Consider the following 56904-nt stretch of genomic DNA (forward strand, 5'->3'; position numbering starts at 1 on the left):
CCTCGACCTGGCGGATGAAGTTCTGCGCCTGGCGGCGCCCATCCTGACAGAGCAGATAAAAATGGTAGGCGCCCGTCTTCCAGTGGTGGCGCACGGCGCCCTGCCAGTTTTCCTGAAAGCGGGTGTCGACATGGCCTTCGCCCTCCGTCGCCTTCAGGTAAACAAATGCCCTCCCAGAAGTGGAAAGGCGCGGCCAGTCAACCGGACCATTATGATGCGAAAGGTCGATCCCTTCTGCGCCTGCGGGCAGAATAGCCGGCGGCGCGCTTGCAGGCGGTAAACTTGGCCCGCAGGATGCAAGGATCGCCAGTATTGCCAGAATGAGGCCGCAGAGAAGCAGCCGGATCATCCGTCTGCCTCATGCAAGGCTGTCTCATTTTGGATCACTTGACGCACATGGACCTCAAAGCTGGGTGGAAGAGGAAGAAACAGGATGGCAGCCGAAAAGCCAAGAGACATGGCCGCGACCGCACCGGCGCCAACCAGAGTTGCACCACCAAGCGGGCAGCTCAATGTCATTTCGGCTGGATGCCGCGTCGTCGGCAATCTGACATTTTCCGGTTCCCTGCGCCTTGGCGGCGAAGTTGAGGGCGACGTAATCTGTGACGGCCTGCTGACAGTCGATGCCGGCGCCCAGATAAATGGCCGGGTCCGCGCCGGAGAGATCACCGTGATGGGAAAGATCATTGGCGAGATCGTCGCGGTCCGCCGCATCGAGGTGGGCCGGGGCGCGCATGTCGAAGGGTCAGTCTTTTCCCCATCGATGCTGGTTGAAGGCAACGCCAGGGTCGATGGCGACCTGCTGATCGCGCCAGAACGGTCGCAGGCACATATAGACCGCGCGAAAACCCTTGTGCTGCTTAAACCTGCAGCCCCTTCGCCTGCCGAAACAGGCACCAGCCAGGCTGGCTAGTTGCTGCGCATGTCGCGCATACGCTCCATGGGGCGGTCCTCGGGATTGAAAGCGCCCAGCTCACGCACACGCGTGCAGGCCCACTCATATTCCTTTTCGCACGCCTCGTTCAGCGCGTTGGTACCCTTGTGCACGTCCTTTGCGCCGCCGATGCCAACATACGCCATGTTGCCCCAGGCAGCGCAGCCGCTGACTTCGCCATAATCACATGCCTGTTTATAGAGGCGGCGGCCTTCAGCAGCGTTGGCTGTGACGCCGCGCCCCTGGACCGTGAGATAAGCCAGACCCGCACAGCCGCGACCATCCCTGGCAGCGCAGACCTTCTTGTAATTAGTGGCGGCGCCGGAGAAATCCTGGCTTCCGCCAAGCCCCTTTCGCTGCGCCTCAGCCAGCTCGTAACACGCCTGGAACTCGTTAGACGCGCATTTTTGCTGAGCTTCGTCGCGCGCGGCTTTATGTTTCTGGAAGTCAGTCTCGGCCTGCTCGAAAGCAATTTCAGCCTGCGTCCTTTGTGTACGCTGGCCGAGCCCCTGCGCCGCCGCCGGAAGGGTCAACGCGGCGCTCATCAGAACTGCGCCCAGCAGCATGAGTCTGGTTTTCATGATCTGGTCTCCCTGAACTTCCAAGTCTTTCTAGAGGCAGATTTAGGCAAGGCTGGGGCACGGCGCCAGACAGATTGCAGTAGCCGCCCCCACTCATCGCAGTTAACCTTCGGAAAAACACGAAAGCACGCATACGGGGAGAAACAGACATGGCGGCAAAAGATCAGGTACCTCTCGGCTCCGGATTTCCGGCGAAGAGCACGGCGCAGGAAGTCGTGAAAGGCATCGACCTTTCGGGCAAACACGCGGTTGTGACCGGTGGGTATTCCGGTATCGGCCTGGAAACCGTGCGTGCGCTTGCCGGCGCTGGCGCCAAAGTGACTGTGCCAGCCCGGCGGCCCGACGCAGCCAAAGAGGCCCTTGCCGGCATTCCCGGCGTGACCGTTGCGAGCGCAGACCTCGCTGATGTCGCCAGCGTGCGCCGCTTTTCTGAAGACTATGCCAAGGCAAACCCGAAGCTCCATCTTCTCATAAACAATGCCGGCATCATGGCCTGCCCGCTGAACCGCATCGGCCCCGGCTGGGAAAGCCAGTTCGGAACCAACCATCTAGGCCATCTGGCGCTGTATCAGGGCGTGCTGCCTTCCCTGCGCGGCGCTGGCGGGGCGCGAGTGGTCGCCCTCTCCTCGACCGGGCATATCCTGTCGGATGTGATCTGGGACGATCCCAACTACCAGACCCGCAAATACGACAAGTGGGAAGCCTACGGACAATCCAAATCCTCCAACGCGCTTTTTGCCCTGGGCGTCGACATGCGCGAAAAAGGCAATGGCATCCGAGCCTTCTCCGTCCATCCGGGCGGCATCTTCACCAACCTTCAGCGCCACCTGCCTAACGAAGAGATGGTAGTGCTCGGCTGGAAGAACCCGGACGGCACACTGCCGGAACGCGTGAAAGCCTCCTTCAAATCCCCGGAGGAAGGCGCCTCGACAACCGTTTGGGCGGCGACATCGCCAAAGCTTGAAGGCCGTGGCGGCGTCTATTGCGAAGATTGCGATATCGCCCAAGCGGCCACGCCGGAGAGCCAGCGCTATCAGCATGCCCGCGAATGGATCACGGACGAGGCCCGCGCCGAGCGCCTGTGGGCCATGAGCGACACTTTCCTGGCGAATGCATAAACCCCTGCCGGGCTCTGATTGACGCTTTCCCGCTTTCAGCGCACGAGAGCCGCCATGAGCGAAACAGACGTTCCACAACAAGCCCGGCCGGGATCGCGCCGCGCCATCCTCCTGGGGCTGTTGCTCCTGGTGATTGTTGTGGGCGTGTTCCTGGCAGGCAAGGCCGGGTTGCTGCCGGATTCAGATACAGTCACCAACTGGATGCGGGAACTCAATCACGGGCCATGGGGGCTCGTGGCCGTGGTTGCCGTATTCTGTGTCGCGGCCTTCGTCGGCCTGCCACAGTTTGCGCTGATCGCGGCGGCGGTTGCCGTGTTCGGCCCGTGGCAGGGCGCCGCCTATTCCTGGATCGCCAACATGGTGTCGGGCGCAATCACCTTCTGGATCGGCCGGGCCGCCGGCGAGCAGGCCTTCCGGCGTTATGCCGGCAAGAGCGCGCAGCGCCTGTCCCGCTTCGTGGGCCGGAACGCGCTGATCGCCAGCGCGGTTGTCCGCAACGTACCAACCGGGCCGTTTCTGCTGGTGAACATGGCGTTTGGCGTCAGCAATGCGAAGTTCCGGGACTTCTGGATCGGCATGGGCATTGGCACCATTCCGAAGATCGCGCTGGTGGCCTTTGCGGGACGCAGCCTCATGGCCGCGCTGCAGGGGAATATCGGCATCGCCATTCTGGCCGCGATTGCCGCCGCCGCCGTCTATGCAGGCGGATATTTCTATTTTAGGCGCAAAGGCGCCCGCAGCAGGCAAATTCTACCGCCAGAGACGGCCACAAAGGTTGACAGCGCCGCCGAGGCTGGTGAATAGAATGCCCATGCGCAAAGTTCTGCCCCTTCTCCTGCTGCTTACCGGCCCCTGGCCGGGGACGGACGCCCAGGTCTGAGGGCAGCCGCGCGGCCAGGGGATTTGAGAAAAAGAACCGCTTTTCTTCCCTCTACGCTCCCGAGCCACGCGAAAAACCATGACCTCTCAAGACACTGCTGCGAAATCCGCAAAGAAACCCAAGGTATTCATTTTCGACACCACGATGCGCGACGGCGAACAATCGCCCGGCGCCTCGATGACCCATAATGAGAAGCTGGACCTCGCCAGCGTGCTCGAAGAAATGGGTGTCGACATCATCGAAGCAGGCTTCCCGGCTGCTTCCGATGGCGACTTTGCCGCCGTTGCTGCCGTTGCGGCCCAATCCAAAAGCTCCGTGATCTGCGGCCTCGCCCGCTCCACGCCGACCGACATCGACCGTTGCGGAGAAGCCGTCCGCAAGGCCGCGCGCCCGCGCATTCACACCTTCATTTCCACCAGCCCCGTGCACATGAAGCACAAGCTGAAGATGGGCCCGAACGCCGTTCTCGAAGCGGTCGGCCGCTCTGTGGCCCAAGCCCGTAACCTGGTGGACGATGTGGAGTGGAGCGCCGAAGACGCAACCCGCACCGAATTCGACTTCCTCTGCAAATGCATCGACGCAGCGATCGCGTCGGGCGCCACCACGATCAACGTGCCTGACACCGTGGGCTATTCCCACCCGGAAGAATATGGCGCACTGATCCGCCGCCTCATCGAAAACATTCCGAACTCGGACAAAGTGATCTGGTCGGCCCACTGCCATAACGATCTCGGCCTCGCTGTGGCCAACTCGCTGGCCGGCCTCTCGAACGGCGTGCGCCAGATCGAGTGCACCATCAACGGCCTCGGCGAGCGCGCCGGCAACGCCGCACTGGAAGAAGTCGTCATGGCGATGAAAGTTCGCGGCGACACCCTGCCCTATGAGTGCGGCATCGATACCAGCTATCTCGCCCGCGCCTCGGGCATGGTGAGCCGCATTACCGGCTTTCCGGTGCAGTATAACAAGGCCATCGTCGGCAAGAACGCGTTCGCTCATGAAAGCGGCATCCACCAGGATGGCATGCTGAAAAACTCCGAAACCTATGAGATCATGAAGCCGGAAGATGTCGGCGTCGCGAAATCCTCACTGGTGATGGGCAAGCTCTCTGGCCGCAACGCCTTCCGCGACAAGCTGGAATCGATGGGTTACTTCCTCGAAGGCGATGGCCTCAACGACGCCTTCAAACGCTTCAAGGATCTCGCCGACCGCAAGAAGCACGTCTTCGATGACGACATCATTGCTCTCGTCGACGAGCAGCTGGCCGCAGAGGGCGAGCGCATTGCGTTCAAACGCCTGCGCGTCGTTGCCGGCACAGATGGTCCGCAGACGGCAGAAATCGATCTCGTGATCGATGGCGAAGAAAAATACGCCATCGCGCGCGGCAATGGCCCGGTAGATGCTGTATTCAACGCGATCCGCCAGCTGGTGCCGCACACGGCCGTGCTGGAGCTTTACCAGGTGCACGCCGTCACCGGCGGCACGGACGCGCAGGCGACGGTCTCGGTTCGTCTCAGCGGTGATGACATCATGTCCACCGGCCGCTCATCTGACCCCGACACGCTGGTTGCCAGCGCCAAGGCTTACCTGCACGCGCTCAACAAGTTTGAAGTGCGCAAGTCGAAGCGGAAGGCGGCCTGATCAGCCGCCGTCGCGTTCCCCGAAGCCATCAGCGACCAGTGCGGTGATGGCTTCGACCGCTTCGTTTGCCTGAGGGCCTGAGCCCGTCAGCTCAATCTCGCAACCCATATGTGCGACCAGCATCAGCAGGTCCATGATTGAGCGCGCGTCTGCCATCTCGCCTTCATGGCGCACGATGACCTTGGCGTCATACTCGGCGGCGAGCTTTGCAACCTTTGCTGAGGCGCGGGCGTGCAGGCCCTTGCGGTTAACAATCGTTACGCGGGCGGAGGCATCGGGCGCTTCAGTCGTCATCAGGGAAGCCGGGCCAGAAGTTCAGACGCGATGGTCACATATTTCCGACCACCTTCAGCGGCGGCGTGAGCGGCCTCATCGAGGCTCAGCACTTCGCGTACTTCCGCCAGTTTAATCAGCATCGGCAGGTTGGCGCCCGAAACGATTTCCATCGGGACGCTGCCGCGAATGGAGAGAACGAGGTTTGACGGCGTGCCGCCAAACATATCAGTCAGCACCACAACGCCGCGCCCGGCATCGCAGGCTTTGACCGCAGCGAGGATCTGCTCGCGTTTCAGATCGAGATCGTCATCGGAATCGATAGAGACTGCGCGCGCACGCCAAAGGCGACCCACGACATGCTCCGCTGCCGCGACGAGCTCGTGGGCCAATCTACCATGGCTGACAACTACAATGCCGATCATACCGCTGCTGGGCTGTACCCTGAACGTTACACTGCGGTCACGTTGTCACGATGCTGCGCCGCGTCAAGGCGCATTCGGCTGGAAGCGGGATTGTTTCCTCAGCCGGTGTGGCCGAGACCCAACACATCATTCATGTTGTAGAGACCCGGCGCCTGCTTCACAGCCCAAGCCGCCGCATGCAGCGCGCCTTCGGCGAATACAGACCGATCAAGTGCCGTATGGGAAAGGCGGAGCAGCTCTTTCTCAGACCCGAACATGACCTCATGCTCGCCAATCACACCGCCCGAGCGACGCACGGAAAAGCCGATCTTACCTGTCTCGCGCCTTGCGTCCGCCCCGTCATAAGGTGCGGCGCGCAGCTCGCCCAGCGGCGCGCCCCTGCCCTCGGCAGCGGCTGCGCCAATCATCAGCGCAGTGCCCGAAGGGGCGTCGACCTTCATTCGGTGATGCGTTTCAAGGACTTCAATGTCCCAGTCAGTGCCGAGGCGGCTTGCGGCAAGGCGGGTCAATGCCTCAAGCAAATTCACGCCTATGGAAAAGTTTCCCGCCTTCACAATGGCAAACCTTCCGGCGGCGGCTGACAGCGCAGTTTCTTCCTGTTCGCTGAAACCAGTCGTGCCGATCACGACAGCGCGCACAGGCGTAGAGGCGAGCTTTTCCAGCGCAGCGAGCGTTGCTTCAGGGCGCGTGAAGTCGATCCAGACGGAGGCGTCTGCAGCCGCTTCAGAAACCTCGCCGACCGGCTTTAGCCCGATGGCACGGCGCCCGGCGAGCAGGCCGATATCTTCACCATACACCTTGGCCGCGGCGACTTCCGTGCCGCCGGCCAGCCGGTACCCGCGATCAATGGAGACAGCGGCAAGCTGGCGGCCCATGCGCCCGGCAACCCCGGCAATGGCAACGCTCATGGCTTTCTCGGTCATTCTCTGTTCTCCGCGGCGGCGTCCGCCCTAGTCTGTTCCAGTTCTTCCTTGAGGCGCGAAAGCTCCCGCTCCCGCAACTCATCGGAAAAGGCGCTTGCAAAGACGCCCGCTGGCAATGCCACGACGCCAATGCCGGCAATCGCGATGATGCCCGCACAGAAGCGCCCCAATGGCGTTACCGGATACACATCGCCATAGCCTACAGTTGTTAACGTCGCCACCGCCCACCAGATGGAGCGCGGAATGGACGCAAACGCTTCCTGATGGCCGCCACCGACGCCTTCGACAAAATAGAGCAGGACGGCTGAGACATAGACAAGCGTCACGGCCAGGGCGAGCGACGTGAGAAGCAGCGAACTTGCCCGGCGCACCGCTGCGCCGAGCGCCTCAAATGCCGGGATGAAACGCGCAATCTTCACAAGCCGCGCAAGACGCAAGACCCGCAACACCAACAGGCTGTTTCCAGCCCCAATCAGCATAAGGACGAATTCTGGCAGGAAAGCGAGCAAGTCTGCGATCGAATAAAACTGCCCCATGTATCGCAGCCGGCCACGGAGACCACGAAACTGAGGATCGATGCCCGCACACCATACGCGCGCAGCATACTCGATGGCGAAGATAATGATCACGGCAACATTGAATATCCCGAAGGCTTGTTGCCAGCGCGGGATTGCCTGCAATGTCGGCTCTGTCTCCAGCGCCAGAAACAGGAAGCTGATGATGACGAGACCAACGATAAAAGCGTTGGTCAGCGAAAGACCGTTCCGGCGCGCCTCTGGCGCTAATGCTAGATAGAGCCGCCGTTTCAGTTCCATATCAGCCGTCCCCTGCTGCTTCTGGCGTTATCCTCTGAGTACGCCGCCTGTTCCCTTGGTAACGGCAGCGACGATCCGCTCCATCACCTGCTGAATCTGATCGTCCTTCAGCGCTTCCTTCGGCTGCAGGGTCACTTCGATGGCGACAGACTTGCGCCCCTCGCCCACATGCTGGCCCTGATAGACGTCAAACACATCGATTGCCGCAATCAACTGCTTGTCAGCCGACTGAGCATGGCGAACGATCTCACCCGCAGCAACACCCTGCTCCACCACAAATGCAAGGTCACGGCGGATCGGTGTCAGCTCGGCGCGTTCCAGCACAGATTTGGTCTTCGTTGCCTTGACCTTCATCACCGGCAGCGCGTTGAGGTTCAACTCGAACGCATAGGCTGGGCCATCAACGTCCAGCGCCTTGAGGAGGCCCGGATGCAACGCGCCGAAATTGGCGACCGTCATTTTCGGGCCGAGCTTGAGGCTCGCCGCCTGGCCGGGATGCCATTGCGGCTGGGTCGGCGCGCCAACCTGGAAACGATCCCCCGGCTGGCCGAGCGCAGCAAGCAGGGCGAACAGGTCAGCCTTGGCCGAATAGGCGTCATATGGCGCTGCGCGCCCCTGCCAGTGGCGTTCGGATGCCGGAAGCACGAGCCCGGCAATCACCGTGCGCTGATCTTTGGGACCATCGCCGAGATAGATCGGGCCGGCTTCGAACAGGCGCACCGTGCGTTCGCCGCGATTGCGGGCGCGCTGAGCCGCCTGCGCCAGATTTCCGAGGGCAGACGGGCGCATATAGTTGAGTTCGCTGGCGACCGGATTGGCAACAGCGAGCGCGTCTTCGGTCTTGCCGAACAGCTCTGCATGTTCCCGCGCCATGAAGCTCCAGGTGACAGCTTCAAGGAAGCCGCGCGCGGCCATGACACGGCGGGAGGCCGCCACGCGCGCCTGACGAGGCGTGGTGATGACACGGCGCCCCCCTTCGGGCAGCGGCAGAGATGTCGTCGGCAGCTGATCGAAACCGATCAGGCGCGCGATTTCTTCCACGATGTCGGCAGATTGCTCCATGTCGAAGCGATGCGATGGCGGCATCAGATACCAAGCGTCGCCCGCATCCTCGATATCGAATTCGAGATCCTTGAGGATGCGCTTCATTTCCGCCGTTTTGACGATGAGGCCGGTCAGGCGTTCAACGTCTTTCGGGTAGAAGGTAACCTTCTGCGTACGCACGGCAATCGAGCCGGCGATCTTCGCTTTGGAGACCTGACCGCCGCCATATTCAAGGATCAGCGCAATCGCGAAATTCAAACCATCGAGACAGCTTTGCGGGTCCACGCCGCGTTCGAACCGGTAACGGGCATCCGAATGAACACCAGTCGTCCGGCCCGTGCGCGCCGTGCGCAGTGGGTCGAACCAGGCCGACTCGATGAAGACATCAACCGTCTCAGCTGACACAGCGGTGGAGACGCCGCCCATGACCCCGCCAAGGCCGATCGCGCCGGAATTGTCCGCGATGACGCACATGTCTTCGGTGACCGTGTAAGTCTTCCCGTCGAGCGCTTCGAGCGTTTCGCCCTTCTTGCCAAGGCGAGCGACAACAGCCCCGGAGAGCTTCGCCGCATCATAGACGTGCAGCGGACGCGCGCGATCAAGCGAAATATAGTTCGTCACATCGACCAGCAGCGATTTCGGCTGGAGGCCGGCAGCCTTGAGGCGCGCCTGCATCCAGTCCGGTGACGGACCATTGGTGACACCCCGGATCAGGGCGCCGGCAAACATCGGGCAGGCTTCGGTCGCTTCCAGTTTGATATCGACCGGGCAGTCATAGCTGCCAGTGATCTTCTTGGGCTCGTTGCGCAGGAACCGCCCTGCCCCGGCCGCAGCCAGGTCGCGGGCAATGCCCTGCACGCCGAGCCAGTCCGGACGGTTTGGTGTCACTTCGAAATCGATCACCGGGTCAGTCTGGCCAAGCGCCTCAGCAGCCGGCGTGCCGACTTTGAAATCGCCTTCCAGATCGATGATGCCGTCATGATCGTCGCCGGCTTCCAGCTCCCGCGAGGAGCACATCATGCCATGGCTTTCGATGCCCCGGATGGCACGCGGCTTCTTGTCGAGCGCGAAATCGAGGCCGGGAATATAGGTGCCAAGCGGCGCATAGATCGCCGTCATGCCGGTGCGCGCGTTGGGCGCGCCGCAGACGATCTGCTTGATCCCATCGATTGTCTCGACCGTGCAGACGCGCAGCTTGTCCGCATCCGGATGCGGCTTCGCCTCGATCACCTTGCAAACCGTGAACGGCGCAAGTTTCTCGCGCGGATCGATAACTTCCTCGACCTCAAGGCCCGCCTTGAGCATCAGATCGAGAATCTCCTGAAGCGATGCCTTGGTGACAAGGTGGTCGTTCAGCCAGGAAAGGGTGAATTTCATCTTCTACTCGACCTCGATGATTTCTTGTTCAGTAAGCGGCGCGGCTGACGAAAGTTCTTCAAATATGTCGCCGTCGCTACGCGTACATTTCTTGACAGGTTCGGTCCGGGCCTTCCCAAGACCAACCGTGGTCCAGCAGCGTCCGAATACGGAACAATAGCAAATGTTGAGCTGCACGTCGGACCATTGCTGGCTCGCATCAAGCAGCGCGGCATGGCTGATGCTCTCCATCGGCCAGCTGATGACCAGGGCGCCGATATTGTCACCCGGCGCAACCGCGCGGCCCACCATACTGGTCCAGGACAGCTCGTTTCCGGCCGGCATCCGGGCATAATGATCGTTCAGGCTCGCAATCGGCTCGCCATTTCTCACCGCTTCTACCGACTCGATGAGCGCAGGCCCGACACCACTATTGGTGAACTGGATGCCGAGCTGGCGGTGGTCCATCGTGGTGGAGACAAAGCCATCCACCTGCAGCACGGGATAAACGGCGCCATGTTGCTGAGCCCGCATCACCCGTCCCTGATCCCACGCCACAAAAAGCGCAATGACGCTGGTCACAACCGCGCACACGGCGACGATCATCTCCAGACGGCTGCGTTTTGTATCGCTCATCGTCAGTTACCTTCAGCTGAGCCCGCCGCTGACGGAAGGCGTAAGCCAGGGCGAGAACCCGTAATGGCGCGACCATTGCGGATCGGCTTCGAAATACGGGCGCAGGTCCGGCATGCCGTATTTCAACATGGCGAGACGGTCTACGCCCATGCCGAAGGCAAAGCCCTGATAGACGGCCGGATCGATCCCGCAATTGCGCAGCACGTTCGGATGAACCATGCCGCAGCCGAGAATTTCCATCCAGCGGTCGCCCTCGCCAATCTCGATGGCATCGCCCTTGCGGGAATACTTCACGTCCATCTCGGCCGAAGGCTCCGTGAACGGAAAGAAGTGCGGCCGGAAGCGCGAGACAACCGTGTCGACTTCAAAGAACGCCTTCACGAAATCGATCAGGCATCCCTTGAGATGCCCCATATGGATGCCCTTCTCGATCACCAGGCCTTCGACCTGGTGGAACATCGGCGTGTGGGTCGCGTCCCAGTCATTCCGGTAAACGCGGCCAGGCACCAGAATGCGGATCGGCGGCTTTTCTTCCATCATGGTGCGCACCTGCACCGGGCTCGTATGCGTGCGCAGAACCTTGGGCGTATCGCCTTCCAGCGCCTTCATGAAGAAGGTGTCGTGGGTCTCCCGCGCCGGGTGGCCGATGGGGAAGTTGAGAGCCGTGAAGTTGTGCCAGTCGTCTTCAATGTCCGGGCCTTCGGCCACGGTGAAGCCCATATCGCCGAAGATCGCGGCAATCTCTTCGAACACCTGCATGACCGGGTGCAGCGCGCCTTCGGCTGGCGAGGGCGCCGCGGGCAGCGTCAGGTCGATCTTCTCGCTGGCGAGGCGGGCTTCAAGCTCAGCTGCCTCCAGCGCCGATTTGCGGGCACGGATGGCAGCGTCCACCTTGTCCTTCAGCGCGTTGAGCAGAGGCCCCTGCGTCTTGCGCTCTTCAGGGCTCATCTTGCCGAGCGCGCCCATCAGGCCGGACACGCGGCCCTTCTTGCCCAACTCAGCCACACGCACGGCGTCGAGCGTTGCGAGGTCTGCCGCGGCGGTCACAGCCGCCAGCGCCTCTTCTTCGATCCGGATAATGTCGGACACTTGGAATTTCCCTTTCAGGTCAGGCCCAGCGGCTTTCTAGTCGCTAGGATAAGGGCGATGCAATCAGCAAAACGCCCGCGGGCGGAAACCCACGGGCGTCTCAGAACACGAGGCGAGGCCGGGGGCGCCGATTAGGCGCGCGCAGCCTTCTTGCGAGCAAGGCGTGCGCGCTTGGTGTTACCAAACACGCGGATCTTTGCCCGCTTCGCGAGGTTTGCGGTCCATTTGGCATTGCGGCGCTTGACGCGCGGCTTTTTGCCGGGGTTGAGAACGCTGTTCGGGGATTTCGACATCTTGTTTCTCTCCGGCTGGAATTAGGCGAGGGCAGCTTTGGCCTGCGCGACAAGGGCGCCGAATGCTTCGGGCTCTTTCACGGCGAGGTCAGCCATCACTTTGCGGTCGACTTCGATACCAGCCTTGGTCAGGCCGTTGATGAAGGTCGAGTAATTCATGGCGTCGTCATGGATACGAACAGCGGCGTTGATACGCTGGATCCAGAGCGAACGGAACTGGCGCTTCTTAACCTTGCGGCCAACATAAGCATACTCGCCGGCTTTCCAGACGGCGGCAGCGGCGTTGGTGAAGGTATTCTTGCGGCGGCCGCGGAAACCTTTCGCCTGCTTGATAATCTTCTTGTGGCGGGCGTGGGCGGGAACTTTAGCGCGGGAACGGGGCATAGGGGCCTCCTGTCAGAAAGTGTTCAAAATCAACGGGTTGGTGGTTCCGCCCGGCCTTAGAGGCCGTAGGGCAGGTACTTTTTCACGCGAGCTTCATCAGCCTTGGCGCCGACGGACGTGCCGCGGTTCTGGCGGATGTACTTCGAGTTGTGGCTGATCAGGCGGTGGCGCTTACCAGCGACGCCGTGCTTCAGCTTGCCCGTTGCGGTGATTTTGAAGCGCTTTGCAGCGGCCTTCTTGGTCTTCATCTTCGGCATCTTCGTCTCCTTGATTTCGTGGAGCTCACACCGTTGCCGGCGGCCCTGACATAACGGACCAGGGGGCGATGCCGTCGCCCCGGAGTCCGGAAGTGGCGGCTTATGGCGGAACCTGCGACATGAATCAAGAGGGCGGCTTGCGCCGCCCTGCCGATAATTCAATTGGCCTGGGGGCGCCCTCCGCCCCGCGCGCGGATCAGCGCGGCGCGAGCACCATGGTCATCTGCTTGCCCTCAAGCTTTGGCTCGAGTTCGACCTTCGCGGTCTCCTCGAAATCCTTCTTCATCTTCTCGAGAAGCTCCATACCGAGATGCTGGTGAGCCATCTCACGGCCACGGAAGCGCAGGGTAACCTTTACCTTGTCGCCTTCTTCAAAGAAGCGCGCGATGGCGCGGGCTTTCACCTCATAATCGTGCTTGTCGATGTTGGGGCGGATCTTGATCTCTTTCAGCTCCGAAGACTTCTGCTTCTTCTTTGCTGCGGCTTTCTTCTTGCGCTCTTCAAAGCGCAGCTTGCCGTAATCCAGAATCTTGACGACCGGCGTTTCCTGGCCGGCGGAGACCTCCACGAGGTCCATTCCCGCTTCCCGCGCTGCGTCCAGAGCGGCGCCGAGGGGCATCACGCCCTGTTTCTCGCCGTTCTCATCGATCAGCAGCACGCGGGCCGCGCGGATTTCTTCATTGATGCGAGGACCAACCTGTTTCTTCGGCGGTGCGTCGGCTTCGGGTCTGCGAGCTATTGGAAATCTCCTTTGGTGGCTCAGAAAGTTGCGGGAATATGCCTGCGTTTGCAGCCATCTTCAAGGCGGCAGGCTTTGGCAGCCACTTTCACGGAATGCAATCGGGAAAGATCGGTTCCCTTCGTTGCCCTCGCCAACTTTATCGCTTTAATCGCGCCCTGACCTGAAACCACGGCGCGGGGCCCCAAATGAGATTTGCGATATTGCTGACGGCTGTCTGTCTGGGGCTTTCCGGGGCGGCGGTTTCGCAGCCCAAGACGGAAGCGCCCCCCACGCTGGCACAGAAAATTGACGGCCTGGAGGCCCTGCCCGGATTTCTCGATCTCTATGTCGATCAGAGCAAAGGCAAGGTCTATGTGGCCCTGCCGGCCCCCGACGCAGATGGCATCAGCGCGCGCTTCATCTATGCCGCTGGCCTGACGGCTGGCCTCGGATCGAACCCGATTGGCCTCGACCGGGGCAATTCCAGCTCCGGCGACATCATCCGCTTCCGCCGGATCGGTGAGAAGGTCGTTGCCGAGGCGGAAAACTGGAATTACCGCGCCACTTCGGGCCGGGCAGATGAGGAACGCTCCGTACAGCAGAGCTTTGCAAACTCGTTTCTCTGGTCCACAGGCATCGAGGCAACCGGCGCGGATGGCCGCCTGTTGATCGACCTGTCGGGCTTCCTGACACGGGACGCGAACGACATTGCCCGCGCGCTGAAGCATGGAAAGGACGCCTCCGACTACCGACTGGTGGCCGACCGGTCGATGCCGGATCCGGAAAATGTCCTCTCCTTCCCTGATAATGCCGAGATCGACGCTTTCCTGACCTTTGAGACCTCGAAGCCCAATTCGGAGACCTATGCGACGGCGGCGGACGCGCGCGCCATCACGCTGGTGCTCCACCATTCCTTCGTGCGCCTGCCCGATGACGGCTACACGCCGCGCGCCTTCGACCAGCGCACAGCCAGCATCGGCATGGGCTTCCATGACTTCTCTGCCCCGCTGGACGCGCCGCTGATTTCACGCTTCTCGCCGCGCATGCGGCTGGAGCGTGTGGACGCGGCGGCGGCCTCCGGCCCGGTCAAGGAACCAATCGTCTTCTATGTCGACAATGGCGCGCCCGCAGAAATCCGCAACGCGCTGATCGAAGGCGCCAGCTGGTGGGCCGAAGGCTTTGCCGCAGCCGGCTTCGAGAATGCTTACCGCGTGGAAGTGCTCCCTGAAGGGGCCCATCCGCTGGACGTGCGTTACAATGTGATCAACTGGGTTCACCGCCAGACACGCGGCTGGTCCTATGGCGGCAGCGTCGTGGACCCGCGCACGGGCGAGATCCTGAAAGCCAATGTCATCCTCGGCTCCCAGCGCGTGCGCCAGGACCGGATGATCTTTGAAGGCCTCGCCGGGGCAGCAAAGTCCGGCTCAGGCGAAGCCGGCGATCCGGTCGAGATTTCGCTCGCGCGCATCCGCCAGCTTTCAGCGCATGAAGTGGGCCACACGCTGGGCTTTGCGCACAATTTTGCCGCCAGCACCAATGACCGCGCCTCGGTGATGGATTATCCCGCCCCCTGGGTGAAGCCAGCCGCAGGCGGGCTCGATTTCTCCGAAGCCTATGCAACCGGGCTTGGCGCGTGGGACATCTTCACCGTCAAATGGCTTTACTCCCAGTTCCCTGAAGGCGGGGACGATCCGGCCAAGCTCAACCAGATGGTCGATGCTGCCTACGGCTCCGGCCTGCGCTTCGTGTCTGACGGGCATGCCCGCAACAAGGAGACCGGCCATCCCTTCGGCGCGGTGTGGGACAATGGCGCAGACCCGGTGGCGATGCTGGACGAGGTGATGGAGGTGCGCCGGATTGCGCTGGCAAACTTCGGCCCCGGCGCCCTTGCCGATGGCCGGCCTCTGTCTGACCTCAACGCCGTGATCGTGCCGATCTATCTTTACCACCGCTACCAGATCGAGGCGGCAGCGAAGTCCATCGGGGGGCTCGACTTCCGCTATCAGATGAAGGGCGAAGGCGAGACGCCGGCTGTTCCTGTTGCGCCGGCTGAGCAACGCCGGGCGCTGGAGGCCCTTGCGCGCACGCTGAACCCTGCCGCGCTCGACCTGCCGGACACGGCGCTGAACTACCTGACGCCCGGCGATCTTGGCTATTTCGGGCGCGGCTCCATCGACGAGCTGTTCCCCAACCGGACCGGGCCAGTGTTCGATCTGGCCGCCTCTGCTGAAGTTGCTGCAGACCTGACGCTGTCAGCGGTGCTCGACCCAAAGCGCGCAAACCGGCTGATGGCGTATGAACAGCGCAACCCGAACACCCTGACGCTGGCCGACGTGATCGAGCGGCTGGAGACAGCGGCGTTTGCCAGGACTGACAGCCCGCGCCTCGCCGCCCTGTCGCAAATTGTGCAGACCCGGTTCGTGGCGGAGCTGATTTCCCTGTCGCGCAGCGAAACAGCGTCCAGCAGCGTCAAGGCGGTGACAGACAGCTACCTTTCCGGGCTCCAATCGCGTCTTTCCGTGTCAAAACGGGGACAAACAGTGACAGATCCGGTCACTTCGCGCGCCTTGGCGGACCTGATCGGCAAACATCTGGCCGGCGACGAGCTGCCTGGCGCGATCCTGCGTCCGGCCCCGGCGACCCCGGCAGGTGCCCCGATCGGATCGTTCAGCGGCGCGATGGGTCAGACTGAAGAATGCTGGCACTGCACGGGGGAGTAACCCTCCCCCGCCACCCGGCCGCGTCGCTCAGGTGTTCAGGACGCCGAGCGCGCGGACCGATTGCCAGACATCATCCACCGACAGCTCCTTGAGCGTCGGGGCGGAGTTGACGATGACAGTTTTGGGGCCACGCGGAGCGGCCTGGTCCGGGCTGCTTTCGGTCAACGCAAAGAGGGCGATGCCGGGGGCGCCGGCCAGCGTCGCCATATGCATCGGGCCGGTGTCGTTCCCGACAACGAAGAGGGCGGTTTCGGCCAGCGTGACGATCTGGAAGAGATCGGTGCGGGTCACGAGGCTTTTGACGCGCGGCTCTTTCTTCGCGATGTCCTGGGCAAGCTGGCTTTCGGCCTTGCCGCCGATGATGACGGGCATGACACCGAGATCGGCGATGCGCTTGGCCAGCTCGGCATAATTCTCCACCGGCCAGCGCTTGGCTTCGCGGTGCTCCGAGGCGCCGGGGATCAGCAGCATGTAGGGCTTCTGGATGCCGAAATAGGCCGGGCTGAGGCGGGGCGTATCCCCGAGCTTGGGGCGCACCCAGCCAAGATCCGGAAATGGCCGGCTGTTGCCGAGCCAGCGCCCCTGGGGCGCGACGCCGGCGACTTCCAGCTGCTCGGCCAGGCGGTCAATCGAGTGCATTCCGCCGCGCGCCGGATTGTCGTGGAAGAAGGCCGCCTTTTCGTGATGGCCCGACCAGAGCGGCGCCTTGCCACCGCGCGAGAGGACGGAGAAGTAGTTCTTCGTGCGCCCGCTGGTCTGGAAATCGTAGACGATGTCGTACTTCGCCTTGCGGATACGGCCAAGCAGCGCAGCGGTGGCCTTCATGCCTTCCGGACGGCCATCGGTTTCGACGACATCGACATAGGGACAAACCCTGGCGAATTCTTCAAAGGGGGGCGTGGTCAGCAGGGTGATGCGGGCGGAGGGGTGAAACTCCCGCACGGCGCGCATGGCGCCGAGCGCCAGGACAAAATCCCCCAGCGCGCTGAGCTTGATCACCAGCACTTCCTTGGCCTTCGCGCCGGGGTTCACCGGGCTGGCTTTGTTGCCGCCTGAGCTCGACAATAGTTCAATTCCCCTTCTCCAACAGGCGCTTATAGACGGTGAGTGTCGCCGTCTGAAGCCCCCTCTTGGAGAAATGGCGCTGGACATGCGCGCGCCCCGCCTTGCCCATGGAGGCGCGCACCGTGGGGCCAAGGGCAATCATCGCCCGCAGCGCGCCAGCGAGGGCGCGGACATCGCCGGGCGCAACCCGCGCGCCGGTTTCTGCTTCAAGAACGGTTTCCCGCCCGCCGCCATGATCGGAGACGATCACCGGGCGCTCCATCGCGGCGGCCTCTGCGGCGACGCGCCCGAAGGCTTCCGGACGGGTGGAAGGGGCAAGCACGATGCCCGACGCCAGATAGGCAGCGGCCATATCGCTGATATGCGGGGCAATGATCACCGAATTGACGAGGCCGGAAGTCTCGATCTTCGTCTGCAATTCCTCGACATAGTGATCGCGGCCCTGCGGATCGCCGGCGAGAACCAGCACAAGGGCGGCGCGCTCGTCTGGCGCGAGGGCAGCGAACGCATCAATGGCGAGGCCCTGCCCTTTCCAGGCCGTGAGGCGGCCCGGCAGGAACAGCGTGAGGCGCTTGTCCCCGGCGAGCCCCCAGCTTTCACGGATGGCATTGACCCGCGCCGGCGCAACAACTGCCGGATCAAACTCTGCAAGATCCACCCCGCGTGGAATCGTAACGATCTGCTCCGCCGGGATTTCATGCACCTTTTGGATATGCGCAGCGATCCAGTTGGAATTGGCGATCACCAAATCGCCCTTGGCCATCACCGAATTATAGGTTCGCTTGAGGCCGGAGTTGCCCGAATAGGCGCCGTGATAGGTCGTCACGAAGGGCACGCCTTCAGCCCTGGCAGCGGCATAGGCACTCCAGGCGGGCGCGCGCGAGCGGGCGTGGACCAGATCAACCTTCTCCTCACGGATAGCCTGGCGGATCTTTCCCTCATTGATCTTGATGGTCAGCGGGTTGCGGCTTTTTGCATCCATACGGAAAAGTTCGCCACCCAGCCGGGCAAATTCAGGCTCAAGCCTTCCACCTCGGCTGGCAAGCAGGGCACGCCCGCCGGCCGCGACAATTGCTTCGGTTACTTCCAGAACGGTGCGCTCAACGCCGCCTGCGGAAAGCTCCGGAGCCACCTGCAGGATCACCCTGCCCTTCATATCGGGGAAATCGTCCAAAACGCGGCCTCAACCTACTCGCTTGACAGGCGTGAGAGATGGCGGAAGGCAGCATATATGACAACGGATTATTTCACCTCACCCACCGGCAACCGCCTCGCCTTCGATGTTATGCCGCCGCAATCGGGCCGACCGACCGTGATCTGGTTATCCGGCTACAGATCTGACATGGCGGGCGGCAAGGCGCAGGCGGTCAAATCCTGGGCTTGGGAAACCGGCCATGGCGCTGTTTTGTTTGACTATTCAGGCCATGGCGAATCAGAGGGCCGTTTTGAGGACGGAACAATTCTGGCCTGGCGCACCGATGTTTTAGCAGCGATTGACCAGCTCTCGGTTGGCCCGGTTGTGCTGGTCGGGTCGAGCATGGGCGGCTGGCTGGCGCTGCTGGCGGCACTGGCCAGGCCCGAGCGCGTGAAGGGCCTTGTGCTGGTTGCGCCAGCGCCAGACTTCACCGAAAAGTTGATGTGGCCCGACCTGACGCCGGCTCAGCAGGAAGAAGTGATGGCAACGGGCGTTACGCTGCGCCCATCGGCCTATGGCACGCCAGACCCGATCACCAGAAACCTCATCGAAGACGGGCGGAAATGGCAGATTCTCGACGCGCCAATTGTGTTCGACGGCCCCGTTCGTATCCTTCAAGGCATGCAGGACGCGGACGTACCCTGGACGCACGCCATGGAACTTAACGAACGGCTGACGAGTGACAACACGGTCCTTACCCTGATCAAGGACGGTGACCACCGCCTGTCGCGGGATGAGGACGTAAACCGTCTGATCGCTGCGTGCGCCGATGTCTGCGGCCTGCTAAGACGGCAGGAGGCTACCGTCGGCGCGCCGCAGATCAAGCCGAGCCTGCACGACGCGTAAGCGGCCTGCTGGCCACCACGCGTGCCGCGCTATTCAGGCCCCACAATTCCGGCCTAGTCGCGCAGCAATTCGTTCACGCCGGTCTTTGAGCGGGTTTGCGCGTCCACGGTTTTGACGATCACGGCGCAGGCCAGCGACGGGCCGCCCTTCGGATCGGGCAGCGTGCCGGGGACGACCACGGAGTAAGGCGGAACCTTGCCGTAGATGATCTCGCCCGTATTGCGATAGACGATCTTGGTGCTTTGCGTGATGAACACGCCCATGGCGAGGACAGAGCCTTCGCCGACAACCACGCCTTCGACCACTTCAGAGCGCGCGCCGATGAAGCAGTTGTCTTCGATGATGGTGGGGTTGGCCTGCAGCGGCTCCAGCACGCCGCCGATGCCTGTGCCAGCCGAGATGTGGCAGTTGGCGCCAACCTGCGCGCAAGAGCCGACCGAGGCCCAGGTGTCGATCATGGTGCCTTCGCCGACATAGGCGCCGATGTTGACGTAGGACGGCATGAGAACCGCATTCTTCGCCACATAGGCGCCGCGGCGCACGGCGGCAGGCGGCACGGCGCGGAAGCCGGCTTCCTGGAATTCCTTTTCGCCCCAGCCTTCAAACTTGGAGGGCACCTTGTCCCACCAGTTGCCGCCGGCAGGCGAGCCGCCCATGACGCCGTTTGCGTTGAGGCGGAAGGAGAGCAGCACGGCTTTCTTCAGCCATTGGTGCACGGTCCAGCTGCCATCGGCTTCCTTGCTGGCGACGCGGGCTTCGCCGCTATCGAGCAGGCTGATCGCGGCGTCGACCGCATCGCGCACTTCGCCGGTGGTGGCGGTGGAGAGCGCGTCGCGTCCTTCCCAGGCAGCATCGATTACACGGGCAAGGGCGTCGGTCATGGCATCTCTCTTCAGGCTTATTTCTTGTCGTTCAGGCTCGACAGCGCGGTGTTCAGGAAACCCGCAAGGTCGCCGGTCATGTAGTCGATGTGTCCGGGTCCGTCATCCCCGAAAGCATCCCCTGCCCCGGCGGGACGTGCCTCGATCGGCTCATGGCTCCAATCCTTTTCGGAATGGACGAGCACCGTGGTGAAGCCGAGCGATTTGGCGGGTTTCAGATTGCGGGCCAGGTCCTCGAAGAATATCGCCCCTTCCGGCCGCACCTGATGGAGCTGGCAGAAGGTTTCATACGCATCGACATGCGGCTTGGGCCGGTAGGCGGCTTCCTCGATGCCGAAACTGTCGTTGAAGAGATGGGCAATGCCCATCTTCTCGGTCACGCGCTCGGCATGGCGGCGGGAGCCATTGGTGTAGACGAATTTGCGCCCCGGCAGCGCCGCAAGCGCACTGCGCAGGTCCGGCAGGTCCGGCAGGGGCGACAGGTCGATCTCGTGGACATAGTGCAGGAAATCCGCCGGATCGAGATTGTGCACGGTCATCAGGCCCGACAGCGTAGTGCCATACTGGGCGTAGTAGGATTTCTGCACCTTGCGGGCCGCTTCCCGCTCCAGCTGCAGATAGCGCGAGACGAAATCGGTCATGCGCACGTCGATCTCGGCAAAGAGATCGCACTCTGCCGGGTAGAGCGTATTGTCGAGGTCGAACACCCAGTCCTGGACGTGATCGAGCTCGATGGCAGGAAGTTTGGGCGGCAGGCTCATTGGCCGGCCGTCTGGGTGAAGTCACGGGCAAAGAATTCGTAGATCAGCTTACGGTCTACCGGCGCAGGCGTGCGCGTGAACAGCGCCGTGCGATAAGCCGAGTCCTCGCAATCCTCGCGGCCTGCAATCGCGAATTTCGAGCGGCCCACGCAGAAGGCTTCGTTCGCATTCGACAGGGTGCGCAGCTGGGCGCCGTCTTCCATCTCGGCATAGACGAAATGTTCGGAGCCGCGCAGCGGGCGGTCGATCACGCGGGCGCAGCCGCCTGCCTCGATACGCCACCAGCCGCGGCTTTCCCAGCCCTCGGGGCTGCGGCGCGCGATGGCGCTCCAGATGCGGTTTTTCGTGCGGTTGCAGAGGGTGAATCCGACATTGCGGCCCCGCTCGGCAGCGGCCTGTTCGAGATAGTCGATCAAATCCGCGTCAGAGAGATTGGCCGGCAGGCCCCGCAATTTCAGGAAGTCGGCAATTGCCGAGCGTGTGCGCTGGCCAATGAAGCCATCGACATTGCCCGAGACAACACCTGCTTCGTCCAGCAGGCGCTGGAGGCCGGCATTGCGGGCCTTGTCCTGGTCATAGGTTTCAACCTCGGTGAAGAGGTTCGTCCAGTTGCCATCCTTGGTGATGTCGACCGGACGGAACCCCTGGGTTTCAAGGCCCATGGCGGCGCAATCTGGCGGGCTTTCCAGCGAGAAACCGCCCGTCGGATCGACGCAGAGATCGTAGCGCCCCCCCCATTCCCGGCCACCGCCAAGATGGGCGCTGGAAGTGCGGCCATAGAGATAATAAGTGCCGGCGGTCAGCGGACCTGGCAGCGCCACGCGGCAGGCGCCGGGATGCAGCTTGGTCCAGCCTTCAACAGTGATTCCATTGCCCTGATGGTGGCCAACAGCAGCTTCGATCACATAGCTTGTGCGGTTGCACAGCTTCCAGCCATCACCATCCGTCCCCTGTGCATCGGCCGGCAGCAGCAAAGCCGCCCCGCAGGCCAGAATGAGGACAACGAGTCTAAGAAACCAGCGTTCCAGCGCCATGTTCGGTGAACAGCTCCATGAGCAGGGCATGCGGCGCACGCCCATCAAGAATAACCGCCGCCCCAACGCCATGATTTACGGAATGCGCGGCAGTTTCAAGCTTCGGTATCATACCGCCTGCAGCTGTGCCGTCCGCGATCAGCGCGCCGACACCGGCCGCGGGGATTTCGCGGATAAGCTGCTTCTGCTTGTCGAGCACGCCGGCCACATCCGTCATCAGGATCAGGCGGCTGGCTTTCAGCGCCGCAGCGAGCGCGCCGGCGGCCGTATCGGCGTTGACATTGTAGCGCGATCCATCAACGCCGACGCCGACAGGGGCGACAACGGGGATGAGATCGGCGTCGGCCTTGAGCAGGGCTTCGAGGACGCTGATGTCGACGGCGCTGGGCTCGCCGACAAAGCCGAGATCGACGATCTGTTCGATATGGCTGTCAGGGTCGCGCGTCGTGCGGGTGGCCTTCTCGGCCATCAGCAGGTTGCCATCGGCCCCCGACAGGCCAACCGCCTTGCCGCCGGCCTGGTTGATGGCGCGGACGATGGATTTGTTGATCGGGCCGGAGAGGACCATCTCGACGACTTCCATTGTCGCCTCATCGGTGACGCGCAGGCCGTCCTTGAACTCCGACACGATGCCCAGCTTGTCGAGCAGCTTGCCGATCTGGGGGCCGCCGCCATGCACGATCACCGGTTTCAGGCCGAGCGCCTTGAGCAGCACCACATCGCGCGCAAAGGACAGCGCAAGGCTCGCATCGCCCATGGCATGGCCGCCATATTTCACCACGATCGTCTGGCCGGCATAACGCTGGATATACGGCAGGGCCTCAGAGAGGGTGCGCGCGGTGAACTGGGGATCGGATTGGGTCGTCATGGGCCGGGCTATTAGCCCGCTTTGCGGCCCGGCGAAACGGCAAATCTACGCTTTGCCTGCCTCAGCCGTGCTGGCGATCGCCCGCGCGCGCCGAAACGGGGACCAGCTCGGCCTCCTCCATTTCCCGAAGCCGGGATTTTTCAACCAGGCGGTTCTGGATATGGCGGATTTCATGTTCACGGGACGCTTTGAAGGTCCGCAGGTAAAAGAAAACGCCGACCATGACCGCTAAAACAAATAGCGACACCACCAATGGAAATTCCATCTGTCCGTCTTCCCCGTACTGCACCACTTTGCCCGGCAGGGCCGTCTGACTTTGAGCCAACCCTGATTCCCGCGTCAACTCTGAGGAGTATTATATTCCGGTAAGATGAACGGAGGATGACGCAGGATGACGCAGCCATAACCGCATGAAGACACTGTTGGGATCTTCCGAATAATCGCCAAAGGGACCGCAAAGCTCAAATCCATGCGCCTCGTAGAGCCGACGGGCGGGAATGAAGGCGTCCATCGAGCCGGTTTCGAGCCAGAGAGCGGAATACGCACGGGCGCGGGCCTCGCTCAGGATATGTTCCAGCATCAGCCGGCCAAGGCCCCTGCCCCGCAAATGAGACCGCGTGTGCATGGATTTGATCTCGCCGGAGCCATCGCCGAGGTCCTTCAGGGCGCCGCAACCGGTCAGCGCGCCATCTTCCCACATAGACCAGACAGTTACCGAAGGTTGTCGCAACCCATCGATCGGCAGGAAATGGCAACTCTCCGCCGGAGAGGAGGCCAGCATCGTCTGCGCGTGAATGGAAATCAGCTCCGCCATTTCGGGGCTGGTGAGGTCATCCGGGCGGATGTCGATAGCCATTCAGGACTGCCTTTGCCGAAGGGTTCGGCAATCAGGGCTAGCCGAGGGCGGCGAGCGCGGCAATCTCTGCCCGGAGTTCGGGGATGCCCCAGCCCTTTTCCGATGACGTCATGCGCACCACCGGGTGGGCGGCGCCATGTTTCTTGAGCTTCTCGGTGATCTTGGCAGCCGTCTTCTCGACCTCGCCTTTCGGCACCTTGTCGATCTTGGTGAGGACGATCTGATAGGTGACAGCGGCGCTGTCCATCAGCTTCATCACTTCTTCGTCGGTGTCCATCAGGCCGCCGCGGCGCGCGTCGATCAGCAGGAAGACGCGGCGCAGGCTGGGCCGGCCCCGCAGATAGGACTTGATCAGCTTGGTCCAGGCCGCTGTCTGCGTCTTGGAAACCTTGGCATAGCCAAAGCCCGGAAGGTCGACCAGGAAGAGCTGGCCGGAGCCAATGTCGAAATAATTCAGCTCGCGCGTGCGGCCCGGTTCTGCCGAGGAGCGGGCGAGCTTTGCCCGGCCCGTGATCGCATTGATCAGGCTGGACTTGCCGACATTCGAGCGGCCCGCAAAGCAAACCTCAGCCCGGTCTGCCGGCGGCAGGCCGGACAGGCTCGCAACGCCCAGCACGAAGTCTGCCGACCCGGCAAACAGGACGCGGCCGGTTTCCAGGGCCTCTTCAGAGAATTCGGGCGCTGCGTCCAAGGATTACTCCGCCTGCGCCTTGTTCTTGCCGAGCCGCTTGGCAATGAACTTCCCGATCTCGGTCTCAGCGCCGTTGAGACGCATGATCGTATACTGCTGAACGAAGGTCAGGATGTTCGACCACACCCAGTACAGCACAAGGCCAGCCGCAAATCCGCCGAACACGAACATGAAGACAATCGGCATAGCCATGATGATGCGCGCCTGCATCTTGTCTGGCGGCGGCGGCGAGAGCGACTGGATGGCCCCCATCGTCGCGCCGTAGAGCAGCGGCAGGATGCCGATACCGATGATCATGCCGATGACCGGGATTGTCTTGATATCGGCTGCCGACCAGAACGGGATCAGGCCGAACAGGTTGCCGATGGCCGTCGGATCGGGCGCGGAAAGATCCTTCATGAACCAGAACGGAGCATGGCGCATCTCGAGCGAGACATAGAGCGTCTTGTAGAGCGCATAAAAGATCGGGATCGTGAAGAGGATCGGAACGCAGCCGCCGATGGGGTTGGCGCCCTCTTCCTTGTAGAGCTTCATGATCTCCTGCTGGCGGCGCTGCGGATCCCCGGCAAAACGCTCGTTGATCGCTTTCATCGGCTCCTGAAGCTTCTTCAGCTTCGCCATGGATTTGTAGCTGCCATTGTAAAGCGGGGCGAGCGGCACTTTCACGAGAACCGTGAAGGCCAGGATCGACCAGCCGAACGAGCCGATATGGCTGTTGAGCCAGTGCAGGATGTAGAAGAACGGCTTGGTGAGGAAGTAAGCCCATCCCCAGTCGATCGCGTCGACAAAGCGCGGAAGACCCGATTTCTCGTATCCCTGAAGCACTTCAAACCGTTTGGCACCGGCAAATAGGCGGTTTTCCACGGTCACGCTTGCACCCGGCGCAACCACGATGGCTTCGCCCTCTGTGCGCAGTTCCAGCGGACCGCCGCGGGCAAGGCTGGCGCGGTTGACCGAGGCAGTGAACGGGCGGGCCTGTTCAGGCACAAGCGCGCCCATCCAGTACATGTCCGTCAGGCCCCACCAGCCGCCCTCATCCGACAGGAAGGTGCCTTCCTTGGACTCGCCGCTGATCTTTTTTGACTGGAAGAGCGGCTTGTATTTCTGCAGGCGCAGGTCGCCCTCGACCACGCCCATCAGGCCAAGGTGGGCCGGGCCGCCGCTGGTGGCAGAGGCAGGGTCGGTGATTTCGAGGAACCGTTTCCAGTCGCCATGACGTTCGATCGAGCCGATGGCGCGGACATTGCGCGCCGCGTCGGATGTGTTCGTCAGCGTATCACGGAAGGTGAACATGAAGTTCTCGTCAACCAAGATCTCGCGGTCGATGGTCATGCCTTCGGCTTCGTAGCGCAGCGTGATCGGCGCGCCTGTCTTCAGCGTGTTGCCGGAAACCTGGGTCCAGGCAGAATTGCGGCCTGCAACCAGCGAATTGCCATCGGCCCAGTAGTAAGTGCCGAAATAGCCGCCCTCGGTCGCTTCCGGACGCAGCAGACGGATCTCGGCGACATTATCGACCGTGGTGTAATAGTTCTTCAGGCTGAGATCGTCGATGCGGGCGCCGGCAAGACGGATGGAGCCATCCATGGAGGCGCCGTCGAAGGCGACCCTGTCGCCTTCTTTCAGAGCATCTTCCAGCGGCTTGGGTCCGAGGATTTCTGTAGCGCCCGTATCCGCAACGCCTGTCTGCTCGGCAGCCGTTTTGGCAGCCTGTTCAGCCTGATAGCGCTTCTGGGCCGGCTCCATGATAAAGAACTGGTACAGGAAAACGAACGCGATCATCGCCGCAATGGCGATCAGGAAATTGCGTTGTTCTTCTTTTTCCATCTGGGTGTCCGCGTGGGCTGGGAGCGTGCCGGTTCGGCAGGCGCGGGGGCTACAGGATCAGGTGCGCGCGAGGCTTAACAGTGCGCTTTCCATATCGTCAAGCAAGCGCGCCCAGCCGGTATCAAGTGTCGCTTCCCGCGCGATGAAGACATAGTCCCATCCGCGAAGGCCATGCTGGGGCAAAAGTCGCCGGGCAGCTTCGCGAAGACGGCGCTTGGCCCGGTTGCGCTCGACTGCGCCGCCAACCTTTTTGGTGGCGGTATAGCCCTCGCCGACATGGTCGCCGGGCTCATCCCCGTGGCGCGCGCGGGCCTGGATCACAAGCGTCTTGCGGCGCTCGGTCTTGCCGTCGCGGACATAGGTGAATTCGCGCCGGCGGCGAAGCCGGCGCACTTCTGGCATGGGGGTGAGATCAGACGGCATTGCTACGGCGCCAGTTACCCGGCGCGGGTAGGAACCGTCAGGCCGACAGGGACTTGCGGCCCTTGGCGCGGCGGCGTGCCAGCACCTTGCGGCCGTTCTTCGTGGCCATCCGCTCACGGAAGCCATGCGTGCGCTTGCGGCGGAGGTTGCTCGGCTGGAAAGTGCGTTTCATTGGTCTGCCCTGGCGGCTTGAATTCTGGAAACCGCGGCCAATACAGGCCGGGCGGGGTCAGGTCAAGCGGTGCCTGCGGGTTTTCGCAATACACAGGCCAGGAGAATGCAGCTGGACTGCGGCGTACCTGTTTACTCTTTAACGCCACACGCCGCCTTATCTGTCGTAGTGGTACTTGAATCAAAGGCCCGATTACAGCGGCCAAGTTCAATGACCTGAACCGAGGGGATGCCCGATCCGTGCGAATTTCCACCTTTTTGCTGAGTTTTGCCTGCTTTTGGGCCAGCTTCGGCGCCGGTCCGGCGCTTGCAGAGGCGGTCGATTATGACCGGCTGGACCAGCGGCTGAGAAAGCTGTCGCAACAGGATGACATGGTCGGACTCGCGGTGGCAGTGATCGAAGACGGCAAGATCACCTTTGCCAGAGGCTATGGCGAGACCGCCATCGGCGAAGGCCCGGTGACACGGAACACGGTATTCCGCTGGGCCTCCCTTTCCAAAGGCGTGGCCAGCAGCCTCACGGCAAAGCTCGCCACGGAGGGAAAGTTCCACCTCAGCGACACGATCGGTTCCTTCAAGACCACGCTGCGCCTGCCCGGCGGCGGCGAAGCCAGCGCAACGTTGGAAGACCTGCTGGCCCACCGGGTCGGCGTCGTGTCCAACGCCTATGACACCATGCTGGAAGACGGGCGCGACCCGGTCGAGATCCGCAAACAGCTCGGCAAGCTCAAGGTCATCTGCCCGATCAGAGACTGCCACACCTATCAGAATGTCGCCTATGACGCCGTGAGCGAGATCATCGAGGCCGCCACAGGAGAAACATATGGCGAGGCTGTCGAGGGAAACCTCTTCAAGCCGCTGAAGATGTTTACCGCCAGCACCGGCCGCGACGGCCTTGTGAGCGCGCTCTCCTGGGCCAAGCCCTATGAGAAGCGGCGCGACCAGCCTGCCCCGGCGCTGAAAACGGTGAAACAGCCCTATTACCGCGTTCCGGCGGCCGGCGGGGTGAATGGCTCGATCCTCGACCTTGCCCTCTTTGCCCGCGCGCAGATGGGGCTGGAGCCGGAAGTGCTGAACCCGGAGACCCTGATCGCACTGCACACCCCGCGCGTGGCCACCCCGCGCGAGCAGTCCCGTCTCAACCGGCAGTTCGAGAGCCATATGCGCGAGGCCCAGTACGGGCTTGGCTGGCGAACGTATAAATATGACGTCAACGGCGCCCGCGTGGTGGGCCATCGCGGCGCCGTGGAAGGCTACCGCTCGCTGATGCTGCTCGACCCCGAACTCGATTCCGGCGTGGTTGCCCTCTGGAACTCGAACTCCCGCCTGCCGGTCGGGATCGAGCTGGAAGTGATGGATATGGTCTACGGCCTGCCGGCGCGCGACTGGATGCGCATCGACGAGGACATCACCACCGCCTCCAACTAGGCCCTGGCCCCGTGTACGGGGAACACCTGCAAGCAGGCGTAACCCGTTTCCCTTGCGGCGCTTTTGGCATAAGTGTCCGCCCGTGAGCGACCCCGAGCGCCCCCCTGAGCCCCTTCTCCCGCGACGCCAGAGGCGCCTGACGGAAAGCCTTGCTGCACGCCTTTTTGCGCTGACCCTGGGCGCCATCCTGCTCACCGAGGCGCTGGTGTTCCTGCCAACCGCCAGCAATCTGCGGAGCCAATGGCTGAACGAGCGGGTGCAGGCCGCGCGCATCGCCTCCCTCGCACTGGAAGCGGCGCCCATGCGGGAGGTGTCCGAAGAACTTTCCGAAAGCCTGCTTGAGAAGGCCGAAGTTCTGGCCGTGACGGAAATTGAAGACGACATGCGCTTCCAGCTGCTGGCCCCGGCCATGCCGATGGAAGACCACCCCACCCGGCTGATCGACCTGCGCGAAGCCAATGCCATGAGCCGCGGGATTGGCGCGATGGGGGAATATTTCGCCCCGCCTGACGAAATGCTCGTCATCATTGCTGAAGGCGCCAGCTCCGACCGGGTGGTCGAAGTCGTGGTGCCGCAGGCGCCGCTGAAGAAGACGATGGTGGCCCTCGCCTGGCGGGCGGGCGGGCTTTCGCTGCTCATTGCGCTGGTCGCCGCGATCGTCATCTATCTTGTGCTCGATGCGGTCGTCGTGCGCCCGATGCGGCGGGTCACAGTTAGTGTGGAACAGTTCAGCCGCGATCCTGGCGGCTGGTCGCGCCGGCTTTCGCCAACCTCGCGCCGCGATGAAATCGGACGCGCCCAGAACGCACTCTCCGGCATGGAAGAGGTCGTCGCCGACGCCTTCCGCCAGCGCGCCCACCTTGCCGAGCTTGGCAGCGCGGTCGCCAAGATCAATCACGACCTGCGCAACTCGCTCGCCTCTGCCCAGCTGGTTTCCGATGGGCTTGCCCGCTCGGAAGACCCGCGCGTGCAGCGCGCCGCCCCGCGCCTGAAACGGGCGCTGGAACGCGCCATCGAACTGGCCACGGCCACGCTCGACTATGGCAAGGCCGCCCCGCGCGCGCCGGTAATGCAGACCGTGCGTCTGCTGATCATTATTCAGGGCGCCGCCGAAGAAGCCCTTGTCGAGAACGGGATCGGCATCGAGATCGCCATTCCGGAAACGCTCGTGATCCGCTCCGACGCCGACCATTTGCACCGGATCGCCGCCAACCTGATCCGCAACGCCGCCGAGGCGATGCGCCAGGTGGGCACGGACGCCCCGCAGATCCGCGTGCGGATCGAGGGCGGCGCGCTGATCTTTGAAGATAACGGCCCCGGCATTCCGGAGCGGACGCAGCAGAATCTCTTCCGTCCCTTCTCCGGATCGACCCGCGTGGGCGGCACAGGCCTCGGCCTCGTCATCGCCCACGAGCTGGCCGATGCGCTGGGCGGCAGCCTGACACTCGCCGCCACCGGGCCGGACGGCACCGCCTTCCGCCTCGCCCTGCCGGGACTTGAGGCATGAGCCTGTATTCCCCGGCGCCCGCGCCGGTTTCCTATATCCACATCGACGATCACCTGATCCTGATCGACAAGCCTTCCGGCCTTCTTTCCGTACCCGGACGGGGCGAGGACAAGGCCGACTGCGCCATTGCGCGCGTGCAAGCTGATTTTTCCGATGCGCTGACCGTTCACCGGCTGGACATGGCAACCAGCGGCCTGTTGCTGATGGCGCGCGGGAAGGACATGCAGCGCGCGCTGTCCATGCTGTTTGAGCGCAGCGAAGTGGAGAAGGCGTATCTTGCCGATGTCTGGGGCGCACCCTCCCCCGCAAGCGGCGAAATAGACCTGCCCCTGATTACCGACTGGCCGAACCGCCCCTTGCAAAAGATTGATCACGAAATCGGCAAGCCGAGCCGCACGCTTTACGAGACACTATCCGTTTCGGAGACGGGCGGGCGCCTGAAGCTCACGCCGGTTACGGGCCGCTCGCATCAATTGCGCGTGCATCTGGCAGCAATTGGCCATCCGATCCTTGGGGATGAATTCTATGCGCAGGGTGACGCGCTGGCCGCGCGCCCGCGCCTTGCCCTGCATGCGGCGCAGCTCGCCTTCGCCCATCCGGCAACCGGCGTCCCAATGAAATTTGAGGCGCCCTGCCCCTTCTGATCCGAAAACGGTTGACCCGGCCCGCAATCGTCATATATTGTTTTTCGATAAGATCGAAGGAGCCGCCCCATGCATGCAGAACTCGTCCGCGTCGCGCTGCACGAAGTCGACATCAAGATCATCTCGGGCGAGCGGATGCATGTGCTGCAATGGCGGCGGAACCTGCTGTGGGACGAAGTGCTGCTGGACGGCAAGCGCCAGGCTTCCAGCCACGGCCTGTGGGGCCGGGAAAAAGTCTACGGCCTCGTCTTCGGGCGCGACCTGGAAGGGCGCGGTGGCGAGCAGGTAATGCTGATCCTCGATCCGGCCCAATCTTATGACTGGAGCCATGCGGGCGAACGCATTCGCGGCGTGCGGCTCGAAGGGCGCGACGGAACGCTGGTGTCTTATGGCACGCTGGACGCCAATGCCCTGAAGAAGCCGGGCACCTTCTCCGACTGGATGAAGAAATCCATGGGCATGGAATGGGGCGACGAAAATCGCAGCCGCCCGAACTGATCTGACCACTGATCTGCCATTTGATCAGTTTTCCTCGGCAATCTGAACCAGCGCTGCATCCATCTCCGCAATGATCGAGGGGGCCTCTGCCGGGCGGTCATTGGCGAAAATCGCAAACACCAACACGCGGCCGCTCTTCGCGGTCATATAGCCTGACAGCGCATTGACGCCGTGCAGGGAGCCGGTCTTGGCATAGACTTTCCCCTCCAGCGACGTTCCCTTGAAACGGCGGGCGAGCGTGCCATCGGCGCCGCCAACCGGCAGGGCCGCGCGCCAGGCCTCGCCCCAGGGCTGGGTCTCTGCCCAACGGAGGAAAGCGACCATGCCGCGCGGCGTAACGCGGTTATAGCTCGACATACCGGAACCATCGAACAGCTCAATCTCCGTTCGCGTCAGCCCGGCTTCAGCGGCAAGAGCCGCGAGGATTTCAGGGCCGCCTTCTCCCGTCAGCGCGCCACGCGCCGCCGCGATCCGGCGCAGCAGCAACTCGGCATGAAGGTTCTGGCTGTTGACAAGAATACGCCGGACACTGTCGATCAGCGGCGCGGGCGTGAGCCGGGCAAGCTCTACCGGCATGGCACCTGCATCAAAGCCCGCTTCATGCTGCGCGCGGGCGATGCCTTCGACGACGACACCGCGCTCGGCAAGCAGGCGAATAAATCGCTGCGCCGCGGCATGTGCCGGCTCGCCCACTGCCACCGCATAGGCGCGCGTGCCCGTGCCCGCCGGCAGGCTACCGGTCAGGCGCAAAACATCCGATCCCGGAACGCGCATCATGCGCAGGGTCGCCTCATCCTTCGGATACCCCGTCACCGTGTCATTCTGGAGGATCAGCAGATCATCCCCCGGCAACCAGGAAACGGTCGCGGGAAAGCCCGCTTCAGGCGCCGGCGTCACCTGCAGGCCAAGCGTATTCTCATTCACCGTGAGGGCTGAAATTGGCGCGGCGTAATACCAGGAAAAATTGTTCCAGCTCCACCCCTGCCCCCAGGGGTCTGCAGGCAGCGCGCTGTCATCCCCGATCACATCGGCAACGCGTGTGATGCCGGCGGCGACCACAGCGTCCGCCAGCTGATGAAGGCAATTGGTGACGCAATCAGGGCTGTCGGTCAGCCCCGCATCGCCCGCGCCCATGAGAATAAGATCTGGGGCCTCCCCTTCCCCGCGCGTGGAAAGCCAGACCGAAGTGCCCGCCGCCGGGTTGGGCGTCTCAAGATCCGAAAGATAGGCAAAGGCGGCCGCCGTCGTGAATATCTTCGTATTGGAGGCGGGTGTGAACCGCTCGTCCCAGCGCAGGGCGAACACTTCCTGCCCGTCCAGCGTCGAGACCACCGCGCCCCAGCGCACGCCCGCCACCTGCGTCTGCTCCAGCGGCGCGGGCGGTGGCGGCTGCGTTGCGCAGGCGGTGAGGCCGATCAGGGCCGCCGTCAGGAGCGGGCGGAAAGCGCGAAGAGACATCATCCGTAACCGTCCTTTTCCGCTCAGAGGCGTTTCTTTGTGCGCCCCTCATGGGCGCGGGCGTTTGCCGGGTCTTCCGGCCAATCATGCTTGGGATAGCGCCCGCGCATGTCTTTCGCCATGTCTTTATATCCCGCGCCCCAGAAGCGGGCGAGATCCTGCGTTGTGGCCGCCGGCTTCATGCCGGGCGAGAGCAGCTCAACCGTGACCGGCACGCGCCCGGCAGCGATCTTCGGGTGCTCGCCGAGGCCATAAAAGGCCTGGGCCCGCGCCGACACCAACGGCGCACGCGGATCAAGCCAGTCCACCCGCGCGCTCTGGCCCGACGGCAGCTCCAGGCTCAGCGGCGCCTCCTTGCGCAAGGCTTCCTGCAGCGGCCAGTCCAGCGTTTCGGTCAACGCCGCGCGCACCTCATGCGCCTCGGGCACGCTCGTCCCCTTGCGCCGAAGCAGCGGGCGCAGCCAGTCCGGCGCCGATGCGACAAGCCCCTCAACGCTCAGGCCCGGATCTTCGATCAGTCCAGCCTGCGCCAGAATATGCAGACGGCTGAGCGTTTCCTCAATCACTTCCGCCGCGCCGATTGCGCCAAAGCCTTCCTTCTCCACCGCCTCAAGCATCGCGGCGGCGGCAACATCGGCAGATGGTTTGGGCAAGGCTGCTTCAGAGAGCACAATCGCGCCCAGCGCCTTCACCCGGCGCGCTGTGAACTTGCCCGTTCTGGAATCGAACGCCGCGCGTTCTTCCGTCGCCACCTTCTGCGAGGCGAGCGCTTCGGCCTCGCTGATCGGCAGGCCCAACAGGATACGTGGCTCCTTCGCCGCGCCGCCAAGATCGGCCACGATCAGCCATTCGGATTTCGCCAGAAGATCAGAGGGCGGAACAGACGCAGCACGGCCAGATGCCATCAGATAACTACCTGTGCTGCCCTGCCGGCGGCGGGCAACCTGATCTGGCCACGCCCGTGAGAGAAGTTTCGCAAGGTCGCCCCCCGGCGCAGCGTCCCCGCCCCAGTTTCTGGCCTGCTGGCGCAGCGCGCGGGCGCGCGGGCTGCCATCGGCGCGGAACCGGTCCAGCCGGCTGTGCAGGTCCGGGCTGTCGCCGCCCATGCCGCGCTCGCTCATCATGGCGGCGATTTCTGCGGCCAGCGCTTTTTCCGCCCCGCCCGGCGCAGCCGCCACCAGCGCGGCAAGGCGCGGGGGCAGCGGCATGCGCGCCATCTCGCGGCCCTTCCCAGTCAGCGCGCCATCCTCGCTCAGGGCGCCCAGCGCGGCGAGTTGCTGGCGCGCGCCTTTCAGCTTGCCCGGCGGCGGGGCGTCCATCCATGTCAGGCTGCCTGCGTCCTGCGTGCCCCATTCGGCCAGCGTCAGCGCGAGGCCTGAAAGATCCGTCACCAGAATTTCCGGCACAGGCGCCGCCATCAGCCCACGTGTCGCGGCCTCATCCCAGAGGCGGTAACATACGCCCGGCGCGGTGCGCCCGGCCCGGCCGCGGCGCTGATCGGCCGAAGCACGCGAGGCGCGGACGGTGGTCAGCCGGCTGCCCAGCCCGCCCAGATCTTCCTCCGCCACACGGGAAAGGCCGGAATCGATCACGATACGCACGCCTTCGATCGTCAGCGCACTTTCGGCAATGTCGGTCGCCAGCACAATCTTGCGCTTGCCCTTTGGCGCCGGGGAGACCGCCGCATCCTGCTCGGCGGGCGAGAGCGCGCCATACAGCGGAGCGAGGATGATATCCGGGCCGAGCCCACTTAGCGCGTCGGCCGTCCGGTTGATTTCCCGCGCGCCAGGCAGGAAAGCGAGAACGGAGCCTTCTTCCTCGCGCAGCGCCTGCCGGATCACCTTCGGCATCCGGTCTTCGATCCGGTCGTCGGAGCGGCCAAGATAGCGCGTCTCCACCGGATACATCCGCCCTTCGCTCTCGATCACCGGCGCAGCAATGGCGCGGGAAACAGCGCCCGTATCCAGCGTGGCCGACATGATCAGCAGGCGGAGATCGTCGCGCAGGACAGATTGTGCCTCCATGGCCAGCGCCAGGCCGACATCGGCATTCAGCCGCCGCTCGTGAAACTCGTCGAACAGGACCGCGCCAACCCCGGCCAGCTCCTGATCGGCCAGGATGCGCCGCGTGAAGAGGCCGTCGGTGATGACCTCGATACGGGTCTCCTTCGATACCTTCCGGTCCACCCGCGTCGTCAGGCCGATGGTCTGGCCGAGACGCTCTCCCAGAGACGCGGCCATCCGCTCCGCCGCCATGCGCGCAGCCACGCGCCGTGGCTCCAGCATCAGGATGCGCCCGGCGATCACCCCCGGCGCGCCCAGCAGCCCGGCCAGCGCGAGGGGCACGCGCGTCGTCTTGCCCGCGCCCGGCGGGGCGGCCAGCACAAGCCGGTTGCCCGCCGCCATCTGGCGCAGGATTTCGGGCATCACTTCATCAATCGGCAGGGCGTCTGAACTGCTCATCTTCAACGCAGATAGAGCCGCCTCTGCCCGGCTGGCAAGCGGCCAGCGCGGCGCGCAGCCGGAGCGGTTGCGTTCTAAAGCCCTGCCCCCTAGGGTCCCGCGCTTGGGCCGATCTGGGAGCGTGGAATGAAGGGCTGGTTTGCAATCGATCTATGGAAGCGGGTGCTGGCTGGCCTCGTCGTTGGCACGCTGATCGGGCTTGCCCTGCGCTACGGCCTCGGCCCGGATCGCGGCGGAGAGTTCGTTACCACCTGGTTCAAACCTGTCGGCGACGCCTTCATCAACCTTATCCGCATGCTCGTCGTGCCGCTGATCTTCGTCACGCTGGTGTCTGGCGTCCTGGCGATGGGCGACCCCAAACGTCTGGGCAGTCTCGGTGGCCGCGCGCTCGCCATGTATATGGGCACCACCGTCCTGGCGATCTGCTTCGGCCTGCTGATGGGCACGCTGGTCCAGCCCGGCGCCGGTTTTGACACCTCGATTGCCAATGCCGCCGACCTTGAAGAAACTCGCGCGCGCCTGGCAGCCAACGCCCCGGCTGGCAGCGTCGGCGAACAGCTCGTCAAGACGCTGCTTTCCATCATCCCGTCCAATCCCATCGACGCGTTCGCGCGCGGCGATGTCCTGCAGATCATCTTCTTCGCCATCCTGCTCGGCGTTGGCATCATGCTGGCGGGCGAGGCCGGCAAGCCGCTGGAAAAACTGTTCAATTCCGGCTCCGAAGCGATCATGAAGCTGACGCTGGTCGTGATGGAAACCGCGCCCTTCGGCGTGCTGGCACTGATGGCCTGGGTGATGGGCGACCGGGGCCTCTCAGTGCTCACCGTGCTCGGCAAGATGACGCTCGCCCACTACACAGCCTGCCTCCTGCATATCCTGATCACGTATGGCTTCATCGTGAAGGGCCTGCTGCGCCTGCCGCTCCTGCCCTTCTATCGCGGCGTGTTCGACGCACAGATGGTGGCCTTCTCCACCTCCTCGTCCAACGCCACGCTGCCGATGACGATGTCCTGCGCCAACAAGAACCTTGGCATCGGCAAGCCGATCGCCTCGTCCGTCCTGCCGCTCGGCGCGACGATCAATATGGATGGCACAGCGCTCTATCAGGGCCTCATCGCCCTTTTCGCGGTGCAGGCCCTCGGCATCCCCATGGAGCCGGGCATGTACCTCACCATCATCATCATGGCGACGCTCGTCTCCATCGGCACGGCAGGCGTGCCTTCGGTCAGCCTTCTGCTGGCCACCACCACACTCAGCATCGTTGGCGCAAATCCCGATCAGATTGTCCTCATCGTCGCCGTACTGTTCCCGTTCGACCGGATCCTCGACATGATGCGCACCGTCACCAACATCACCGGCGACCTCGCCGTGGCCACCGCCGTCGCCAAATGGGAAGGCGACCTGGATGAGGAAGTCTTCAAAGCGCCTGATCCTATCTAAGGCCAGAAACCCTATGGTTCACACTAAACCCGGCCCCGATTGCGGGCCGGGTTTTTTATTGCGCGTGGGGCGCGCATGGGGCTTAAAGGAGAAGCCATTTAAACCTCTAGGGAGGGCCGAATGCAGCTCCGGATAACAGGCTTTGCCGCCCTATTGGGATTTGCCGCGCTGGCAGGGGCGGCGCCCGCCCAGGCTGATCCGCAAAACGAAGCGTATGAGCGCGCCCGCAAAGCGATGGAAATGCCCATCGCCGCGATCTATGCGGGCTTTTCCGACGTCGGAGAATACACCTGCTCCTATGACGGCCCCCTGATCCACTATAATGGCGCCACATCGATTCAGCTCGTGAACTGCCTCCTTGCGGCACCGGAAAGCGCAGACCGGCTTGTCATCACGTCCGCTGGCGGAGTTGTTGAATGGGCGATTTTTGCAGCGCATGTGATCAAACGCCGGAATCTCGAAGTCGAAGTGATTGGCCTGTGCGCCTCCTCCTGCGCCAACTATCTCGTGCCCGTCGCGCGCCGCTTCTATGCTGACAGGTATGCCGCCATCCTCGTGCATGGCGCGCCCACGCCGCCAGATCGCGCGCGTATGGCGGAGGCTTTGAAACGCTCAGGGGCGTCGGAAAGCTCCCCGAACTTCGAACGCTCGCTGCAGGAGAATCTGAAGCGGGAAGAGCAGACCTACATGATCCACAACAACTTCATGCGCGAATTCAATGTGGGCAGCGGCTACTACCTTCTCGATGATGTCCGCGCGGCGCGCCGCGCATTGGGTCAGGAAAGCCCAAGCGGAATGTTCCGCATTGATCCGGCAACCCTCAAAGCCTGCGTGCCAGATCTCGATGCCGTGATCGAGGAGGCCGATATCGAGGCGCTGGACGCTCTCGGCCCCGGCTACAATATGGGGTCTATTGGGGACCTTCGCGGCCCCGGCGCCACCTGCACGGGCTAATCCCGATACGCATCAAAAAGCCCGGCCTTCTTGCGAGGGCCGGGCTATTTTTATTTCAGATCAGCCAGATCAGTGTGCCGTCGGCTGGGGCTCGAAGCTCGCCTGTGCGGGCGGCAGGGAGGCCGTGACCGGCGCCTGCGAAGGCAGCCAGCAGGTGACTTCCAGGCCGCCGCCATCGACCGATTTCATGCCCACCGTGCCGCCATGCAGGTGGATGAAATGCTTCACAAGGGCGAGGCCAAGGCCCGCGCCGCGCTGGTCGCCGGAGACGAAACTGTCGAAGCTCGTCGCGCGCTTGTCGGCCTCAAGGCCCGCGCCATTGTCCCGCACGCTGAGAGTGATCATGTCGCCCATCCGCTGGGCCGCGACCACAATCTCCCCGCCCGGCTCGGTGAAGCGCAGCGAGTTGGAGATCAGGTTGAACAGCACCTGCTTGATCCGGCGCTCATCGCCCCGCATCTGGCCAAGCCGGCCGGTAATCTCGGCACGGACTGCCACTTCGGTGTCTTCGGCTTTCGAGACGACCAGTTCGACGCTCTGGTTGATCACGTCCTCCAGGTCGAGTTCACTGAGCTCCAGATCCAGCCGGCCCGCTTCGATCAGGGCAAGATCGAGAATGTTCTCGATCAGCTTGTTGAGATGGTCGGACGCCGAAAGGATCGCGCGAACGTGATCGGTCTGGCGCTCGGTCAGCGGGCCGTTGCGCTGGGTTTCCAGCAGTTCGGCATAGCCGAAGATCGTCGTCAGCGGCGAGCGCAGCTGGTAACTCACATTGCGCACGAATTCCGTCTTCAGGCGGTCGGCCGCCTCGAAGGCCTCGGCCCGGTCGCGCAAGGCCGATTCCACCCGGCGCGTTGCCGTCACATCGGCAAAGGCGATCATCGTATTTCCATCCGGCAGCGGATGGGTCAGATAGGTCAGCAGCGAGCCATCGGCCCGGCGCATTTCACCGGTGGTCGACTGGCGCGCCGACGGGTCGGTGATGTGCACCTTGATCGCGTCCCAGATTTCCATGTCATGGAACAGCGGCACGCAGCCCCGGATCACATCGTCATAGTCCGGACGGTCCTTCAGGCGGTCACCCGGAATATCCCACACGCGCTCGAAGGCGCGGTTGTGCAGCTTCAGGCGCCCGTCGGAGCCGAACACGGCAACTGCCTCGTGCAGATTGTCCAGCGTCGAAGACTGCGTCTTGATCAGAGCATTGAAGCGCGTCTGCAGGGAGAGGTGGTCGGTGATGTCCTTGAACAATACCAGCAGGCCGCCCATCGGGTGGCGCTGGCGGGTAACTGACAGCGTGCGGCTGTCCGGCAAGGACCATTTGTCTTCCTTCACCCCGTCAATATCGAGATAATAGGAAATTTCCTCGGCGCGCCATTCGGCATAGTTCGTCCGGGCCGGGAGCTTCTTCTTCTCGCGCAGGCGGTCGAGCAGCTGGCCGTGGCTTGGCCGATCGAGGAGGAAGGTCTCCTCCAGGTCCCACATGTCGCGGAAGGCCTTGTTGTAGAAGTTCAGCTTGCGGTCCGGCCCGAAGATGGCAACCGCATCGGCCACATGGTTCAGCGTCTCGTCATGGGCGCGCACATGGCGGTTCAACTCCTCGCGGGAGTTCTCCTGCTCGGTCACGTCAAACGCCATACAGCCTGCCCCGCCCGACAGCGGGAAGGTCAGCACGCGCATCGCGCGGCGCTGGTTGTTGATGACGATATGGCGCGTCTCGTCATGCTCGGCGCCGTCGGTGATCGTCTTGCGGGCCTGCTCGGTGACGGCCTGCTCCAGCATGACCTGGCGTTCCAGAACGCGGTCGAGGTTTCCGCCGTCCACCGCTTCGATATAGGCGGGGTTGGCCCATTGCAGGCGGCCCATGCCCGAAACGCGCCAGGCCGGGAACGGCGCCTTGCCCAGCATGTCGAGGAAAGCGGTCGGGTCACGCGCAATCACCTGCCGCGCCTCTTCCAGCTTGCCGCGAGCGGAGCTTTCTTCCAGGCCCTTGATGGTCGTGTCGTTGATCCACACCACCGCGCGCACGCCTGCCGTGCGGCCATCAGCCTCCAGGAAGCGCCCCGAAGGCCCGATGATGGTCAGCGAGAAAGGCTGCCCGCTCTCGCGCAGCTCACGCAGGCGGATGCGCAGCGTCGTATCCTGCCCGGCCGAATCCCGCGCCTCAAGGTCTGCCAGCCCCTCGACGATACGCACCGCCGGGTCCGGCGAAATCGCGTCATCGGTAAAGCTCAGCAAACCCGCCAGCGCGACCGGCGAGCCATAAAGTTCCGGCGGGGTAATCTCGTCGCCGTCCAGCTCCAGCGCATCGCCCTGCCAGACGAGGATGACGCCCGGATGGGCGCCCAGAACGGATTTCAGCCCGGCATTCTCGGTTTCCCGGTCCCCGGCCACGTCGCGGTAGCGCCGCGCCGCGCCGCGCGCGCCATCCGACACCCGAAGCGCCCAAAGCAGCGCACCCAGCGCCAGCAGCGCGGTGCCAATAGCCATAACGATCGGCATCTGTTCAGCGGTCATGCGTTCCGGAACCTCTATACTTGGCGGGGCTGCCGCCGGTTCATATCGGGCCGCGCGGGGACGGACGCCGCGACTCGGGAAGGTTTATACTGGTTAATGAATGGTGCCGCGAGCGTTAAGGCGGGGTTAATACTGGCCCCGTCACCCTGCTCTCTGTCAGCCTCTTAATCTGGGGGCCTGAAGAATGGGTGTTGCAAAGACGTCACACCCGCCTAGGTTAATCTGTCTGTCCCTTGGGAGCTTCCCTGCATGCGCATCTTCCTTGCCTCGCTCGCCTTTGCCCTGGCCCTGCCCCTCACGGCGGCCGCATCTGGCGATGAAGGCGTAGACGCAGACGAGATCGTGCGCCTGCCCGGCCAGCTGGCCGCCCGGCCCGATCGCAAGCCCCCGCCCGGCGGCATGCCCGGCAAGGGCGAACGCCTGGTCGCCGGGGGCGTGCTGATCCTCAGCTTCGACACCAATGGCGACGGCACGGTCTCCCGCGAGGAGCTGAACGCCGGCATCAAGGCCGCCTTTGCCGAGGCCGACGCCAATGGCGATGGCCAGCTCACCGCGCTGGAACAGCAGGCCTGGGCCGCCAGCATGCCGGTGCGCGACGATACGCTGGCCAATCCCGTCCGCTTCGATCCCAATCTGGACCGGATCGTCACGCTGGAAGAATTCACCACCGTGATATACCAGCTCGCCGCCTCCTATGAGGACGGGGACGGCAACATCGCCGTCGCCAGCCTCACCGCGCCCGACAAGCCGGAGAAGGAAGACCGCCGCTTCGCGCAGGGCGGCTCCCTGCCCGGTGAGGGCGGCCCAAATGGCGGCTCTGGTTCGCCCCGCCGCTGAAACGCGGCCCTGCCCCCTCCCATAACGCTCCTTATATAAAGTGGCCGCGCGCGCCCGCGCCTTGACACCGCGCCCGGTTCAGGAAACCCGTTTCGGCCATGACCCTTCCCGCTTCCCTGCCGCCGGTGCGCGGCAAGCTCATCCCCGGCGCAGAGCTGGCGCCCTACACCTGGTTCCGCGTCGGCGGCCCGGCAGACGCCCTGTTCCTGCCCGCCGATGAGGAAGACCTTGAAGCCTTCCTCAAGGCGCTCGCCCCCGCCATCCCGGTCACCGTGCTGGGCGTCGGCTCAAACCTCATCGTGCGCGATGGCGGCCTTGAAGGCGTCGTCATCCGCCTGATGGGCAAATACTGGGGCGAGATTGAAGCCGAAGACGGGATCACCCTCTCAGCCCGCGCCGGCGCGCTGGACCTTGCCGTCGCCAAGGCCGCCGCCAGCAATGGCATCACGGGGCTGGAATTCCTCTCCGGCATTCCCGGCTCCCTTGGCGGGGCGACCCGCACCAATGCCGGCTGCTATGGCGCCGAGTTGCGCGACCGCCTCGTCGCCCTGCATGGCTACCGGCGCGATGGCACGCGCGTCGCCTATCGCGGCCCCGGCAAGCCCGGCGCCCTGCCCGAGGCGCACTTCTCCTATCGCCATACGGACCTTCCGGCTGATCTCATCGTCACACGCCTCATCCTGGAAGGCACAGGCACGGGCGAGCCTGAAAAGATCGCCGCCGACATTGCCGCCCTTCAGGCCCGGCGCGGCGAAACACAGCCGATCAAGGAGAAAACCTCAGGCTCCACCTTCGCCAACCCCGATCCTCCGGGCACGCCGGGTCAACGCTCCGCCTGGAAACTGATCGACGCCGCCGGCTGCCGCGGCCTGAAAGTCGGCGGGGCGCAAGTCTCCCCCCTCCACTGCAACTTCCTCATCAACACCGGCACGGCAACGGCGGCGGACCTCGAAGCCCTCGGCGAACTCGTCCGTGCCCGCGTGCTGGAAACCTCCGGCGTAGACCTCCGCTGGGAAGTCCGCCGCATGGGCCGTGTGCAGAGGGTTTAACCTGAAGCCCCCTCGCCCTCTGGCAGAAGGGGTTGGGGCGAGGGCGCGCAACGCTTCCCCAAACTGCTCCGCCAGACGGATACCCCAGCCCCCCTCACCCCTGCCCCTCTCCCAAGGGAGAGGGGTTCAAGGCAAAAGCGGCCCGCCTCCCTTCTCCTCCCCCGTTCACGGGGGAGGTGGACGCGAAGCGGACGGAGGGGGCGACGCAGCACACCCCCACTGAGCAGAAACCCCGTAGGGTGGGTTAGCCAAAGGCGTAACCCACCATTGTCATGTGGCGCTACACAGCTGAAATTATCGTCTTTATAAGGTGATTTATCTGCGAGGAATTTCCAAAGTACTCAAGCTTATGATTTCTTGAAATTTTTGGCAGCGTCCTATGCCCGACAGCGCTAGACCACGCCAACCAATCGGAACGACCCGCTACCAAATGCTCATCGCGCAGCTCGACCAAACCGAACCTGTTGTCTGGAATCTCAAGCAATTTAGCCTTGGAAATTGTAGTCGCATTTTTGTGAGTATAAAGCGCCTCAATTATCTTCGGCGCTTCTGTGGTATCCATTAGATAGTCCTGCAGTATCCATCCAAACCAAAACAACTGGAATTCTTGTATTCTAGGGTGCTGAAGCAAATCCAACAACACCTCCCCCATGAAGGAAGCGTCCTTGAGGTGTTTCAAAAACGACCAAAGGTTCTTTGACAGGTGGGGGAATGAAGCAGTCATGTTCGCCAAGTGCGGCTTAACCTCTTCGGCATGGTCACGGAAGATACTAAGGATCAACTCTGCGTCTTCTTCCTGCAGATTATCCATCGCCAAAAGGGCCCGGATATAGTCTGACTCTTGAGGCGTTAATTGCAAGGCGTCGGCAGCAGCTTCCACCTCATCCATGTAATCAAGCAATGCAGCTTTTCGCCTCTTATTAAGCAAAGACAATTTTACTTCGTTTGCCTCTTTTTCAAGGTTGCTCGGATTCTGAGATTTCGTTTTGCTGGGATTTACAGATAACCCTTTTTGCCCAAGAAGCTTTTGGACGGAATAGAAATCTTCATACAGACTATCTGGCTCATTCGAAAATAGAATTATATCATCCATGAAACGAACAACGGCCGACGATTTCAATGAATGATGTTGCTCAACGAATCTCAAAAAATCATTTCCGATCATCTTCGTCGGATAGAGTCCCTGAGCAAGGCAATCTATGCTTCTACCAGAGTTTGTCTGTCGCAAATAACTGCCAAATGCGTCAATATCCTCTTGAGAGGCACCCAGATTTGCGAACCACGCAACTAGATCATGGTGATAAATATTATTGAAGTAGGCAGCGACGTCAAAGCTAAGCGAGTGACTATAATCACTAGAATATTTCGATATGGCGCCCTTGAAGCCCATGTATGAAGACGTCGCTGCTATAGGCTCCCCATTTTCAAACCTGTATCCGAAATGCTTCTTATCGTCATGAAACGGCTTTCTGAACTTTGCTCGATTTCTAAAGGTCAAATCATATATAAAATACTCCGCTATCGGATCTAGTTTTACAGTGCGCCTAAGATGGTTTGCGGGCTTTGAAGCGTAGACGCGAGTTTGCGCCAAGAACTGGTGTGCCGAATTCGCTGGTGCTTGGCTCAAACAACGCTGGATATAAGCTTCTATCTCTTGAGATCCATGCTCAATCAAAAGCCTGCAGGTTTCCATCGGAAACAATGACGATAGAAAATCATGCTGATAGAATTCTCTGGTCGTTAGCACAGCATGGAAGTCCTTTTGTCTGAATCGTCATTCTCATATGGAATTCAATCCTCGATGAAATGTTCTCAGATTCACCCAAAGGTGGCAATAGGTCACTTCCAGTTCCCGCAATTAGTATCCCCCTCAAAACTTCCCCTTAAGCTCCATCGTGAAGATCGGCCCGAAGGCGCGGGAGTATTCTTCCGTGCGCACCAGCGGGCCGGTGCGGTCGCCGCCGTAAACGCGGCGCCAGTAGGTGTCCTTCTGGTTGGTGAGGTTGCCGATGGCGACCGTGCCCGTCATGCCGGCAATGTCCTTGTGTTCCAGGTAGGCCATCAGGAAGGCCGGTTCGTTTCCGCCCAGCTGCGTATCGGAGAGCTGGTAGAACGGCTCCTGCTTGAAGCCTTCGAGGACGAGCCCCCAGGCAACATCCGTATTCGGAACGTCCTGGCGCAGCTCGATATTGTAATCCCAGATCAGGTGGCCATTGATGGAGCGGCGGATGCCCGTCACCGGGTCATCGGCTTCAGTGTCGAAGTAACGCCCGGTGGCGGTGATCTCCGCCCCCTTGAGGCCGAGCGGGGCGAGCTTCAGCGTCGTCTCCGTCTCGATGCCATAGGCGGTCGCGCTGTCGATATTGCCGGGCCCGGCGCCATTGCCGATCGGCACCTGGTCGACCACATCTTCAAGGTCCACATACAGGAAGCGCAACGTGGATGCGCCCCACGCGCCCAGCCCCTTCTGCGCCTCAAGCGAATAGCGCCAGGACTGGCTGGGAACGATTTCCTTGTTGCCCGACTGGCCATTGCCAAGGTCGAGGTCCACGGACGAGATGAAGTCGTAGAAATTGAGCTGGCCCACGCGCCGCTCCACCTTGCCCACAAGTTTCAGCGTGTCGGACTTTTGCCAGGAAAGGCTGGCAAAGCCCTTGGGGCGGGTGAAATTGCGCTTGTTCTCCGCATCGCCCGATTGTTCGAGTTCGGAATATTCAAGGCCGCCGGAAAGCTGCAGGTTGAGTTTCGGCGTCAACTGGCGCCCATGGGTGAGGGTGATCTCGCCGCGGCGCTCTTCCACGCGGCTGTTGGCCAGGTCCAGCGGCACCTCCACCAGCGGCCCGCCGCCGCTCGCCTCTTCCAGCGCCGCTTCGGCGTCCAGGTAGTTGAACGCGCCTTCTGCGGAGATCTGCCAGTCGCGCCCCTCCCCGGCCTGCAGCGCATATTCGCTGCGCAGGATGTATTCGCCCTCGTCCACCGTCTGCTCGAAATTGGAGGCGTAGAGGCCCGTGCCGTCGAAGGCGCCCATCTCGAACCGGTCGATGAAGGGGCTGTGCTCGCGCCGGGCCAGGCCGATGAATTTCAGCCGGCCGGGGCCTGCGTCCAGCTCGTAATCCCCGCCGATCTCGGCATTCCACTCATCCTCGGCAAAGCGGAACAGGCGCCGGCCTTCCGCCCCGCCCTCCGGATAGGTCTTGGAGATCTGCTTGCCATCCACTTCCCAGATGCCGACCTTGGCGTTGAGATTGCCGATTGCGCCGCTCGCCGGTTTCCAGCTCAGCGATCCGGCCAGCGATACGTCATCGGTCAGCCGCGTGAAATCTTCCCGGCGCCGCTCCAGCAGCACGCCATTGCCGTCCTCGATCTGGCGCCAGCCGGCATCGCCGGAGCGCTGCGGGGAACTGTCGGCCTCGAAGGTCCAGCTCAGCGGCCCCTTGCTGCCCGCCAGCGTCACCGTGCCCTCGTTCAGCGAGGGCGGCAGGTTTTCCCGCAGGCGGATCTTGTAGCGCCAGGTGCCGTCCACCGTGCCTTCGCCATCGGTGACGACATTGACCACCTTGCCCGTCAGGCCCGGAATGTCGGTCTGCGTGCCATCCAGCACCTCGATGCGCACGACCCGCGCCGCCGCCACCCGCCCAAGCGCCACTTCCGCGCCGTTGGACTTGGCCGACACCCGCTGCCCATTGATCAGCACATTGCCCCGCGCCTGGCCAAAGCCGCGATTGCCGCTGTCATCGCGCACGATGGCAAAGCCCGGAATCCGGCGCACCATGTCCAGCGCAGTGACCGGCCCATACTGGGAGAAGTCAGCCGGCTGGTAGATGGAACGGTCCGTTCCGGCCGATTTCGCCGATACAGCGTCCGGCACCGCCGCCATCGCCTGCCCAGCCAGAACTGTTGCCGCCAGGCCGCCGAGAAGCAGGTGTTTGAGCGCCATCCGTCATTCCTCCAGATCCGTATCGGCACTCCCTGCGACCAGCTTCGGCCCGAAGAAATTACCGTTTTTCAATGCTTATTTTGCGCTTATCAATAATGACCACATCTGTAGTCAAGAGAAATCTCAAAAGCCGAACATGATTTTTCGGTAATCCGCCGCAAAACCGCCCCGCCGCGGCCTGACAGCCGCCCTCGCTGCGTGTTCTTAAGCGGCTGTTCACCGCATCAGCCCATCAATCGGTGGCAAACGCGGCAGTAGGCGGCAGAAGGAATTTTCCCATGAAACGGGTTGCAGTGATCTATGGTGGCTGGTCTTCGGAACGGCCTGTCTCCCTCTCCTCGGGCACCAAGATGGCCGAAGCAGCCCGCAAGGCGGGCTATGACGTGGTGGAGATCGACGTGACCCGAGACCTCGCCGCCCAGCTGGCCGAAGCCAGGCCGGACGCCGTGCTCAACGGCCTCCACGGCCCCTGGGGCGAGGATGGCTGCGTGCAGGGCGTGCTGGAGGTGATGAACCTCCCCTACTCCCATTCCGGCGTGCTCGCCTCGGCCCTGGCCATGGACAAGATCAAATCCAAGGCGGTGTACCGCTCCGCCGGCCTCGATGTGGCGCAGGACAAGCGCGTCACGCGCGCCGAGGCGGCCGCCGCCCATGCCCTGCCCCCGCCCTACGTCATCAAGCCGGTCAATGAGGGCTCCTCCTTCGGCGTGCTGATCGTGCGTGAAGGCGCCAACGCCCCGCCGCAGGAGCTGACCGGCCCGAATTGGCGCTATGGGGATAATCTCATGGCGGAGGAATACATCCCCGGCCGCGAGCTGACCGTTGCCGTGCTGGGCGACCGGGCGCTGGCTGTAACCGAAATAACGACCTTAAGGGACTATTACGACTTTGATGCAAAATACGCTGCTGGTGGATCAAAACATGTGATCCCGGCAGACCTGCCGGCCCATGTGACGAAGGCAGCGATGGATGCTGCCCTTACGGCGCACAAGGCCCTCGGTTGCCGCGGAGCAACGCGTTCTGACTTCCGCTATGATGAACAGAAGGACCGGCTCGTGATCCTCGAGACCAATACCCAGCCCGGCATGACGCCGACCTCGCTCGTCCCCGAGCAGGCCGCCCATGTTGGTATGGCATTCGAGGAACTCGTCGCCTGGATGATCGAGGACGCTTCATGCCAAAGATAGAGCGCAACCAGACCGTCCCGAACCATCGCCGCCAGCCCGCCACCATCATTGATGAGGCGACCGGCGAAGAGGTTCGTGTTTCCTCCGTGATCTTCGGCATCGTGATGCTGATCGCGATCCTGGTCGCCACCGCTGCCTGGATGGGCGGATCGATGTCGCAGATCGGCTCGCGCTTCGGGGGCTTCATGGACGATACTGCCCGCGTTGCGGGCGTGGATGTGCGCTCGGTCACGGTCATTGGGCTTGAGTTGAACCCGGCGCTTGCAGACGAAGTGCGCGCCGCCGCGATGATCGAGCCGGGCGAAAACATGTTCCGCGCCGATCCCTATCTTATCCAGCGCCGCGTCGAGGCGACGAAAAAAGTCCTGAATGTCCGCGTACACCGTCTCTGGCCGGGCCAGGTGGTCATCCTGGCTGACGCGGCTGAACCTGTCGCCCTCTGGCATGACGGGCGCGACTGGAAAGTGGTCGACGGCCTTGGCCGCCTGCTGCCGGACGCGAACGCCGAAGACCATGGCAACCTTCTGCGCCTTGCCGGCATGGGCGCCCCGGCGGCGGCCCCGCAGCTTACCCGCGCGCTGGCTGCCAATCCCGATATCAACGACCGTGTTGCCGTCGCTACCCGCGTCGGCGAGCGGCGCTGGGACATGCGGTTCGTCAGTGGCGTGACGGTTCGCCTGCCCGAAGACGAAGCCCTTGATGGCGCGCTCGACAGGCTCGCAAAACTTCAGGTCCGCACAGCGCTCACCCAGCGCCCGCTTGACATGATCGACCTGCGCTCGCGCGGCCGCGTTTACCTGCGCGCGTCCGAGCAAGCCAAGCTTGACGCCGCCCTGCCCCTGAAAGCGGAGCGCATCTGATGGCCAATCTCTCCGCGAAGCGTCTTGCCCGTCTGCAGAACCAGCGCGCCGGCACGATTGCAGCGCTGGATATTGGCTGCTCCAAGACCACCTGCCTGATCGGCCGCCCGGACCCTTCCGGCCCGCGCCGCATCCAGATCCTCGGCGGCGGACGCCAGCAGACGCGCGGCTTCAATGGCGGCGGCATTACCGACATGGAAGGCCTCGAGCGCACCATCCGCCTTGCGGTGGAAGACGCCGAGCGCGAAGCTGGCGAGCCGATCAGCGAGGTCATTCTCGGCGTCAGCGGCCCGCAGGTTTCCTCCTGCCTCGTCGAAGCGCAGATCGAGCCGGGCGGGCGCGCCGTCACCCAGCGCGATGTACGCCGCCTGCATGCGCAGGCGATTGCCCGCGTGCCGCAGAAGAATGCCGAAGTGCTGGCCGCCTGGCCGGTTCTCTACACGCTCGACAAGGCCGCTGGCCGCGTCCGCCAGCCGGTCGGCATGATCGCCAATACGCTGCATGTCCGCATGGCCGTGATCACAGCGCCCAAATCCATGGTGCGCAATCTGGTCGAATGCGTTGGCCGCGCGCATCTTGGCGTGATCAAGCTTGTCCCCTCCTCCATCGCGTCCGGCCTCGGCACGCTGATTGAGGACGAGCTGGAAAATGGCACGATCTGCATCGACATGGGCGCAGGCATCACGGCGGTTTCCGTATTCCTGAATGGCGCGCCGGCCTGGCTGGGTCTCGTGCCCGCCGGCGGCCAGCATGTCACCGCAGACCTCGCCCAGGGCCTCGGCACGACCTTTGCCGCCGCCGAGCGAATCAAAACCATCCATGGCACCGCCGATCTCGACGGGCCCGGCCTTTCCGAGCGCGTGGACGCCGCCCGCCTCGGCGATGATGGCCGCCTGCATGCCGTCCGTACCGAGCGGATGGACATTGCGAAGATTATTGCGCCGCGCATCGAAGAAACCTTCGAACTTGTCGCCCAGCTGCTGGAAACCAGCGATGTACGCAAGGTTTTGCCTCACCGCGTCGTGCTGACGGGCGGCGCCAGCCAGCTGCCGGGCGTGCGCGAAGTCGCCAGCCACTACCTGCGCGCGCCGGTGCGTCTCGGAAAGCCGGTGATCTCTGAATTTCTTGGCGAAACGCTGGCAACACCGGCTTTCTCCACCGCATCCGGCCTGATACTCTATCCGGAGTTGGGGTATTTGGATGCGGCGCGGGCTGGCGGCGCGTCCTCGGAAGAAGGTGCCGGATCGGGCACTTGGGTGAATGCCGCGCTGCGCTGGCTGAAGGAAAACTTCTAGGAATTTTCCTGAAGATTTTCTGGCGCTGTCCACATTCACTTAAGCGTTTTTTAGGCCGCACACGCGATGGTGGCGGCTCATACTGCCCGGCAGCGCGCGAATTGTGAGAGTAGGTGCACGATGACCCAGGAACTCAGACCCAAAATCATCGTCTTCGGTGTCGGCGGCGCTGGCGGCAATGCCGTCAACAACATGATCGAGGCAAACCTTCAGGGCGTTGAATTTGTCGTCGCCAATACGGACGCGCAGGCCCTCGCCCGCTCGCGCGCAGAAAGCAAGCTTCAGCTCGGTATCGAAGTCACCGGCGGCCTCGGCGCCGGCGCCCGCCCGGAAATCGGTGCCCGCGCTGCAGAAGAGTCGATTGACGACATCCGCATCTACCTCGAAGGCGCCCATATGGTGTTCATTGCCGCAGGCATGGGCGGCGGCACCGGCACCGGCGCAGCGCCCGTCATCGCGCGCGCCGCGCAGGAAATGGGCATACTGACGATTGCCGTCGTGACGAAGCCGTTTGGCTTCGAAGGCGGCCACCGGATGAAGCTCGCAGAGGAAGGCCTCGGGCGCATCCGCAGCCATGTCGACACGATGATCGTCGTGCCCAACCAGAACCTTTTCCGCATCGCCAACGACCGCACCACCTTTGCAGACGCGTTCCGCATGGCCGATGACGTGCTCTATAACGGCGTACGTGGCATCACCGACCTGATCGTGATGCCGGGCCTCATCAACCTCGACTTTGCCGACGTCGGCGCGATCATGCGCGGCATGGGCACCGCCCTCATGGGCATGGGCGAGGCAGAAGGCGAAGGCCGCGCGCTGGAAGCTGCCCGCCACGCCATCGACAATCCGCTGCTCGATGATGTCACGATCCGCGGCGCCAAGGGCGTGCTGATCAACATCACCGGCGGCTATGACATGACCCTGTTCGAGCTGGACGAGGCGGCCAACGAAATCCGCCGGGAAGCCGATCCGGAAGCCAACATCATCGTCGGCTCGGCCTTCGACACAGAACTTGAAGGCCGCATCCGCGTCTCTGTCGTCGCTGCCGGCCTCGATGAAGCCGCCCGCCGCCTGCCCGCCGCCCAGCCGACAACCGGCAGCGTGCGCCAGCCGGTTGCCGCCCCGGTCGAGGAGCCGCCCGCCGCGGAGCTGGAAGAGGTTGCCGCTGAAGATCCCGCCCTCGATATGGCCATCGAAGCCGATGCCGAAGCCGGCTTCGGTGAGGAAGACGGCGTCACCGCTGAAGTCGCGGCGGAAGCTGAGGCTGGCGAAGCGGGTGAAGATCGCCCGGTCGTGATCACGCGCCCGCAACCGACCGCCCGCGCGGTGCCCGAGCCGATCATCGAGGACGAGGCTGAAGATGAAGACGCGCCGATGCCGGCCGTCTTTACCTCTGGCCGCAAGGAAGCCCCGGCTGCCGACAAGCCCGCGCGCGAAGCGGCGCCCGCCGGATTCGCCAATCTCTTCGGCTGGCGCCGGCCGACCCCGCAGGGTCAGAACGATACGTCCGACACGCCGGCCGTGCCCGCCCAGATCGTCACCTCGCCGGATGACCATCCCAAGCCGGCACCGTTCGATGATGCCGATCTGGAGATCCCGGCCTTCCTGCGCCGCTCCGCCAATAACTGACCCCGTTTTGCCACTGGCGAACCTGCAGCGCCCCGGCCCAGGCCGGGGCGTCCGCGTTTTGATACGCAAATGCCTCAAAAAGACACGGTCTGATCAGATTCAGACACAGTGTGACCCGATTGCGACAGCTTTTGCTACAGAAAATTCCTCATTATTTTCAACGATAAAGACCTGATAAACGTCCCATCTTGTAACAACACGCAATATCCCGTGTTTTGAACCCTTCCCCCACCCTTGCCAATTAGGAACCGAAGGCTGCCACAGATGCAGTCGCAGTAAGGTGCTTAGAGTTATGGGCGACATGCAACACACTCTCGCAAAGGCTGTCAGCTGCGCCGGTGTCGGCGTTCACAGCGGCCAGCGCGCACGCCTCAACATGCGCCCCGCCCCTGTAAACACAGGGATTATCTTCATCCGCATGGATGTGCCCCAGGGCACCGGCACCGTGCCCGCCCATGCCGAAACCGTCAGCGACACGCAGCTTGGCACCACCATCACCAACGAACATGGCGTCTCCGTCGCCGTCGTTGAACACCTCCTGGCCGCCATCGCCGGCCTCGGCATCGACAACCTGATCGTCGAAATCGACGCCCAGGAAGTCCCGATCATGGATGGCTCCTCCTCCGTCTTCTACGAGATGATGATGCTGGCCGGCCTCAAGGCCCAGGGCGCCCTGCGCCGCCGCATCCGCGTGCTGGAACACATCGAAGTGGTCGAGGGCCCCAAGCGCGCCTCCCTGTCGCCGGTTGCCGATGACAGCCTCACCATGCGCGCCCGCATCGAATACACTGACAAGACAATCGGCGTTCAGCAGATGGCCATGCGTCTTGTTCCAGGCAGCTTCGCCCGCGATCTGGCCTTTGCCCGCACCTTCGGCTTTGCCCGCGATGTCGACATGCTGCGCTCCATGGGTCTTGCCCGTGGCGGCTCGCTCGAAAACGCTGTCGTTATTGACGAGAACGGCATCATGAACCCGGAAGGCCTGCGCGTCGAAGACGAGTTCATCCGGCACAAGATGCTGGACGCTGTGGGCGATTTGATGCTCGCCGGCGCGCCGATTGCTGGTGCCTATGACGCTGTTCAGCCCGGCCACAGCATCAATAACAAGCTGGTGCGCGCCCTTCTGGCGACCCCATCTGCCTGGTGCTGGGAAGATGCCGGCAGCCTCGCCGAAGCTGGCGAAGGCATTCGCGCCACCGCATAAATTCAATATAATCTGCAGGTTAGGTCAGATCTGGCGGGACGCGCCATTGCCCGTCGGCGCTTCGGCAATTGCAGGGCGCGCCTCATCGGCCTCGTCCTCACTATCGCTGCCGCCGGACAAGGCCCGCATCAGCGCCATGATGTGAGTGCGCACGCGGTCGTCCTCGATACGTGAGAAATTGCGTACCAGTTCGATCACCGCCCGCGACGAGCTTTCCGGCGCATCCCCCATCTCGGCGGAGCCGAAGAACCAACCGGGCTGAACCTCCAGCACTTCGGCAATCTGCGCAAGCCGACCGGCGCTGACACGGTTTGCGCCTGTCTCGTATTTCTGGATCTGCTGATAGGAAATGTTCAGCGCGTCAGCGACCTGATCCTGCGTGAGTCCAAGAAGGATCCGCCGGCGCCGCATTCGCTCGCCCACCTGACGGTCGACCTGATTTGCATCGCTCAGTCTGATCTGTCTCATCGAAATGCCCATCTTCGCCACAAAAACAAACGAACGATCGCCGGGTTCTGAGCGTTATGCGAAATCATCTCTACCATAAGCTAGAGCCCGGCGCGCGCGCGGCAAGGCAGAAGCTGTCATTGCGGCAACAGACAAGATGACAAACGGCCTTGGAAAGCCTGCACAATCCGGTCTAATCAAGCTCGTGAAAAAAGTTCTGACAGCGCGAGGCCGCACTGCATGCCGAAACTGACGCCCCTTCCCCTCGTGATCCTGGCCGGAGCGCTGGTTCTCTCCGCATGCTCTTCCACGCGCCGGAACCCTGAGCTGGCTTATGTCGAGCGCCCTGTGGAGCAGCTCTACAATCAGGCGGCGGAACGGCTCGACAAGCGTGACTATGTTCGCGCCAAGTTGCTTTTCGAGGAAGTCGAGCGTCAGCATCCCTATTCTGAATGGGCGCGCCGCGCGATGGTGATGTCAGCCTATGTGTCCTATCGCTCACGCGATTACACGACCTCGATTTCCGGCGCCCAGCGTTACCTGTCGCTGCATCCGGGCGGCTCGGAAGCCGAATACGCCTATTATCTGATCGCGCTGAACAATTTCGACCAGATCACCGATGTGGGCCGCGACCAGGCGACAACGGAAAACGCCCGCGCCGCGCTGCTCGAAGTCATCCGCCGCTTCCCGGACAGCGAATACGCCCGTGACGCCCGCGTGAAACTCGACATGGTGAATGACCAGCTCGCCGGCAAGGAAATGACCATCGGCCGCTGGTATCTGCGCTCCAACCAGACGCTGGCCGCGGTGAACCGCTTCAAGAAGGTTGTCACCGACTATCAGACAACTTCGCACTCCGCTGAGGCGCTCCACCGCCTCGTCGAAAGCTATCTCACGCTCGGCCTGCGCGATCAGGCGGTCGTGGCAGGCGCTGTGCTTGGCTACAACTATCCCGACAGCGAATGGTACAAGATGAGCTACCGCCTGCTGACGAATGAAGGCCTGAACCCGGACAGCATCGACGAGACCACGCGCCGCACATTCCTGCAGCGCCTGATCCCCGGCGGCAAATAAGCTGGCGGGGACCGCTGCGTCCCGGTGGTTTCAAAAGCTCAGGCCTCGCCGATGAAAGCGAGCCATTCCTCTTCCGTCATCACCTGAAGGCCGAGCTGCTCGGCCTTGACGAGCTTTGAACCGGCGCCCGGCCCGGCCACGACAATATCCGTCTTGGCAGACACCGAGCCGGCCACCTTGGCACCGAGCGCGCTGGCGCGCGCTTTGGCTTCGTCACGCGTCATCCGCTCCAGCGTGCCGGTAAAGACAACTGTCTTGCCGGTGACCGGACTGCCGATAGCTGCCGGTACCTCATCTTGAACCTCGACTTCTTCAAGCAGCGCCGCCAGCATGTCGCGGTTATGAGGCTCAGCCTCAAACGCCATCAGCGCGCGGGCGGCGGCCTGCCCGATCCCGTCGATGCCGGTCAATTCGTTATAGGCGTCGCTGTCGACCCCCGCCGCCTCGGCGGCCTTCACGGCCTGCCAGAAGCTCTGCCAGCTGAGGAAACTGCGCGCAAATTGCTGCGAGGTCGTCTGGCCGACATAGCGGATCCCAAGGCCGTTGAGAAAGCGCGCGAACGGCACCTTCCGGCGCGCATCAATGGCGCTGTAGAGTTTCTTCGCCGATTGGGCGCCGAAGCCTTCCCACTCTTCCAGTGGCGGCAGGCCGGCTGCGTCAATATTATTCTTCAAACGGAAGATATCCTGCGGCGCGCGCAAAACGCCCTTCTCAAAGAAGAGCACAACCTGCTTCTCGCCGAGGCCATCGATATCGAGCGCCTTGCGAGACACGAAATGTTTGAGCCGCTCCACTGCCTGCGCCGGGCAGATGAGCCCGCCCGTGCAACGGCGTCGCACATCGGCGCGCCCGGCGTCATCAACCTCGCGCACAGCGGCTGAACCGCAGACCGGACAGGTATGCGGCATTTCCCAGACCGCCCCCTGCCCCGCCTCAACCACGCGCAACACTTGCGGGATCACATCGCCGGCCCGCTGGATTTCCACCCTGTCACCGGGCTTTACGCCGAGGCGCGCGATCTCGTCTTCATTATGCAGCGTGGCATTGGAGACCACGACCCCGCCAACCGTGACCGGCTCCAGCCGCGCAACCGGCGTCAGGGATCCTGTTCGCCCGACCTGGATGTCGATACCAAGCAGGGTTGTTACCGCCTTTTCTGCTGGGAACTTGTGCGCGACGGCCCAGCGCGGCGCGCGGCTGACAAAGCCCAGCCGCTGCTGCCAGTCGAGCCGGTCCACCTTATAAACTACACCGTCGATATCATAATCGAGCCCGGCGCGGGCCGCTTCAATATCCCGATAATAGTCGAGCACTTCCTCGACTGTCTCGATACGGACCATGCGGGAGTTTGTAACAAAGCCCCAATCGGCAAAAGCCTGAACAGCGCCCGACTGGGTTTCCGAAAATGGCTCGCTTGCGGCGGCCCAGGCATAGGCAAAGAACCGCAGCGGCCGGGATTTCGTGATTTCAACATCGAGCTGGCGAAGGCTGCCGGCAGCGGCGTTGCGCGGGTTGGCAAAGGTCTTGCGGCCAGCAGCACTTTCCCGCTCGTTCAGCGCGGCAAAATCCTGCTTGGCCATATAGACCTCGCCCCGGATCTCGATACGGGCAGGCCAGCCCTTGCCCTTGAGCTTTGCCGGAATGTCCGCCAGCGTCCGGGCGTTGGCCGTTACGTCCTCGCCCACCTGACCGTCACCGCGCGTCGCTGCGCGCAGCAGTTTACCGTTCTCATAGGTCAGGCTGAGCGAAAGGCCGTCGATCTTGGGCTCGGCCGTAAAGGCGACCACCTCTTCTGCCGGGAGCCCGAGAAAGCGGCGAATGCGCGTGGCGAAATCGGCCACATCTTCATCCGCAAACGCATTATCAAGCGACAGCATGGGCGCGCTATGCCGCGCCTTGGCGAATCCATCGCTCGCTTCAGCGCCAACACGGTCAGTCGGCGAATCCTCTCGCTTCAGCGACGGGAATAGCGCCTCGATCGCCAGGTTGCGCTGGCGCAGCCCGTCATACTCGGCGTCCGTCAGCTCCGGCGCATCATTCTGATAATAGGCCGCATCGGCGTCAGCAATCGCCCGCGCAAGACGTTCGAGCTCGGCGGCGGCCTCGGCCTCGCTCAGCGCTTCGACTGGTTTGACGCCGCTCATGCACCCTCCATCAATCTCCCTGCCGCAGCGCGCGCCTCATCAGTGATTTCCGCGCCGGACAGCATGCGGGCAATCTCTTCCCGCCGCCCCGACGCATCTAGCAAGGTGAGCCCCGTCTCGCCAGATGTCTCACCAGACTTCTCTACAAGCCAGTGGCTGTCTGCCGCCGCCGCGACCTGCGGGCTATGCGTAACCGCAAAGACCTGCCGGGTGCGAGCCAGATGCTCGAACCGCTCGCCAATGGCCGCCGCCACTGCGCCGCCAACGCCCTGATCGGCCTCGTCAAAGATCAGCGTGCCCGCGCTTCCCGCTTCGGCGAGCGCGCATTTGAGGGCAAGGGACACGCGCGCCATCTCCCCGCCCGAGGCAACCTTGCGCAGCGGACCGAAACCTGCGCCGGGATTGGTTTCGGCTTCGAACTCGACGCGCTCGGCGCCATAGGCGCCCGCCTCATTTTCGGCTAGCAGCGTGAACCCGACGCGGATCACCGCCCGGCCAAGCTTCAGCGGTTTCAGTTCTGCCGCAATCGCGGCTTCCAGCCGGCCAGCGGCGGCGTGGCGCGCGCCTGTCAGGCGGTGGGCGGCGCCGTGCCAGCGTGCCTGCGCAGCGGCGGCTGCCGCTTCCGCCTTGCGCAGATCGCCGTCGCCGGCTTCAGCCAGGCCAAGCCGCGCGCGCAATACATCGAGTTTCTCAGGCAGTAAGTCTGCTTCGACGCCATATTTCCGTCCGGCGGCGCGCAAAGCGTAAAGCCGCGCCTCAACCCCGTCGAGATCGCCGGACGCTTCCGGCAGGGCGCTCAGCCGCGCCACGGCGACTTCTGCCTCGCGCACCTCAATCAACGCGCGCTCAATCGCCTCTACAGCGGCCTTGGCCGCCTCCGCCAGGGCGCCCTCCCCGCTCTCGAATCCCGGAAGACGGCAGATCCGCTCGGCCGCACGCGCAGCCTTGCCGAGCGCGGCTTCTGCGCCGCCACCTTCCAGCGCTTCTTCAGCCTCGGACACCGCTTCGCTGATACGTTCTGCCTGCATCAGGCGCATACGTTCCTCAGCCAGCCGCGCGGCTTCACCGGCCTGCGGCGCGAGACGCTCCAGCTCCAATACAGAGGCCTCCAGCCAATCGCGGGCTTCCTGCGCGGCGGCTCGCTCCGCAATCAGCATGTCCCGCGCCTCACGCGCCACTTCCAGCGCCTGCCAGGCCGCAGCGCATTCGGCGAGCAAGCCCTCATTACCCGCGAACTGGTCCAGCATCCGGCGATGCGAAGAGGGACGCATCAGGCTGGAGGCTGCATGCTGGCCATGGATCTCCACCAGCAGGTCGCCGGCTTCAGCCAGCAACGCCGCGCTCGCGGGCTGATCATTGATGAACCCGCGCGCCGGCCCCTGCGCCCGCACGATGCGCTTCAACGTCAGCGTTTCACCGGGCTCTGCCGCAATACCCTGGGCCAACAGCAGCGCCCAGACAGGATGGCCAGGCCCAGCCTCAAACTCTGCCGCGACGCTCGCCTGCCCGGCGCCGGCGCGAACAATTCCGCGATCAGCCGGCCCGCCGAGGGCGAGGGCGATTGCGTCAAGAATGATCGACTTGCCCGCGCCGGTTTCCCCGGTGAGGGCGGTGAAGCCATTCCCCGGCGA

At 63.2% G+C, this 56904-nt stretch carries 53 protein-coding genes (2 of these 53 running past the window's edge); 20 read left to right on the top strand and 33 right to left on the bottom strand.

What is annotated here, in order from left to right; translation table 11 throughout:
- Nucleotides 1-349: the 5' portion of a GH25 family lysozyme gene (locus tag K1X12_RS01640; protein WP_220985902.1), read on the bottom strand. 326 nt of this gene lie to the left of the window's left edge; 349 of the gene's 675 nt are visible here — the first part of the coding sequence; it begins with the start codon at nucleotides 347-349; its stop codon lies off the left edge, out of view.
- A 108-nt stretch (nucleotides 350-457) separates the two neighbouring features.
- Here K1X12_RS01640 and K1X12_RS01645 point away from each other — a divergent pair, with 108 nt between their 5' ends.
- Nucleotides 458-913 carry a bactofilin family protein gene (locus K1X12_RS01645; protein WP_220985903.1) on the top strand — a complete coding sequence of 152 codons (456 nt, stop codon included), beginning with the start codon at nucleotides 458-460 and terminating at the stop codon, nucleotides 911-913.
- Here the strand turns inward: K1X12_RS01645 and K1X12_RS01650 are convergent.
- Nucleotides 910-1515, bottom strand: coding sequence for a tetratricopeptide repeat protein (locus K1X12_RS01650; RefSeq protein WP_220985904.1), 606 nt, complete (start codon nucleotides 1513-1515; stop codon nucleotides 910-912). The two genes, K1X12_RS01645 and K1X12_RS01650, sit on opposite strands and share 4 nt — an antisense overlap.
- Before the next feature lie 149 nt (nucleotides 1516-1664).
- On the opposite strand from K1X12_RS01650, the gene K1X12_RS01655 reads away from it, so the two are divergent.
- The 3 genes from K1X12_RS01655 (at nucleotide 1665) to K1X12_RS01665 (ending at nucleotide 5151) form a co-directional block, all read left to right on the top strand.
- Complete coding sequence (locus tag K1X12_RS01655; protein ID WP_220985905.1) at nucleotides 1665-2633, top strand: oxidoreductase; 969 nt, start codon at nucleotides 1665-1667, stop codon at nucleotides 2631-2633.
- A 54-nt stretch (nucleotides 2634-2687) separates the two neighbouring features.
- Entirely contained in the window at nucleotides 2688-3437 is a 750-nt protein-coding gene (locus K1X12_RS01660; RefSeq protein ID WP_220985906.1) for a TVP38/TMEM64 family protein, read from the top strand.
- Nucleotides 3438-3591: 154 nt separating this feature from the next.
- Complete coding sequence (locus K1X12_RS01665) at nucleotides 3592-5151, top strand: 2-isopropylmalate synthase (RefSeq protein WP_220985907.1); 1560 nt, start codon at nucleotides 3592-3594, stop codon at nucleotides 5149-5151.
- Here K1X12_RS01665 and K1X12_RS01670 read toward each other — a convergent pair whose 3' ends face one another.
- The 11 genes from K1X12_RS01670 to infC form a co-directional block, all read right to left on the bottom strand.
- On the bottom strand, nucleotides 5152-5445 hold the full coding sequence (locus K1X12_RS01670) for an HPr family phosphocarrier protein (protein WP_220985908.1): 294 nt from the start codon (nucleotides 5443-5445) through the stop codon (nucleotides 5152-5154).
- On the bottom strand, nucleotides 5445-5849 hold the full coding sequence (locus K1X12_RS01675) for a PTS sugar transporter subunit IIA (protein ID WP_220985909.1): 405 nt from the start codon (nucleotides 5847-5849) through the stop codon (nucleotides 5445-5447). Before K1X12_RS01675 ends, K1X12_RS01670 begins: the two co-directional genes overlap by 1 nt.
- Nucleotides 5850-5947: 98 nt before the next feature.
- The gene (dapB, locus tag K1X12_RS01680) at nucleotides 5948-6772 is read right to left on the bottom strand and encodes a 4-hydroxy-tetrahydrodipicolinate reductase (protein WP_220985910.1); all 825 of its coding nucleotides are present in this window, start codon (nucleotides 6770-6772) and stop codon (nucleotides 5948-5950) included.
- Nucleotides 6769-7587, bottom strand: a complete 819-nt coding sequence (locus tag K1X12_RS01685; protein ID WP_220985911.1) for an ion transporter — start codon at nucleotides 7585-7587, stop codon at nucleotides 6769-6771. The genes dapB and K1X12_RS01685 overlap by 4 nt, the downstream gene beginning before the upstream one ends.
- Before the next feature lie 27 nt (nucleotides 7588-7614).
- Nucleotides 7615-10008, bottom strand: a complete 2394-nt coding sequence (gene pheT / locus K1X12_RS01690) for a phenylalanine--tRNA ligase subunit beta (RefSeq protein WP_220985912.1) — start codon at nucleotides 10006-10008, stop codon at nucleotides 7615-7617.
- A 3-nt stretch (nucleotides 10009-10011) separates the two neighbouring features.
- Nucleotides 10012-10623 carry a hypothetical protein gene (locus K1X12_RS01695; protein ID WP_220985913.1) on the bottom strand — a complete coding sequence of 204 codons (612 nt, stop codon included), beginning with the start codon at nucleotides 10621-10623 and terminating at the stop codon, nucleotides 10012-10014.
- Between the two features lie 12 nt (nucleotides 10624-10635).
- On the bottom strand, nucleotides 10636-11712 hold the full coding sequence (pheS, locus tag K1X12_RS01700; RefSeq protein WP_220985914.1) for a phenylalanine--tRNA ligase subunit alpha: 1077 nt from the start codon (nucleotides 11710-11712) through the stop codon (nucleotides 10636-10638).
- Between the two features lie 131 nt (nucleotides 11713-11843).
- The gene (locus tag K1X12_RS01705) at nucleotides 11844-12005 is read right to left on the bottom strand and encodes a hypothetical protein (RefSeq protein WP_220985915.1); all 162 of its coding nucleotides are present in this window, start codon (nucleotides 12003-12005) and stop codon (nucleotides 11844-11846) included.
- Between the two features lie 21 nt (nucleotides 12006-12026).
- On the bottom strand, nucleotides 12027-12389 hold the full coding sequence (gene rplT / locus K1X12_RS01710) for a 50S ribosomal protein L20 (RefSeq protein ID WP_220985916.1): 363 nt from the start codon (nucleotides 12387-12389) through the stop codon (nucleotides 12027-12029).
- A gap of 56 nt (nucleotides 12390-12445) precedes the next feature.
- Nucleotides 12446-12646 carry a 50S ribosomal protein L35 gene (gene rpmI, locus K1X12_RS01715; protein ID WP_220985917.1) on the bottom strand — a complete coding sequence of 67 codons (201 nt, stop codon included), beginning with the start codon at nucleotides 12644-12646 and terminating at the stop codon, nucleotides 12446-12448.
- Nucleotides 12647-12842: 196 nt separating this feature from the next.
- Nucleotides 12843-13385: a translation initiation factor IF-3 gene (gene infC, locus K1X12_RS01720; protein WP_220988764.1), complete on the bottom strand. Its 543-nt coding sequence runs from the start codon at nucleotides 13383-13385 to the stop codon at nucleotides 12843-12845.
- A gap of 188 nt (nucleotides 13386-13573) precedes the next feature.
- Between infC and K1X12_RS01725 the strand changes: the two genes are divergently transcribed.
- The gene (locus K1X12_RS01725; RefSeq protein ID WP_220985918.1) at nucleotides 13574-16087 is read left to right on the top strand and encodes a zinc-dependent metalloprotease; all 2514 of its coding nucleotides are present in this window, start codon (nucleotides 13574-13576) and stop codon (nucleotides 16085-16087) included.
- A gap of 27 nt (nucleotides 16088-16114) precedes the next feature.
- Here K1X12_RS01725 and K1X12_RS01730 read toward each other — a convergent pair whose 3' ends face one another.
- On the bottom strand, nucleotides 16115-17152 hold the full coding sequence (locus K1X12_RS01730) for a glycosyltransferase family 9 protein (protein ID WP_225907829.1): 1038 nt from the start codon (nucleotides 17150-17152) through the stop codon (nucleotides 16115-16117).
- Nucleotides 17153-17156: 4 nt separating this feature from the next.
- Nucleotides 17157-18326, bottom strand: a complete 1170-nt coding sequence (locus K1X12_RS01735; protein ID WP_225907830.1) for a glycosyltransferase family 4 protein — start codon at nucleotides 18324-18326, stop codon at nucleotides 17157-17159.
- A gap of 57 nt (nucleotides 18327-18383) precedes the next feature.
- Between K1X12_RS01735 and K1X12_RS01740 the strand changes: the two genes are divergently transcribed.
- Nucleotides 18384-19193, top strand: a complete 810-nt coding sequence (locus K1X12_RS01740) for an alpha/beta fold hydrolase (protein WP_220985920.1) — start codon at nucleotides 18384-18386, stop codon at nucleotides 19191-19193.
- Between the two features lie 53 nt (nucleotides 19194-19246).
- Here the strand turns inward: K1X12_RS01740 and dapD are convergent, their stop codons facing one another.
- From dapD to rpmH, 10 genes are all read right to left on the bottom strand, one after another.
- Complete coding sequence (gene dapD, locus K1X12_RS01745; RefSeq protein WP_220985921.1) at nucleotides 19247-20074, bottom strand: 2,3,4,5-tetrahydropyridine-2,6-dicarboxylate N-succinyltransferase; 828 nt, start codon at nucleotides 20072-20074, stop codon at nucleotides 19247-19249.
- A 17-nt stretch (nucleotides 20075-20091) separates the two neighbouring features.
- Nucleotides 20092-20835, bottom strand: a complete 744-nt coding sequence (locus K1X12_RS01750) for a pyrimidine 5'-nucleotidase (protein ID WP_220985922.1) — start codon at nucleotides 20833-20835, stop codon at nucleotides 20092-20094.
- Nucleotides 20832-21869, bottom strand: a complete 1038-nt coding sequence (locus tag K1X12_RS01755; RefSeq protein ID WP_220985923.1) for a DUF1036 domain-containing protein — start codon at nucleotides 21867-21869, stop codon at nucleotides 20832-20834. Before K1X12_RS01755 ends, K1X12_RS01750 begins: the two co-directional genes overlap by 4 nt.
- On the bottom strand, nucleotides 21844-22737 hold the full coding sequence (gene argB / locus K1X12_RS01760) for an acetylglutamate kinase (RefSeq protein WP_220985924.1): 894 nt from the start codon (nucleotides 22735-22737) through the stop codon (nucleotides 21844-21846). Before argB ends, K1X12_RS01755 begins: the two co-directional genes overlap by 26 nt.
- A gap of 61 nt (nucleotides 22738-22798) precedes the next feature.
- Nucleotides 22799-23062, bottom strand: a complete 264-nt coding sequence (locus tag K1X12_RS01765; RefSeq protein WP_220985925.1) for a hypothetical protein — start codon at nucleotides 23060-23062, stop codon at nucleotides 22799-22801.
- Between the two features lie 30 nt (nucleotides 23063-23092).
- Nucleotides 23093-23593, bottom strand: a complete 501-nt coding sequence (locus K1X12_RS01770) for a GNAT family N-acetyltransferase (RefSeq protein ID WP_220985926.1) — start codon at nucleotides 23591-23593, stop codon at nucleotides 23093-23095.
- A gap of 37 nt (nucleotides 23594-23630) precedes the next feature.
- Nucleotides 23631-24284, bottom strand: a complete 654-nt coding sequence (yihA, locus tag K1X12_RS01775) for a ribosome biogenesis GTP-binding protein YihA/YsxC (protein ID WP_220985927.1) — start codon at nucleotides 24282-24284, stop codon at nucleotides 23631-23633.
- A gap of 3 nt (nucleotides 24285-24287) precedes the next feature.
- A complete protein-coding gene (yidC, locus tag K1X12_RS01780) occupies nucleotides 24288-26108 on the bottom strand; it encodes a membrane protein insertase YidC (RefSeq protein WP_220985928.1) in 1821 nt (606 codons plus the stop codon).
- 57 nt (nucleotides 26109-26165) lie between these two features.
- Entirely contained in the window at nucleotides 26166-26531 is a 366-nt protein-coding gene (gene rnpA / locus K1X12_RS01785; protein ID WP_220985929.1) for a ribonuclease P protein component, read from the bottom strand.
- A 37-nt stretch (nucleotides 26532-26568) separates the two neighbouring features.
- Nucleotides 26569-26703 (bottom strand): 50S ribosomal protein L34, encoded by a 135-nt coding sequence (gene rpmH / locus K1X12_RS01790; protein ID WP_034766749.1) that lies wholly within the window; start codon nucleotides 26701-26703, stop codon nucleotides 26569-26571.
- 239 nt (nucleotides 26704-26942) lie between these two features.
- On the opposite strand from rpmH, the gene K1X12_RS01795 reads away from it, so the two are divergent.
- The 4 genes from K1X12_RS01795 to K1X12_RS01810 all read left to right on the top strand — a co-directional run bounded on the left by K1X12_RS01795 (nucleotide 26943) and on the right by K1X12_RS01810 (nucleotide 30779).
- A complete protein-coding gene (locus K1X12_RS01795; protein ID WP_220985930.1) occupies nucleotides 26943-28130 on the top strand; it encodes a serine hydrolase domain-containing protein in 1188 nt (395 codons plus the stop codon).
- Between the two features lie 82 nt (nucleotides 28131-28212).
- Nucleotides 28213-29637 (top strand): sensor histidine kinase, encoded by a 1425-nt coding sequence (locus K1X12_RS01800; protein WP_220985931.1) that lies wholly within the window; start codon nucleotides 28213-28215, stop codon nucleotides 29635-29637.
- On the top strand, nucleotides 29634-30281 hold the full coding sequence (locus tag K1X12_RS01805) for a pseudouridine synthase (RefSeq protein WP_220985932.1): 648 nt from the start codon (nucleotides 29634-29636) through the stop codon (nucleotides 30279-30281). Before K1X12_RS01800 ends, K1X12_RS01805 begins: the two co-directional genes overlap by 4 nt.
- A gap of 69 nt (nucleotides 30282-30350) precedes the next feature.
- Nucleotides 30351-30779: a hypothetical protein gene (locus K1X12_RS01810; RefSeq protein WP_220985933.1), complete on the top strand. Its 429-nt coding sequence runs from the start codon at nucleotides 30351-30353 to the stop codon at nucleotides 30777-30779.
- Nucleotides 30780-30803: 24 nt separating this feature from the next.
- Here the strand turns inward: K1X12_RS01810 and dacB are convergent, their stop codons facing one another.
- On the bottom strand, nucleotides 30804-32240 hold the full coding sequence (dacB, locus tag K1X12_RS01815; protein ID WP_220985934.1) for a D-alanyl-D-alanine carboxypeptidase/D-alanyl-D-alanine endopeptidase: 1437 nt from the start codon (nucleotides 32238-32240) through the stop codon (nucleotides 30804-30806).
- Between the two features lie 20 nt (nucleotides 32241-32260).
- On the bottom strand, nucleotides 32261-34699 hold the full coding sequence (hrpB, locus tag K1X12_RS01820; protein ID WP_220985935.1) for an ATP-dependent helicase HrpB: 2439 nt from the start codon (nucleotides 34697-34699) through the stop codon (nucleotides 32261-32263).
- A gap of 126 nt (nucleotides 34700-34825) precedes the next feature.
- Here hrpB and K1X12_RS01825 point away from each other — a divergent pair, with 126 nt between their 5' ends.
- A complete protein-coding gene (locus K1X12_RS01825) occupies nucleotides 34826-36139 on the top strand; it encodes a dicarboxylate/amino acid:cation symporter (protein ID WP_220985936.1) in 1314 nt (437 codons plus the stop codon).
- 120 nt (nucleotides 36140-36259) lie between these two features.
- Nucleotides 36260-37093 carry a hypothetical protein gene (locus K1X12_RS01830; protein ID WP_220985937.1) on the top strand — a complete coding sequence of 278 codons (834 nt, stop codon included), beginning with the start codon at nucleotides 36260-36262 and terminating at the stop codon, nucleotides 37091-37093.
- 69 nt (nucleotides 37094-37162) lie between these two features.
- Here the strand turns inward: K1X12_RS01830 and K1X12_RS01835 are convergent, their stop codons facing one another.
- Nucleotides 37163-39610, bottom strand: a complete 2448-nt coding sequence (locus K1X12_RS01835; RefSeq protein ID WP_220985938.1) for a sensor histidine kinase — start codon at nucleotides 39608-39610, stop codon at nucleotides 37163-37165.
- Nucleotides 39611-39859: 249 nt separating this feature from the next.
- Between K1X12_RS01835 and K1X12_RS01840 the strand changes: the two genes are divergently transcribed.
- Both K1X12_RS01840 and murB read left to right on the top strand, forming a co-directional pair.
- Entirely contained in the window at nucleotides 39860-40447 is a 588-nt protein-coding gene (locus tag K1X12_RS01840) for an EF-hand domain-containing protein (RefSeq protein ID WP_220985939.1), read from the top strand.
- Nucleotides 40448-40545: 98 nt separating this feature from the next.
- The gene (gene murB, locus K1X12_RS01845) at nucleotides 40546-41496 is read left to right on the top strand and encodes a UDP-N-acetylmuramate dehydrogenase (protein WP_220985940.1); all 951 of its coding nucleotides are present in this window, start codon (nucleotides 40546-40548) and stop codon (nucleotides 41494-41496) included.
- 280 nt (nucleotides 41497-41776) lie between these two features.
- Here the strand turns inward: murB and drt5 are convergent, their stop codons facing one another.
- Both drt5 and K1X12_RS01855 read right to left on the bottom strand, forming a co-directional pair.
- A complete protein-coding gene (drt5, locus tag K1X12_RS01850) occupies nucleotides 41777-43243 on the bottom strand; it encodes an antiviral reverse transcriptase Drt5 (RefSeq protein WP_220985941.1) in 1467 nt (488 codons plus the stop codon).
- Nucleotides 43244-43366: 123 nt separating this feature from the next.
- A complete protein-coding gene (locus K1X12_RS01855; protein WP_220985942.1) occupies nucleotides 43367-45433 on the bottom strand; it encodes a TonB-dependent receptor plug domain-containing protein in 2067 nt (688 codons plus the stop codon).
- A 278-nt stretch (nucleotides 45434-45711) separates the two neighbouring features.
- On the opposite strand from K1X12_RS01855, the gene K1X12_RS01860 reads away from it, so the two are divergent.
- The 5 genes from K1X12_RS01860 (at nucleotide 45712) to lpxC (ending at nucleotide 51608) form a co-directional block, all read left to right on the top strand.
- Entirely contained in the window at nucleotides 45712-46620 is a 909-nt protein-coding gene (locus K1X12_RS01860) for a D-alanine--D-alanine ligase (protein WP_220985943.1), read from the top strand.
- A complete protein-coding gene (locus tag K1X12_RS01865) occupies nucleotides 46608-47480 on the top strand; it encodes a cell division protein FtsQ/DivIB (RefSeq protein WP_220985944.1) in 873 nt (290 codons plus the stop codon). Before K1X12_RS01860 ends, K1X12_RS01865 begins: the two co-directional genes overlap by 13 nt.
- Nucleotides 47480-48775, top strand: coding sequence for a cell division protein FtsA (gene ftsA / locus K1X12_RS01870; RefSeq protein WP_220985945.1), 1296 nt, complete (start codon nucleotides 47480-47482; stop codon nucleotides 48773-48775). Before K1X12_RS01865 ends, ftsA begins: the two co-directional genes overlap by 1 nt.
- 120 nt (nucleotides 48776-48895) lie before the next feature.
- Nucleotides 48896-50404, top strand: coding sequence for a cell division protein FtsZ (ftsZ, locus tag K1X12_RS01875; RefSeq protein ID WP_220985946.1), 1509 nt, complete (start codon nucleotides 48896-48898; stop codon nucleotides 50402-50404).
- A gap of 301 nt (nucleotides 50405-50705) precedes the next feature.
- Nucleotides 50706-51608: a UDP-3-O-acyl-N-acetylglucosamine deacetylase gene (gene lpxC, locus K1X12_RS01880; protein WP_225907831.1), complete on the top strand. Its 903-nt coding sequence runs from the start codon at nucleotides 50706-50708 to the stop codon at nucleotides 51606-51608.
- A 24-nt stretch (nucleotides 51609-51632) separates the two neighbouring features.
- Here lpxC and K1X12_RS01885 read toward each other — a convergent pair whose 3' ends face one another.
- Complete coding sequence (locus K1X12_RS01885) at nucleotides 51633-52076, bottom strand: helix-turn-helix domain-containing protein (protein WP_220985948.1); 444 nt, start codon at nucleotides 52074-52076, stop codon at nucleotides 51633-51635.
- 219 nt (nucleotides 52077-52295) lie between these two features.
- Between K1X12_RS01885 and K1X12_RS01890 the strand changes: the two genes are divergently transcribed.
- Nucleotides 52296-53129, top strand: coding sequence for an outer membrane protein assembly factor BamD (locus K1X12_RS01890; protein ID WP_220985949.1), 834 nt, complete (start codon nucleotides 52296-52298; stop codon nucleotides 53127-53129).
- 38 nt (nucleotides 53130-53167) lie between these two features.
- Here the strand turns inward: K1X12_RS01890 and ligA are convergent, their stop codons facing one another.
- Nucleotides 53168-55273 (bottom strand): NAD-dependent DNA ligase LigA, encoded by a 2106-nt coding sequence (gene ligA / locus K1X12_RS01895; RefSeq protein WP_220985950.1) that lies wholly within the window; start codon nucleotides 55271-55273, stop codon nucleotides 53168-53170.
- Nucleotides 55270-56904, bottom strand: the 3' portion of a protein-coding gene (locus K1X12_RS01900) for a DNA repair protein RecN (protein WP_220985951.1). The gene runs 54 nt beyond the window's last position; the window shows 1635 of its 1689 coding nt (coding positions 55-1689); its start codon lies beyond the right edge, outside the window; the stop codon is at nucleotides 55270-55272. The genes ligA and K1X12_RS01900 overlap by 4 nt, the downstream gene beginning before the upstream one ends.

It is taken from the genome of Hyphomonas sediminis (assembly GCF_019679475.1).
In the GTDB taxonomy this organism is placed as follows: Bacteria; Pseudomonadota; Alphaproteobacteria; order Caulobacterales; family Hyphomonadaceae; genus Hyphomonas; species Hyphomonas sediminis.

Coding starts and splice junctions, on each gene's coding strand:
- K1X12_RS01695 (WP_220985913.1), bottom strand. CDS start 10,623: ATGAGCGATACAAAACGCAGCCGTCTGGAGATGATCGTCGCCGTGTGC.
- K1X12_RS01660 (WP_220985906.1), top strand. CDS start 2,688: ATGAGCGAAACAGACGTTCCACAACAAGCCCGGCCGGGATCGCGCCGC.
- K1X12_RS01705 (WP_220985915.1), bottom strand. CDS start 12,005: ATGTCGAAATCCCCGAACAGCGTTCTCAACCCCGGCAAAAAGCCGCGC.
- K1X12_RS01825 (WP_220985936.1), top strand. CDS start 34,826: ATGAAGGGCTGGTTTGCAATCGATCTATGGAAGCGGGTGCTGGCTGGC.
- argB (WP_220985924.1), bottom strand. CDS start 22,737: ATGACGACCCAATCCGATCCCCAGTTCACCGCGCGCACCCTCTCTGAG.
- K1X12_RS01725 (WP_220985918.1), top strand. CDS start 13,574: ATGAGATTTGCGATATTGCTGACGGCTGTCTGTCTGGGGCTTTCCGGG.
- K1X12_RS01855 (WP_220985942.1), bottom strand. CDS start 45,433: ATGGCGCTCAAACACCTGCTTCTCGGCGGCCTGGCGGCAACAGTTCTG.
- ftsA (WP_220985945.1), top strand. CDS start 47,480: ATGGCCAATCTCTCCGCGAAGCGTCTTGCCCGTCTGCAGAACCAGCGC.
- K1X12_RS01685 (WP_220985911.1), bottom strand. CDS start 7,587: ATGGAACTGAAACGGCGGCTCTATCTAGCATTAGCGCCAGAGGCGCGC.
- K1X12_RS01755 (WP_220985923.1), bottom strand. CDS start 21,869: ATGGCGCTGGAACGCTGGTTTCTTAGACTCGTTGTCCTCATTCTGGCC.
- K1X12_RS01670 (WP_220985908.1), bottom strand. CDS start 5,445: ATGACGACTGAAGCGCCCGATGCCTCCGCCCGCGTAACGATTGTTAAC.
- ligA (WP_220985950.1), bottom strand. CDS start 55,273: ATGAGCGGCGTCAAACCAGTCGAAGCGCTGAGCGAGGCCGAGGCCGCC.
- rnpA (WP_220985929.1), bottom strand. CDS start 26,531: ATGCCGTCTGATCTCACCCCCATGCCAGAAGTGCGCCGGCTTCGCCGC.
- rplT (WP_220985916.1), bottom strand. CDS start 12,389: ATGCCCCGTTCCCGCGCTAAAGTTCCCGCCCACGCCCGCCACAAGAAG.
- K1X12_RS01890 (WP_220985949.1), top strand. CDS start 52,296: ATGCCGAAACTGACGCCCCTTCCCCTCGTGATCCTGGCCGGAGCGCTG.
- K1X12_RS01885 (WP_220985948.1), bottom strand. CDS start 52,076: ATGAGACAGATCAGACTGAGCGATGCAAATCAGGTCGACCGTCAGGTG.
- lpxC (WP_225907831.1), top strand. CDS start 50,706: ATGCAACACACTCTCGCAAAGGCTGTCAGCTGCGCCGGTGTCGGCGTT.
- K1X12_RS01665 (WP_220985907.1), top strand. CDS start 3,592: ATGACCTCTCAAGACACTGCTGCGAAATCCGCAAAGAAACCCAAGGTA.
- dacB (WP_220985934.1), bottom strand. CDS start 32,240: ATGATGTCTCTTCGCGCTTTCCGCCCGCTCCTGACGGCGGCCCTGATC.
- K1X12_RS01835 (WP_220985938.1), bottom strand. CDS start 39,610: ATGACCGCTGAACAGATGCCGATCGTTATGGCTATTGGCACCGCGCTG.
- K1X12_RS01810 (WP_220985933.1), top strand. CDS start 30,351: ATGCATGCAGAACTCGTCCGCGTCGCGCTGCACGAAGTCGACATCAAG.
- K1X12_RS01860 (WP_220985943.1), top strand. CDS start 45,712: ATGAAACGGGTTGCAGTGATCTATGGTGGCTGGTCTTCGGAACGGCCT.
- pheT (WP_220985912.1), bottom strand. CDS start 10,008: ATGAAATTCACCCTTTCCTGGCTGAACGACCACCTTGTCACCAAGGCA.
- K1X12_RS01840 (WP_220985939.1), top strand. CDS start 39,860: ATGCGCATCTTCCTTGCCTCGCTCGCCTTTGCCCTGGCCCTGCCCCTC.
- rpmI (WP_220985917.1), bottom strand. CDS start 12,646: ATGCCGAAGATGAAGACCAAGAAGGCCGCTGCAAAGCGCTTCAAAATC.
- K1X12_RS01805 (WP_220985932.1), top strand. CDS start 29,634: ATGAGCCTGTATTCCCCGGCGCCCGCGCCGGTTTCCTATATCCACATC.
- dapB (WP_220985910.1), bottom strand. CDS start 6,772: ATGACCGAGAAAGCCATGAGCGTTGCCATTGCCGGGGTTGCCGGGCGC.
- K1X12_RS01750 (WP_220985922.1), bottom strand. CDS start 20,835: ATGAGCCTGCCGCCCAAACTTCCTGCCATCGAGCTCGATCACGTCCAG.
- hrpB (WP_220985935.1), bottom strand. CDS start 34,699: ATGAGCAGTTCAGACGCCCTGCCGATTGATGAAGTGATGCCCGAAATC.
- murB (WP_220985940.1), top strand. CDS start 40,546: ATGACCCTTCCCGCTTCCCTGCCGCCGGTGCGCGGCAAGCTCATCCCC.
- K1X12_RS01740 (WP_220985920.1), top strand. CDS start 18,384: ATGACAACGGATTATTTCACCTCACCCACCGGCAACCGCCTCGCCTTC.
- ftsZ (WP_220985946.1), top strand. CDS start 48,896: ATGACCCAGGAACTCAGACCCAAAATCATCGTCTTCGGTGTCGGCGGC.
- K1X12_RS01650 (WP_220985904.1), bottom strand. CDS start 1,515: ATGAAAACCAGACTCATGCTGCTGGGCGCAGTTCTGATGAGCGCCGCG.
- rpmH (WP_034766749.1), bottom strand. CDS start 26,703: ATGAAACGCACTTTCCAGCCGAGCAACCTCCGCCGCAAGCGCACGCAT.
- K1X12_RS01655 (WP_220985905.1), top strand. CDS start 1,665: ATGGCGGCAAAAGATCAGGTACCTCTCGGCTCCGGATTTCCGGCGAAG.
- K1X12_RS01675 (WP_220985909.1), bottom strand. CDS start 5,849: ATGATCGGCATTGTAGTTGTCAGCCATGGTAGATTGGCCCACGAGCTC.
- K1X12_RS01645 (WP_220985903.1), top strand. CDS start 458: ATGGCCGCGACCGCACCGGCGCCAACCAGAGTTGCACCACCAAGCGGG.
- yidC (WP_220985928.1), bottom strand. CDS start 26,108: ATGGAAAAAGAAGAACAACGCAATTTCCTGATCGCCATTGCGGCGATG.
- dapD (WP_220985921.1), bottom strand. CDS start 20,074: ATGACCGACGCCCTTGCCCGTGTAATCGATGCTGCCTGGGAAGGACGC.
- K1X12_RS01865 (WP_220985944.1), top strand. CDS start 46,608: ATGCCAAAGATAGAGCGCAACCAGACCGTCCCGAACCATCGCCGCCAG.
- K1X12_RS01830 (WP_220985937.1), top strand. CDS start 36,260: ATGCAGCTCCGGATAACAGGCTTTGCCGCCCTATTGGGATTTGCCGCG.
- K1X12_RS01770 (WP_220985926.1), bottom strand. CDS start 23,593: ATGGCTATCGACATCCGCCCGGATGACCTCACCAGCCCCGAAATGGCG.